This is a genomic window from Lacisediminihabitans sp. H27-G8, assembly GCF_046156175.1.
Taxonomy (GTDB): domain Bacteria; phylum Actinomycetota; class Actinomycetes; order Actinomycetales; family Microbacteriaceae; genus Lacisediminihabitans.
This window is the reverse complement of sequence record NZ_JAYLVL010000003.1, coordinates 398,756-456,426: the sequence shown is the minus strand read 5'-3', so window position 1 is coordinate 456,426 and position 57,671 is coordinate 398,756. Positions and strand designations below refer to the sequence as shown.

The following is a 57,671-nucleotide window of genomic DNA, read 5'->3' as shown; positions in this document are numbered from 1 at the left end:
CGCTCGAGGGCGATCGCGACATCAGTGGCGGTCTGGGCGAGCATCCGGCCGGCTCCGGTCAGCACGATGCCGCGCCCCGAGCGCTCGGTGAGGGGGAGGCCGGCCTCGCGTTCGAGCACTTTGAGCTGCTGCGAGACCGCCGAGACCGTGCGGTTGGTGGCCAGGGCGACGGCCGTGATGCTTCCCCGCTCGGCGAGTTCCCGGAGCAGCTCGAGGCGATGTACATCCATGTAGCCAGACTACACAGTCAGTCCATTTCTATTTGATTGTGCTTCAGAGAGAAGAGGTGTGGAATGGAGACAATCAATCATCCGCAGTTATAGCCCGAGGTCATCATGTACGCCGTCATCGTTCCCGCCGCCATCGCCGTTCTCTCCGTCTGGGGCATCGCCTCCGCCGTCGTCGTGAGCCTTCGCGACGGATACCGCCAGGCGCCGACCCGCCAGGTCTGAGCCGACGCAAGACCGGCGTTCCGTCGGCCGAGTAGCGAGCGCCAGCGAGCGTATCGAGACCCAGGGTCTCGATCCGGGAGCAGAGTGCGCTCCTCGACCACCGTGGGCGCTGAGCGCCCTACTCGACCACAGCGGCGAGTCAGCTGACGGTGAAGCCGAGCTTGCGCCCCGCGAGTCCACGGCCGCCGCGCGCGAGTTGGTCGGCCACCGACAGGATCGCCACGGATGCAGCGTCCATCGGGTCAGAGAGCACGATGGGCACCCCGGCGTCACCACCCTCGCGCAGCGAGATACTGAGCGGCACGGCGGCGAGCACGGGCACGGGATGCTCCTGCCCCGCTGACAGTCGTGCCGCGACATCCGCGCCGCCTCCCGAACCGAAGAGTTCGAGAACGCTGCCGTCGGGTTGAACGAGTCCCGACATGTTCTCGATGACTCCGATCACGCGCTGGCCGGTCTGGCGCGCGACGGTCGCACTGCGTTCGGCGACCTCTGCCGCGGCACCCTGGGGTGTGGTCACCACGATGACGTCGGCGTGAGGGAGCAACTGGCCGAGCGAGATCGCCACATCCCCGGTTCCCGGCGGAAGATCGAGGAGAAGAACGTCGAGGTCACCGAAATACACGTCGGTGAGGAATTGCTGGATCGTGCGGTGCAGCATCGGTCCGCGCCAGGACACCGCGGCATTGTCCTCGACGAACATGCCGATCGAGATCACCTTCACGCCGTAGTTGATCGGCGGCAGGATCATCTCTCCCACCTTCGTTGGCTTCGCCCCGGCGAGTCCGAGGATGCCCGGGATCGAGAACCCGAAGACATCTGCGTCCACGAGTCCGACAGCGAGTCCGCGCGCGGCGAGAGCGACGGCGAGGTTGGCGGTGATCGTCGACTTGCCCACCCCGCCCTTGCCGCTCGTGATGGCGATGATCCGGGTGAGCGTCTGCGGTCCGAACTGCAGCTCGCGCGACCTCCCACCCCGGAGCTTCTCCGTGAGAGCGGTGCGCTGCTCACGCGTCATGATGCTGACAAGCACCGTCACGGCGGTGACACCGTCGACGGATGCCGCGGCCTCTCGCACATCGCGTTCGATGGTGTCCGCGGCGGGACATCCGACGATCGTCAGTGTGAGCCCGACGGTGACGGCGCCATCGGGGCCGCTCGTGACGCCGCCGATCATGTCGAGTTCGGTGATCGGCTTGCGGATCTCGGGGTCGATCACCCGGGAGAGCGCGTCACGCACTCGTTCGTCGAGGCCGGTGGCGACGCTCAACCGGCGGCCCCGTCGGGCTTGCGTTCCTTCTCGAGCTCCTCGAGCAGTGCTCGAAGCTCGGCACGGATGAAGTCTTTCGAGGCGAGTTCTCGCACGGCCAGCCGCAACGAGACGACCTCGCGGGCGAGGTATTCCGTGTCCGCGAGATTGCGTTCGGCGCGCTGCCGGTCCTGTTCGAACTGCACCCGGTCACGGTCATCCTGGCGGTTCTGGGCCAACAGGATGAGCGGCGCGGCATACGAGGCCTGCAGCGACAGGATCAGCGTGAGCAGGGTGAAGTTCGTCTTGATCGGGTCGAACTGCGAGCCGGTCGGCGCGTAGCTGTTGAAGGCCAACCAGGCGACGACGAAGGCGGTCATTCCCACGAGGAAGTACGAGGTGCCCATGGCGCGGGCGAATCCCTCCGAGAATCGTCCTACCCGGTCGCGCCCACCCATGCGGGGCACGAATCGGTTGCGCAGGCCCTTCGGCGTATCGAGCGAATCAGAACGACGGGCCACTTGGCGACCTCCTTCCGGCAGAAGCGATTACGGGGATGGTGCTGGTGTCGGCATTCGCCGGCTCGGGGTCGTCGTCGTGACTTCGCCAGTCATCGGGCAGCAGGTAGTCGAGGACATCGTCAATGGTCACCACCCCGACCAATCGGTGGTTGTCATCGACAACGGGCAGCGAGACCAGGTTGTAGCTGGCGAGGGTCCTGGCGACCTCAGCGGCGGAGGCACTCGCCTTCACCGGCTCGAGTTTCTGGTCGAGCAGGGTGCCGAGCCGTTCCATCGGCGGGTAGCGCAGCATCCGCTGGAAGTGCACCATGCCGAGGAACCGGCCGGTCGGCGGCTCGTAGGGCGGGAGCGTCACGCACACCGCCGCGCCGAGTGCCGGTGCGAGCTCGTGGCGCCGGATGAGCGCAAGGCCCTCCGCGACCGTCGCGTCGGCCGACACGATGATCGGCTCCGGCGTCATGAGTCCGCCGGCGGTATCGGGTGCGTAGGCGAGCAGCATGCGCACGTCTTCGGCCTCTTCGGGCTGCATGAGGTCGAGGAGTACCTCGCCCCGCTCGTCGCTGAGCTGTGCGATGAGGTCGGCCGCGTCATCGGGCTGCATCTGGTCGAGCACATCGGCGGCGCGGTCGTCGTCGAGCTGGTTGAGGATGTCGACCTGCTCGCTCTCCGGCATCTCCTCGAGCACGTCCGCGAGGCGTTCGTCGCTCATCTCCTCAGCGACCTCCAGCATCCGCTGTTCCGGAAGGTCGAGCATCGCGTTGGCGAGGTCGGCGGGCAGGAGGTCTTCGTAGGTGGCGAGAAGTTGGGTGGCGGACTGCGCCTCCCCGGTGGAGCGCTCCCGCATCCCCGCCCAGGGGGAGAACACGGTCTGGCCCTTGGCGAAGGGGGACGAACTGGTCTTCGGCCGGCGCAGGAAGAGCTCGCTGACCGCCCACTCGCCCGGACCGCTTTCTTCGATCGCCACATCCTCGATCGTGGCGCTGCCCGATTTGTCGACGAGGGTCACCTCGCGGCCGAGCATCTCGGCGATCACGCGCACCTCACCGCCACGCTGTTCGAAGCGGCGCAGATTGATCAGTCCGGTGGTGATGACCTGGCCGGATCCGAAGCTCGTGACCCGCCCGATCGACAGGAATACCCGGCGCTTTCCGGGCACCTCCACGATGAGTCCGACGACCCGTGGCGGCTCCTTCTGGCGGTAGACGACGAGCACATCGCGAACTCGGCCCACCTTGTCGCCGGCGGGGTCGAAAACGGAGCACCCGGCAAGTCGGGCGACGAAGACTCTTGCGGCGCTCACAGGTCTAACTTAGACCTTCCGAATGGGGGGAGAGGATAATGGAGGCATGACCAACCAAAGCCCCCTCGCACCTCGTGGCCGTCTGATCCCGACCCTGCCTAAGGGCGACGTGCTCGGCACCTACGACACCTACTTCGAAGCCCAGGCCGTGGTCGATCGCCTGGCCAAGGCCGACTTTCCGGTGAAGCAGGTCTCCATCGTCGGCAGCGATTTGAAGACCGTCGAGCGGGTCACCGGCAAGCTCACCTACGGACGTGCCGCGGGCGCCGGAGCGGCGAGCGGCGCCTGGTTCGGCCTCTTCATCGGCGTGCTCTTCACCTTCGGTGGCACCGGCACTGTTCTGCAATACGTGATTGCGGCGATCATCATCGGCGCCGGTTTCGGAGCACTCTTCGGAATCGCCGCGACCGCCGTCACGCGCCGCACCCGTGACTTCACCTCCACCCACCAGGTGCTCGCGAGCCGTTACGAGATCGTCGTCGACCCCAACCTGCTCACGAAGGCCCAGGACGTGCTCTCGCGCACGTCCTGAGGGCTCGCCCCGCCTCACGCGGGCGAATGCGGTCCGGATGGGCCGGCCGGCCGGCCCGGACCGTCCGCAGTCGCCCGTCGTGGAGCAGACGCCGCACGGTCCGGCGAACTGCTCAGCGCAGCCAGGCCTCCACGTCATCCGCGGTGCGAGGGATGCCGACGGAAAGGTTCTCCGCGCCCGCTTCGGTGACGAGGATGTTGTCTTCGATGCGCACACCGATGCCGCGGAACTCCTCCGGCACGGTGAGGTCGTCGGGCTGGAAGTAGAGGCCCGGTTCGATGGTGAAGACCATTCCGGGCTCGAGCACGCCGTCGAGATAGAGGTCGCGACGGGCCTGGGCGCAATCGTGCACGTCCAGGCCGAGGTGGTGGGAGGTGCCGTGAACCATATAGCGCCGGTGGAACTGGTTCTCCGGCTTCATCGACTCCTCGGCGCTCACCGGCAGGAAACCCCACTCCGCCGTCTTCGCGGCGATGACCGCCATGGCCGTCGCGTGGATCTCACGGAAGCGGATTCCCGGGCGCACGATGACGAATGCGGCGTCGGCGGCCTCGAGCACGGCCTCGTAGACGAGCCGTTGGGTCTCTTCGAAGACGCCGTTCACCGGGAGTGTGCGGGTGATGTCGGCGGTGTACAGGCTGTCCAGTTCGATCCCGGCATCCATCAGGATCAGGTCGCCGGGCACGACCGGGCCGTCGTTGCGCGTCCAGTGCAGGATGCAGGCGTGCGGGCCAGAAGCGGCGATCGTGTCGTAGCCGACGGCATTGCCTTCGGCACGGGCACGGCGGTTGAAAGTGCCTTCCACGAGACGCTCACCCCGCTCGTGGGCGATGATCGCGTCACGATCCGCGATCACGTCGTCGAATCCCTTCTTCGTCGCCGCGACAGCCCGCCGCATCTGTTCGATCTCATAGGCGTCCTTCACCAGGCGGAGTTCGGAGAGGTCGCGGGCGAATTCGGTGTCCGCGTCATTCTCGAGGCTGTCGGCATCCGCCGCGAGGAGTCGACGACCATCGATCTGGTCGGTGAGGTCCCGATCGCCGTCGCGCAGGATGATGGTGCCGGAGTCGACGCTTTCCAGGACCCGGCCGAATTCGGCAAGGTCGGCGGTGAGGAGGCCGAGGTCCGTGGCGACGTGCGTGAGGGAGGGGCGCGGGCCGGTCCAGAATTCGCCGATCTCCGGGTTGGCGTAAAACTCGTCGGAGTCGCGTCCGGCCGCCTTTCGGAAATAGAGGGTCGCAGTGTGTCCCTCTTCCGTTGGCTCGAGCACGAGCACACTGCCCGCGACGGTGTCGCCAGCCCAGCCGGTGAGGTGGGAGAAGGCGGAGTGCGCGCGGTAGGCGTAGTCCGTGTCGTTCGAGCGCACCTTCGCCGCACCGGCGGGGATGATCAGCCGCTTTCCCGCATAGAGCGCCGAGACGCGGGCCCTGCGTGCCGCCGCCCACTCCGCCTGCTCGCGGGGGCTCGGTTCGGACTCGGTATGCTCGGCCCATTCGCTCGAGATGAACTGCTTGAAGGTGTCGGAGACCGGCACGGTCGAGCGGTTCGAGGTGGCGCGGGGCGCGGATACATTCTTGTCAGCCATGCATCCATTCTCCACCGCGGCCCCGGTCACCGCGACGAAGAGCGGCGAAAGCCCTGCGTCTCAGCTGGCCTGACGGTGAGGGTGGGTCCGAAGCCCGAACGGCCACAGGGGTTTCGGCGGAACCAGCGATTCACGACTCGCCGTCGAGCGCGCGACGTGTTCGAAGGACGAGACCGGCGCGGGCAACACCGACTCGTCGAGCACGATGGTCGCAGTGTCACGGTGCGTGTCGAGCGCCGTTTGCGACGTGTCGAAATTGTGGAGGACATCCTCGAAACTCTTCATTGCTGTGCCCCTGCCTGTGCCTTCGTCACCTCTGACCCGGCTTGCCCAATCCAAACAGAGACTGCACTGTCTTGTCTACGACTCGCCGCACTCCTTGACGCACTACGATCGAGCGAGTATGCACGCGCAGTGGCGCGCACTCAGGTTTGCTCAGACCCCGCAGGCCTGTTCGGGAGTGAATCCATGTCCATCGCCGTCCCCAGCCCGGTCTTCGCGGCCACACCACCCGCCGCAAGGGCTCCCGCTTTCGCCGATTCCCACGAGCGCATCATCGAGGCCGGCTACCGGCTGTTCTGCCGGCGAGCGATCCGGGATGTCGCGATGGACGAGGTGATCCTCGCCTCGGGAGTCGCGAAGGCAACGCTGTACCGACACTTCCCCACGAAGGACGAGCTCGTCCTCGCCATCCTGAAGCGCCGCGAGACCGACTGGACCTTCGGCATCGTCGACAGCGGCGCGCGATCCTTGAGCGACCAGCCGGAGGGCCGATTGCTTGCCATCTTCGACGTGTTCGATGGTTGGTTCCAGCGCGAAGACTACGAGGCCTGCACCTTCGTCAAAGTGATCCTGGAAATGGGAGCGGATCATCCGCTGGGCCGCGCGAGCTCCGCCCATCTCGCGACGGTGAGCAGCGTCGTGAGCGGGTTCGCCGCCGAAGCCGGGCTCGCCGAGCCAGAGGAGTTCGCCCGGTCGTGGCTCATCCTGATGAAGGGATGCATCGTGCAGGCGGCGGCGGGCGACCCGAGTGCCGCCCGTCGCGCCCGCGCCATGGGCGAACTGGTCATCGCGGCGAATCGGGCTGCCGCCTCGAACTAGACCGGGTGCCAGGCCGAGGTGGACTCGGGATCAGCGGGTCGGACGCAGCCTCACCACGATCGGTCGGTGGTCGCTTCCCGCCCGGTCGAGGTTCTCGACCACGTGCACGCCCACGATCGACCAGTTCGCGGTCGTCATCACATGGTCGATGGGTGCGCCGAGGAGGGCGGGAGCGAAGGTCGGCCAGGTGCCCACAGCAGCGGAGTGGGTGCGGAGGGCGGCATCCGTACACGCGCCGACGGTGGTGCCCGGTGCGGTGCCCAGGCCCGCGAGGTGATCGAGAGTGGAGTTGAAATCGCCGGCGATGATCACATTTCCGTCGGGGCATGCCCCCGCGATCCAGTGGAGGTCTGACCTCCAGTTCTCGAGCTCCGTCGGCTGCGGTGCCACCGGGTGAGCCGCGACGATTGTCGGACCGGATCCGCTGTCGGGCACCATCACGAGGCTCGGAAGGGTGCCTGTGGAGCCGGCGGATTCGTCGAGGTGGTAGGCCCCGAGAGCGGTGCTGATGAGCACCGAGGTCGAGCGCGATTTGGAGATGTGCCCGTGCGCCACGGTATGGGACACCATCGGGATTCCCGCCGCGGTCATCAGCACGGCGACAGCGGTCGCCGTCTGCTCGGTGGTTTCGGGGAGGGAGACGATATCCGCATCCGACTCGATGGCGAGCTGCGCGATCACCGCGGCACCCGGCGCGCCGCCGAGAGTATTCCACGAGACCACGGTGACGTCGGCACCGGCCCGGGCGGGCAGGGCGCCGCCTCCGAAGCCACGGCTGGAGAGCACAGCGGCGTTGAGAAGCACGAAGACAAGGGCGAGCGCCGAAAGCGACAGACCCAGCCGTCGAAAACGCGGGTTGGCGGCGGCGAGAACCAGCAGGAAGAGGAGGATGACAACGCCGCCCGCGGCTCCGGCCGCGCGGAACGAGACGAGCTGCGTGACTCCGGGGGCCCGTTGAAGCGAGAAGAGCTGAGGCCAGCCGAGGAGGAGCACCGCGGCTGCCCCCACGATGAGGAGCAGGGCAGCGAGCAGGCGGCGGAACATCGTGACCAACCCTAACGGGAATAGAGTTGCAGGATGCCCGGATTGATCGACCTGCACACCCACAGCAGCGTCTCCGACGGCACAGAGACGCCGACAGAGCTCGTGCGGGCCGCGGTGGCTGCCGGCCTCGCCACTGTGGCGATCACGGACCACGACTCGACCGCGGGATGGCAGGAGGCCTTCGCCGCGGCATCCGGAACCGGCCTGACCGTGATCCCGGGCATGGAGTTGAGCACGAACTACGGCCCGGCGAGCGTGCACATGCTCGCCTACCTCTTCGATCCGACGGACAAAACGGTGATCGCGGAGACCGCGCGGATCCGGGATGGACGCATGCACCGTGCCGAGCGCATCGTCGAGCGCATCGCCGTCGACTACGACATCACCTGGGCCGATGTGCTCGCCCAGTCGGTGGACGGCGGAACGCTCGGGCGGCCGCACATCGCCGACGCCCTCGTGGCGAAGGGTCTCGTGAGCGACCGCAGCGCCGCTTTCGAGAGCATCCTGCACTGGCGCAGCGGCTACTACGAGAAGTACTACGCCCCCTCTCCGCTCGAGGGCGTTCGCATGATCGTCGCGGCCGGGGGAGTGCCGGTGCTCGCGCACCCGGCCACGCACGGACGCTACCGGGTGATCGAGGAGCGCGCGATCGCGGAGCTCGTGGCGGCGGGCCTCGTTGGGCTTGAGATCCACCACCGGGACAACACCGAAGACGGCAAGGTGCGCCTCTACGAGCTCGCCACGAAGTACGACCTGGTGGTCACCGGCTCGAGCGACTATCACGGCGAGGGCAAGCCCAACCGTCTCGCCGAGAACACCACGGAGCCGGAGGCGCTTGAGCGAATCGTGGCAGCCGGTTCGGGCTCGGCGCCCTACCGAGGCTGATCGGGCTGATCGGTCTCCAGCACCCAGGCACCCGTCAGCACGATGTTGTCCATCAGGAGCAGCAGTTGCGGCTCGATGCCCACATGCGGGCTGGAGAAGCTCAACAGGCAGAGGCCGCGCAGGTCGGGGAACTGCAGCCAGTAGTCGACGTGGAGCAGCGGGGTCTCGGTCGCCCCGAGCTCGGCCGCTCCGGCGCCGACGCGCGAGTGGCGGATGAACGGGCCGGCGAGTGTCTCGGCCCCTACGAGCACCCCTGCTCCGAGCGTGGACCGCAGTCTTTCTGCCATTCGGTCCAGGTGGCTCACATCACCGATCGCCGGACCGAGGGAATGCCAGTACATCGCCACGTTGATGGCGAGGGCCGCAGTCTCGTTGCGCTGAAGCAGGTAAGCGAGAAAGCGTCCGCTCGCCGATGCCGCCCGCGCGCAGCTCTCCCTCAGCCAGCGCTCCAATTCGGCCCGGAGCACCGGCGAGGGGGCGAGGGCGGAGAGTTGCTGGCGCACCAGCAGCGACACCTGTTCGTCGCGTGCCGCGGCATCCTCGAGCTCGATCACGAACCACTCTCTCGACAACGCGATGTCGAGGCCGACCACAGTCGAATTTCGGGGGTCGAGGGGCAGGGCCGCCTCCTCGAGGCCTCCGCCGGGGGTGGACGCCACCCAGGCGACGTCGTCGTCGCCCGGTCGTGGCCGGAGGGAGGCGAGCACGTCGTCGGCGATGGCCATCATCGGGTGCGGACCGGCCGGATCGAACACCACGCGCTCGATCACGGCCCGGTACTGCTCGAGGAATGGCACAAGCGACGAGCCGCGCTGAAGGGCGAACTCGCGGTCTTCGTTGTCGCCGAGGTAGGCGGCGAGTGCCGCAGTAGACGAGAACAGGCAGAGCTCGTAGGGCGTGGCTCCCTCCGGATGCTCGGACTCGAAGACGCGCACCTGCAGCTCACCGCCCGCACCGCGCAGCTGCGGCACCACCACGTAGTCGTGCCGAAGCGCCTGGCCGATCGCCGCGACATCCGTCGCCTTGAGCGCGGCCGCGAGGGCGGCCGAGCCGACCTCGCTCGTGCGGTCGACCAGGATGCCGTCGTCCACCGGGTCGCTCATGCGGTATCGCCTCTTTCGCGTCGGGATGCTTCGAAAGACTCCTGCATACGTCGGGCGGATGCGAGGTCGGCCGCGCCCTCGAACTCCCCGACCTGGGTGAATGCTCGCGGTGGGGTGCCCTTGTCCGCGGACGACACGTCGAGGGTCGGCTGCACTGAATACAGCAGGATGCTAGCCCACCAGCCCGTGGGCAGTTCGGCCTGGGCGAGCGCTCGCACGTAGTAGTAGCCGGGCTCGACCTCGCCGCCCGCTTCATCCACTCGAGCCCAGGCCGGGCCCGTTGTGATGGGGCTGGCGAGGTGTAACAGCGCCACTCCGGAGCCGTTCGCTCGACCGTAGAGCCCGAGCGTGCCGGGGAACTCCAGGTCGCGAACGAGGGCCCTCATCGCACCCTCAGCGGGGTGTCGGAGAGCACAGTGATGCCCTTGCTCGGGCCGAAGGCGCCAGGAATTATGTACTCCGGCGCTCCACCGGGTTGGCCGTTCAGGGGCAGCGCGTGCCGGGTGACGACGACATTGTCGACGCTGTCGACCCGGGCCACGATCAGGTTCTCGCCGGAGTTGACGTCGGGGAGTCCGAGGGAGGAGCGGGGATTTCGCATCTGTGAGGGGGACAGCGTGCTGTAGGAGGCCCCCTCCGGAAGGGCCCCGTTTCCGTGGAGCCGGTAGACGGAATCGCCTGGCTTGAGGTCGGAGACCGGCTTGGCCCACAGGCCTTCGGAATCGGAGAGCTCCGAGGGCTTCAGCCGGATGGCCTGGCGCACGGTGAGCTTCTCCGCCTGCCCGGCCGCGATCTCCACCCCCGCCTTCGCGTTGATCCGTGCGGCGCTCGCCACGTTTCCGACCACCCGTGCGGCCGCACCCATGCCCACGACGGCCAGCACGGCTCCCGCGATGCTGATGATCGCCTCCGTCCAGGAGCGATCGCCGGTGGCAGCGAGCACGATGTTGCCGATCGCATTGACGACCGCGGCGATCCCGGCCACGAGCAGGAATACCGCGGCGAGGGCCTGGCCGATCACAGGAATCCAGCACACCAGCAGCGCGAGCACCCCCGCTATCGAGGAGACCCAGCCCGCGACGTCCGTGATCACGGACAGCAGGTCCTTGCCCCAGTCGTCCCACCAGCTGTCCTTGAGGCCGTCGTGCTTCGTGATGGCGTGGATGTCGTCGATGGCCGCCTGCGCCGCCCGGTCGCGCGCCGCCATGGCCTCGTGCGCCCGGCCCTGCGCGTTCGCGAGGTGGGCGTGGGCACCCGCGGCATCCGAGTCGAGGTCCTCGGCGAGGTTCGTGTAGGTGAGGGCCCGTTGCGGGTCGTGTTCGTCCGCCGCGAGTCGAAGGTAGTGCTGCTTGTCGTTCGAGGCCGAATCGGCGGCCGACCGGGCCGACTGGGCGAGGCTGAGTGCCTCCATGGATTCCCGTTGGGCTGCCTCGAGTGCCGGGGCGTACCGGCTGAGGGCATCCCCGGTCGCCCGGTAACGCGCCTCGGCTTTGCCGATATTGTCGGCTACTTTTCCGGATGTCTCGATGAGCGCGTCGATGGACTGCGACACCACGGCCGAGCCGAGGTCGAGCGTGCGCAGCTTGCGTTCGGAGTCTTTGATCGCGTCGGCGACCGCGAGATAGTCGCGCCCGCCGGAGAGCACGATCCCGGGCTCACCGGGTACCGGATCCGATCCGAGGTCGAGCGCGCTCCAGTCCGACGGCCTCATCGAGCGGCCGCCCGGCTGGCCGGCGCCGAGGGGGTATCCGTCAGCGCGTTTCCGAGCTGTTGGTCGGTCTGCTCGAAGGCGTCGGCGATCGCGATCGACGTCTTCGACAGGGTATTGATGTCGTCGACCATGGCCTCGCGGGTGTCGTCCCACTCGTGGGCGAAATCCTTCACCGCATCTTCGAGACCCGAGTGGCCCACCGCCGCCGCTATGCGGTCGCTGCGGGTATTCGCCTCACGGAACTCACGGGAGATCGACGCGAGGTGGGTTCCGAGATCGCGAACATCCGCGGGATTGAGGCTGAGGTCGGCCATGGGAGTCCTTTCCGATCGGCTCGCTCCAGAAGAATACGGGCTGGCGGCGAACCGGTCGATGGAAAGGACTACCCATGTTCTGGGGCCCGGTGCTCAGGCGCCGGTGCTCAGGAGGCGGGAGGCGTGTTTCCCGCACCGCCACGACGAGAACGGGTGCGACGACGACGCGTCGGCGAGGTTCCGTCGTGGGTTCCGCCGCCCTCGGCGCTCTCGCGCACGACGTCGGTCGATCCTTCGCGCGGGGGACGTCCGCCCGTTGCGCCAGCGGGACGACCAGAGTTGCGCCCGGTGCCGCCGTGGTCGCCAGAGCGGCCACCACGATCGCCCGAGCGGCTGCGGTCACCGTTGCTGTCCCGGCCGCCGCCCGAGCGACCACCGCGGTCGCTGTCGGCCGGACGCGGCTCGCGTGCCCGAACGGGACCGGCGGACGCGAGGCGCCCCTTGGTACCTTCCGGGATGTCGAGGTCGGTGAAGAGGTGCGGCGAGGAGGAATAGGTCTCGACCGGCTCAGGCTGGCCCATGTCGAGCGCCTTGTTGATCGCGGCCCACTTGTGCATGTCGTCCCAGTCGACGAAGGTGACGGCGATGCCGGTCTTTCCCGCGCGACCGGTGCGGCCGGCACGGTGCAGGTAGGTGTCGTCGTCGTCCGGGATCGTGTGGTTGATCACGTGTGTCACGTCATTGACATCGATACCGCGAGCCGCGACATCGGTGGCGATCAGGATGTCCTTCTTGCCGGCCTTGAACGCGGCCATGGCGCGCTCACGCTGCTCCTGGTTGAGGTCGCCATGCACGGCGGCGGCGTTGAAGCCGCGGTCGTTGAGTTCTTCGACGAGCTTGGCTGCGGCGCGCTTCGTGCGGGTGAAGACAACGGTCTTGCCGCGTCCCTCGGCCTGCAGGATACGGGCGATGACCTCGTCCTTGTCCATCGAGTGGGCGCGGTAGACGACGTGCTTGATATTGGCCTGCGTGCGCCCCTCGTCGGGGTCGGTCGCGCGGATGTGGATGGGCCGGTTCATGAAGCGACGCGCGAGGGCGACGATCGGGCCGGGCATCGTGGCGGAGAAGAGCATGGTGTGGCGGGTCGGGCTGGTCTGGGCGAAGAGCTTCTCGATGTCGGAGAGGAAGCCGAGGTCGAGCATCTTGTCGGCCTCGTCGAGCACCATCACCTTGACGTCCTTGAGCGACAGCATCCGCTGGCTTGCGAGATCGAGAAGGCGACCGGGGGTTCCGACGACGACCTGGGCGCCGGCCTTGAGCTGCTCCACCTGGCCCTCGTAGGCCTTGCCGCCGTAGATGGCGGCGACCTGGGTGCCGCGGTTGGATGCGGCGAGCACGAGGTCTTCGGCCACCTGCACACACAGCTCACGGGTCGGCACGACGACGAGCGCCTTGACGCCGGGCTCGGGGTTCAGGCCGAGCGACTGGAGAAGGGGGAGACCGAAGCCGAGAGTCTTGCCTGTTCCGGTCTTGGCCTGTCCGATGATGTCCTGGCCGGCGAGCCCCATGGGGATCGTCTGAACCTGGATCGGGAAGGGCGAGATGATGCCCTTGGTGGCGAGAGCGTCGACCATGTCCTGGTCGATATTGAGATCTGAAAATGTAGTGATGATGATGCCCTGTCTAAAAAGCGGCTACGCCCGCTTTGACCTGGGGCGTGCTGAGCCTCCACCAGAAATGGGAGGCATTACCACCAGTTTAGCCGCCTGTCGCCCCGGGAGCGCTTTCGCGGCGGTCGGCGGCCTGTCGCGGATAGGCTGTGCCCGTGGTCTCCTTGTTTTCTCGACGTCCCCGGCGCACTGATGCTCCCCGCCTCAAACCGCGGCGCGAGCCCGTCGCGCAGGTCGACCGCGTCGATCTCGCCGAACTGACTCCCGAGCTTCTCCCGTATCTCGGGCAAGCCGCCTATGTGCAGCTCGCCCTCTTCGAGACTCTCAGCCGCGCGGTGAGTGTCGCGCCGACCGCAGCCTCCAAGGTCGCGGTCAGCCGCGTGGCGGCCCTTGCGCTGGCGAAACATCACGGCCTCGCGGCGGAGATCAAGAGACTCGGACACGAGCCGGGCCCAGCAATGGCCCCCTTCGCTGCCCGGATCGACGAGTACGCCCACACGACGCTCGGGGCCGACTGGTACGAAATGCTTGTGACGGCCTATCTCACCGCCGGCCTGCTCGGTGACTTCCAGGTGCAGCTCGCGGCCGGGCTCTCCGCCGACGCCCGGGCACGGATCATCCCGCTGCTCTCCGGAGACGACGGGCACGCGATGCTCGTCGACGAGCTGCGGTCGGCCATCGATGCCAACCCGAAGCTCGCGTCCCGGCTGGCCATGTGGGGACGGCGTCTCGTGGGAGACACCCTGCTCATCGCCCGGTCGTCGCTCACGAACATCGGTCACACGCAGCGCGATGAAGCCCGACTCGAGCCGGCTTTCACCGAGTTGATCGCGTCACACACGCGACGAATGGATGCCCTCGGCCTGACCGCCTGAGTCGGCGGTCACTGCCCTCAGGCGCGGCTGAGAGTGGAGAGCAGCTCCGCGTCTTGTGCCGTGCGCTGGCGCCCGAGGAACACGCTCGCCAGAATGGCGACGACTCCCGCTGCGACGAGGCTGACCACCCAGATCCATCCGCCGTCGAATTTCCAGCCCACCCAGGTGAGGGCGGCCCAGACCACGGCTGCAACGATCGCGCCGATCGCCGGAACGAGGAGTGCGCCGTGCGTGTCGCGCTTCGGCACACCGTAGCGCGCAGCGAGGCCGAGGATGGCCCCGCCGAGCGTCACGAACAGCAGTTCCATCGGTCAGGCCACGAAACCGACGCGACGGGACTCTTCCGAACCGATCTCCAGGTAGCCGAAGGTCGCAAGGGGCACGACGTAGACGTTGCCCTTCTGGTCGACGAGCTTGAAGAATTTCGCGTCTGAGGCGAGGGCCGCGGTGACGATGCCTTCTACATCCGCCGCCGACTGCGACGATTCGAGGTTGATCTCACGGGGGCTGTTGGTGATGCCGATTCGTATGTCCACGTGCACAGATTACGACAGTTGGCGTGGCTCGAATCTCCCCGTTCTCTTTGGGCGCAACGAAGCGACGGTACTGGCGCGGTGATGTCGCCGGGCCGCGCTACCGTGGGGCGATGGCTATCAGGGGGTTTCGGCAGGCGACGGCGCCGTCATCCCGCATCGCACCGCTCCACCTCGATGCGTCACAACAGGCCGTTCTCGACCTTGCAGACGCCTCCTCGGCGGCCGTCATCGGCGCGCCGGGTTCGGGCAAGACCGCGACGCTCGTGGAGTTGGTGGCCCAGCGTGTGGGGCAGCGCGGTTTTGCTCCGGAGGAGCTTCTCGTTCTCACGTCCAGCCGCACGACGGCGACACGGCTGCGCGACATCCTGGCGCTACGGATCGGGGTGCCGACCAACGGTCCGATCGCCCGGACCGTCAATTCCCTCGCCTTCGAGATCGTCGGCAACGCCGCTCGTGCCGCCGGGGTCGACGCCCCGCGCCTGGCGACGGGCGGTGACCAGGACAGCGACATCGCCCAACTCATCGACGGCCACCTCGAGGACGGATCGGGTCCGTCCTGGCCCGACCAGCTCGGCCCGGCGGTTCGACGCCTGCGCGGATTTCGCACCGAGCTGCGCGAACTGCTCGGGCGTTCCACCGAGTACGGTGTCACGCCGCAGCGTCTCCGCGCACTCGGCGTAGAGCGGGACCGGCCCGAATGGGTCGCCGCCGCGGACTTCTTCGCCGACTACTTCACCGTCGTGAGCAGCTCCCGTTCCAACCAGCTCGACTCGACGGAGCTCGTGCAGTTCGCGATCGCGGCGCTCGGGCGAGGGGAGGGCGGTGCGGCTGTCGATCGGCTTCGTCTCGTGATCGTTGACGACCTGCAGGAGGCCACCCGCTCCACGATCGGGTTGCTCGCCGCGCTCGCCGCCCGAGGGGTGACGGTGATCGCCCTGGGGGATCCGGATGTCGCGGCCAACGCCTTCCGCGGCGGGGAGCCGGACTCTCTCGCCCGCCTCGGCATCCTGCTCGGCCTGCCCCACCTCGCTACCCTCACCCTGTCGACGGTGCACCGGCAGGAGCCGGCGCTGCGGGAGTTCACCCGCCGCATCACCGATCGGATCGGCACGGCCGGTGTGTTCGGTCAGCGAGAGGCACTCTCCGCCGCTACGGGGGCCGGTGCTGCGGGAGCCCCTCTCGCACCGGTGCTGAAGGTTCTCGCCGAGAGCCCGGCGCGCCAGTGGGCTGCCATCGCGCGGCAGCTTCGAGAGCGGCATCTGCTGGACGGGGTCGACTGGAACCGCATAGCGATCGTCGTGCGCAGTGGATCCTCCGTGCCCCAGATCGCCCGGGCCCTCGCGCTCGCCGAGGTGCCGACCCGCACCTCGGTGGGGGGTCGTGCGCTTCGTGACGACCACGCCGCCCGGGGACTTCTCACCGTGGTGGATGTCGGAGTCGGCCGCACCCCGCTCGATCCGACGATCGCCGCGGAGCTTCTTCTCGGCCCATTCGGCGGTCTCGACAAACTCGCGGTGCGGCGGCTGCGCCTCGCCCTCCGCGCGGAGGAGCTGGCCGGGGGCGGCACCCGATCGAGTGATGAGCTTCTCGTCGAAGCTCTCGGGGCGCCGGGCCGGTTCGCCACCATCGACCATCGCGTCGGGCGCAACGCCGATCGACTCGCCCGCACCCTCGACACCATCGGCATCGCGGGATCGGAGGGGGCGACCATCGAAGAGCTGCTCTGGCTGGCCTGGGATCGCAGCGGTCTCGCGCACGAGTGGTTCGCTCGCGCCACCAGCGCGGGTATCGCCGCCGACGAGGCCAATCGCGACCTCGACGGTGTTGTCGCCCTCTTCACCGCGGCCAAGCGGTTCGTCGAGCGACAGCCCGGCACCGCGGCGCAGGTGTTCCTCGACGGGGTGCTCGACGCAGAGGTGCCCGAAGACACTCTCTCTCCGCAATCACTCGCCGACGCCGTGCTCGTGACCACCCCCTCCGGAACAGTCGGGCTGGAGTTCGACGTGGTGGTCGTCGCGGCCCTGCAGGACGGCGTCTGGCCGAACCTGCGCCTTCGCGGCTCGCTGCTTTACCCGCAAGAGCTCGTGCGGGTGATGACAGGCCTCGGCGATGTGCCGCTCGACGAGCGACGGCAGGTGCGCGACGACGAGCTGCGGATGTTCGCGCTCGCCGTCTCCCGCGCCCGCCGGCAGGTCATCCTCGCCGCCGTCGACAACGAGGACGAGTCGGCAAGCGTGCTCTTCTCGCTGGCACCGGGCGACACCGAGACCGTGGAAACTGCAGCACTGCGCCCGCTCTCGCTCCGGGCCCTCACCGGTCGCCTTCGGCGCGAGCTCGCCACGAGCCGGCGCACCCCGGCGGAGCGCGCGGCCGCGGCATCCGCTCTCTCCCGGCTGGCACTGGAGCGGATCCCCGGCGCCGATCCCGAGGACTGGCACGGGCTCCGAGAGGTCTCGACTGCGGATCCCGTCTTCGCTGCCGACGAGCAGGTGCCGGTCTCCCCATCACGGTTGGAGGCCTTCGAGGACTCGCCGGTGGACTGGTTCATCGACTCGGTGTCCGGCACCCAGTCGAGCACCGCGATGGGGCTCGGAACGATCGTGCACTGGGCGATGGAGACGGCGACCGATCCGACCGTTGATGCGGTCTGGGGCGCTATCGAGGGTCGCTGGGGGGAACTGGCTTTCGAGTCGCCGTGGCTCGCCGAGCAGCAGAAGCGGGCAGCGCGGATCCTTGCTGCCGGGGTCGCGGAGTACCTCGCGGACTTCGCCCGTGATGGCAAGCTCCTCGTGGGGGCGGAGAGCCGGTTCTCGATCGACATCGATCGGGCAACCGTCAACGGCTCGATCGACCGGGTGGAGCGGTCGGCCGACGGCTCGGTGGTGATCGTGGACCTCAAGACGGGCAATCCGATCGTGCCGCAGCCGAAGATCGACGCGCATCCTCAGCTCGGCACCTATCAGCTCGCCTATGTGCAGGGCGTCCTCGACGAATTCCTCGACGAACTCGGTGAGCACCGGGCCGGCGGGGCGAAGCTGCTCTTCGTGAAGAAGGGAACACGGGGCAAGCTCTATCGAGAGGGCAGCCAGGCGCCGCTCGACGAGCAACAGCTCGAGGGATTCCGCACCCGCATTCGCCAGGCGGCCATCGGCATGGCGGCCGCGGCCTTCGACGGCGCCCTCGACCTGGACGCCTGGGGGTCTTTCGACGTCGGTACGAAGAAGTTGCATCGCGTGAGGTCGGTGGCCAGTGACTGAGGCGCCGTACGTTTCGGCAGACGAGATTGCGGATGCCCTCGGCCGACCCCGGCCGACCGCCCAGCAGCGCCGGGTGATCGAGTCCCCGCTCGCGCCGGCGCTGGTCGTCGCCGGCGCCGGCAGCGGCAAGACCGAGACCATGGCGAACCGCGTGCTCTGGCTGCTCGCCAACGGCAGGGTGGCAGCGGGGCAGATCCTCGGACTCACCTTCACCCGCAAGGCCGCGGGGGAGCTCTCGGTGCGCATCCGGGAGCGCATCGACCAGCTTCATCACGCCGGCCTGCTCTCCGAGGACTACGACGAGTTCGATCCGCCGACCGTGGCGACCTACAACTCCTTCTCCAACCGGATCTACCGCGACAATGCCATCCTGCTCGGCCGGGAGAGCGATGGGCCGGTGCTGGGCGAGGCATCCGCCTGGCAGCTGGCCCGCACCGTGGTGATCGGTTCGACCGATGACCGCCTGCCTGGCCTCGGCAAGAGCGTCGACACCGTGACGAAGGCGGTGCTCGCCCTCGCCCACGCGATGAGCGAGAACCTGGTCGACCCGACGGATGTCACGAGCTTCGCCTCCCGCTTCGCTGGGCTCGTCGACCTGCCGCCGGGCGGCCGCGGCGCCTACGAGGACGTCGCCGTGCTCGCATCCACCGTCGGGGCGCTTCCCGTGCTCCTTGACCTGGTGGCCCGGTTCGACGCGGCGAAGGTACGCCGGGGGTTCGTCGAATACTCCGACCAGGTCTCGCTCGCCCTCACGATCGTGCGTGACGTTCCGCGGATCGCCGACGAACTCCGCGAGCAGTACCGGGTCGTTCTGCTCGACGAGTACCAGGACACGAGCGTGGTGCAGACCCTGCTGCTCTCCGAACTCTTCGCCGGGCTGCCTGTGATGGCGGTCGGCGATCCCAACCAGTCCATCTATGGATGGCGGGGGGCGAGCGCCGCGAATCTGGACGGCTTCGCCCGCCAGTTCGACGCCGCTCCCGACGGGCAGTTCGCGCTCACCACGTCCTGGCGCAACGGGCACGACATCCTCGCGGTCGCCAACGCGATAGTGGAACCCTTCCGCGGCGCCGGCGCTGCAGCTCGCTCCGGCGTCGATCGGCTGGAGGCTGGGGCTTCGGCGACCGCCGTGCCGGTGAGGGTCGTCGTGGAGGAGACCCTTCCCGAGGAGGCGGAAGCCGCCGCCCGGTGGCTGCGGGAGCGCCTGGACGTGCCTCACGGCACTACTCCGCCCACGGCCGCAATGCTGTTTCGTGCGCGCAAGACCCAGGGCGCATTCATCGAGGCGCTGCGGCGCAACGGGGTGAAGTTCCACGTGCTCGGCATCGGCGGCCTCATGGCCGAGCCAGAGATCGCCGACCTGGTCTCCGCCCTCGCCGTGGTGAACGACCCCACCGCCGGCTCGGAACTGGTGAGACTGCTCGCCGGATCGCGCTGGCGCCTCGGCGCGAAAGACCTGCACGGTCTCGGCCGGGTCGCCTCCTGGCTGCGGGACAGGGACTATGCCCAGCGCGCCCTCGACGACGATGTGAAGGAGGCGCTGCGGGCATCCGTCGCCGAATCGGAGGGCGGGTCGATCGTCGACGCCCTCGATTTCATCGCGACAGCGCGCGCCGGGCACAGCCAGCTCGAGCGGTTCAGCGCGGTGGGCCTCGAACGCCTCCGGGATGCCGGCCGCACCTTCGCCCGGTTGCGCGCGCGCGCGGGGCTCGACCTGCTCGACTTCGTCACCTTCGTCGAGCAGGATCTGATGCTGGACATCGAGGTCGCGGCCAATGAGACCCGATCGCTCGGAGCCGCGACCATGGAGGCTTTCTTCGACGCCCTCGGCGGCTACCTGGCCGTCGACGAGTCGGCCAGCCTCGGAGGCTTCCTGTCCTGGCTCCGGGAGGCTGAGTGGCGCGACAACCTCGCGCCGCGCCCGGAGGACCCCGAGCCGGGCACGGTGCAGCTGCTCACCATCCACGGGTCGAAGGGTCTGGAGTGGGATCTCGTGGTGGTTCCGCGTCTCGTCGAGGGTGAGCTTCCGGGCTCTCCTCGCGAGGGATCGAACGGATGGCTCGGCTTCGGCATGCTGCCCTACGACTTCCGGGGCGATGCCGCAGAGCTGCCGCGCTTCGATTGGACGACGGCCACGACGCGCAAGGAGCTCCTCGACAGCCGCACGGTGTTCAAGGCCGAAGTCCAGGAGCGTCACGACGAGGAGGAGCGCCGCCTCGCCTATGTCGCCGTCACCCGTGCGCGGCACTCCCTGCTGCTCACGGCGTCCTTCTGGGCGACCCAGTCCAGCCCACGCCGTCCGAGCCCTTTCCTTCGGGAGCTCGAGGCCGGGGGGGTGATCGGTGAGCTGCCGCTCGAGAGTGAGCACACGGAGAATCCCCTTGGCGACGAGGCGAACCTGTTCCGCTGGCCGATGGATCCCCTCGGTGGTCGCCGTGACGCGGTCGAAGCGGCCGCTCGACTGGTGCGCGAGTCGGTGCCGGGAGCCGAGGGCTCGTGGGGAGTCGAGCTCACCCTCCTGCTCGAGGAGCGGCAGCGGCGCATCGACGCGGCCGGGGTCGTCGACCTGCCCACCCGGGTCTCGGCGTCCCGATTCAAGGACTTCGTGAGCGACCCGGCCGGGGTCGCGGCATCCCTGCGCCGTCCGATGCCGGAGCGGCCGTACCGCGCCACCAGGCTCGGCACGCTCTTCCACGAATGGGTCGAGCAGCGCTACGGAGTCCACGGCACGGCGGAGGAGCTGGATGCCGTCGCGATCGAGCTCGACGGCGACGAATCGGTGCCGGGCGACCGGGTCGACCCCGACGGGCTCGCCACGCTCCGGCAGACCTTCGAGCGCTCCGAGTTCGCGACGCTCATCCCCGAGGAGGTCGAGATCGAGATCCACCTGATCCTCGATGGCGAGGTGATCGTCTGCAAGCTCGACGCGGTCTACCGGGTCGACGGGCGCTATCGCGTGGTCGACTGGAAGACCGGAAAGGCGCCGCGGGATGCGGCGGACCTCGAGTCGAAGCAGCTACAGCTCGCGCTCTACCGCCAGGCCTTCGCGGAGTGGAAGGGCATCGACCCCCTCCTGATCGACGCGGTGTTCTACTACGTGACTGACGACCGCATCATCCGTCCCGAGCGCATCTACGACCGCGACGAACTCGTTGCGCTCTGGCGCACCGTCGCCCGCTGAGGAGGGCACCGGGCTGCGTGGGCGCGCCGGGTGGCTAGGGACTCGGCGAGACCTGGCTCTGCCTCGCCACGATCGCGGCCGCAAGGGCGTCGATCGGTTCGCGGGCGGATGTCGGGTTGTCGAGCAGGCGGAAGTCGATGTCGCCGAGCTCCGGCAATGCGAACGAGCTCGGAAGCTGCACGAGGTCGGGCGGGATCAGACTCTGCGGGAAGGCGGCGATCCCGATTCCGGCACGGGTCGCGGCGAGCACGCCGTTGATCTCCCGGACGTTGCAGGTGATGCGCCAGGTGCGTCCGACCGACTCGAGCGCGGTGATCGCCGCGGTGCGGCTGAGACTCGGTGCCTGATAGGCGATGAGCGGCACGGGTTGGCCGGCTTCGAGACTGAGGTTTCGATGCCCGACCCAGACCAGCCGGTCGCGGCGCACGAGGCGACCACCCGGGATATCGGGCTCCTGTTTCACGAAGGCGAGGTCGAGTTGGCCCGCGAGCAGTCGACGGGTGAGGAATCCGCTCTGGTTCACGGTGAGCTCGAGGTTGATGTGGGGATACAGCTGACGGAAGTCGCGCAGGATCTGTGGCAGTTGGGTGAGAGCGAGATCGTCGGCCGATCCGAAGCGCAGCCGACCGCGCATCGCCGAGCCGGTGAAGTAGCTCGAGGCCTGCTCGTGGGCGGCGAGGATCGATCGGGCGAAGCCGAGCATCGCGTCGCCGTTGTCCGTGAGCCGCACCTCACGGGTGTCGCGCAGCACGAGATTTCGACTAGCGGCCACCTCGAGCTTGCGGATGTGCTGGCTCACCGTCGGCTGGCTCAGGCCGAGCAGCTGGCCGGTGACCGTGAAATTGAGCGTCTCCGCCACCGTGACGAAGGTGCGGAGCAGCACCGGGTCGAACATCCGCACCTCCGGGGTTGCCGACAGCATCATTGATAAATCGAATGGGACTTATAGTCTCGATTCTATTCCCGAATGACTGCGCCCCGCCGTAGCGTTGAAGCGACCATACGAAACCATGTCGAGCAGTGCAGGACCCCTTTCCGCGTGACCACCGAGACGTCCACCGCCATCCCGCCCACCGAACCGATCCCGGTGCTTCTCGAACGACCACGCTGGCGCGACACCTTCGATTCGCTCCGGGTCTTCAACTATCGCCTGTACGTGATCTCGCAGGTGCTCTCCAATACCTCTGGCTGGATGCAGAAGATCGCGACCGACTGGCTCGTCAATGAGTTGACACACAATGTCGCTCTCGTCGGAGTCACCGTGTTCCTGCAGTTCGCCCCCGTTCTCCTCTTCGGCGTCTGGGGCGGCGTCATCGCCGACCGGGTCGATAAGCGGCGGCTCATGATGGTGACCCAGTCCACGACGGCGCTCCTGTGCGCGGTTCTCGGTGCCCTGACGATCGCCGGAATAGTGGAGGTCTGGCAGGTGTGGGGGGTCGCCTTCCTGCTCGGGATGGTCGCCGTCGTCGAGGGACCCGCGCGTTCGGCCTTCGTCAATGAGATGGTCGGGCATCGCCGCCTGCGCAATGCCATCAGCCTGAACGCGTCGATCTTCCACCTCGGCGGTCTGCTCGGCCCGGCGATCAGCGGCGTGCTCATCGTTCTGGTCGGCTCTGGCTGGTCGATCAGCGTCAACGCGGTCGCGGCCATCGTGGTGGTGGTGACCCTCGGCTGCATGCGGGTGCGCGAGTTGCTCCCCTCGCCACGGGCCAACCGGTCGAAGGGCCAGATCCGCGAGGGTGTGAAATACGTGATCGGCAAGCCGACCATCTTCTGGCCGATGGTGATGCTGGCGTTCGTCTCGACCTTCGGAATGACGCTGCCCGTGCTGCTGGTCGCCTTCGCCGACAACGTCTATCAGACCGGAGCGGCGGGCTACGGGCTCTACAGTTCCGCTGCGGCGGTCGGTGCGCTCACCGGCGCCGTGCTGTCGACGCGGCGGATGAATGTGAGATTGCGCACGATCATGTTCGCCGCCGGCCTCTTCGGCCTCGCGCTGGTGCTTGCCGGCAACTCTCCCTGGGAGCCGCTCTTCCTCGTCTTCCTCGTGGGCATCGGTGTCACCCGGCTGCTCTTCGCCACCGGAGCCGAATCGATCGTGCAGCTCTCCACCAACCGTGCCATCCGGGGCCGGGTGATGTCCCTCTACTCCATGGTGATGCTCGGCGGCCAGGCACTCGGCGGACCGATCAGCGGCGCCATCGCCGATCGTTTCGGGGTGCAGACCGCGATGACGGTCGCCGGAGTGATGCCGGCGATCGCCGCGATCGTCATCGCTATCGTGCTTGCGCGGTCGGGGCGCTTGGCGCTCCGCATCCGCATCCGCCGCTCCGGCAGGTTCGTCGCGATCGAACAGCGGGGCCGGGCGGCCTGAGGGGCACCGAGCGGACCGCGTCCCGGTCGTCGGTAGCTTTCTTTACGTTCTCTCAGAAACGTACGCAGGGCATTCAGCCTGCTCATACAGCTTTCATAGCTTGGGCGGCCAGTTTGCGAAAATGACAATTCGCAAACCCGTGGTGATCAACAGCGTGCTCGCCGTGGTGATCATCGGCGCACTCGTTGGCGCCTATTTCTTCGTGTTCCCGGTGGCCGATTCTTCGAGCACGGCGACCCAGCTCACTTCAACGGTGCAGCAGGGAGTGGTCAGCAACACCATCACGGCGAGCGGATCGGTGGCGCCCGTGTCGGAGGCGATCGCCTCCTTCGCCGTCTCGGGCACGATCGCCTCGGTGAATGTCTCGCTGGGCCAGAGCGTCACCGCCGGCCAGGTGCTCGGCACCCTGCAGACGGCGCCACTGCAGCAGACCGTGAACAACGACTCCACGCTGTACTCGCAGGCCAAGTCGCAATATGCCAACGCGGTGTCGGCACTCACCGCGACCCAGTCCGCGCCGGCCACTCCGAACAGCTCCGCGGCCCAGACCGTCTCGAGCATCAACAGTGCCAAGCAGCAGGTGGCCACCGCTCTCGACCAGGTGACGACGAGCTCCCAGAACCTCGCGAGGGATGAGGCGAATCTGGCGGCTGCGACGCTCACCTCTCCGATTGCGGGACTGGTGGTCTCGCTCAGCGGTTCGGTCGGGCAGGCCGCGGGTTCCGGGTCGAGCTCCTCGTCGTCATCCGGATCGAGCTCGGGATCCGGCGGTGGAACGGCATCGAGCGGCACGTCGAGCGGCGGTTCCTCCTCTGCGAGCTCGGGCTTCGCCACGATCGCCGATGTCTCGGCGATGACCGTGAGCGCCAGCATCGCCGAGGCGGACATCGCCGCCGTCACCGTCGGCCAGAAGGCGGTAGTCACCTTCCCGGCCGTGCCGGGGGAGACGGCCGACGCCACGGTCACGGCGATCGCACCGACCGCGACGACGAGCAACTCGGTGGTGACCTACGCGACCACCATCACCCTCGCCTCGATCACCGCCGGCCTGCGGCTCGGCCAGACGGCGTCGGTCGCGATCACCACGAAGAGCTCGGCGGCCGATGCGCTCTATATTCCGGCGGCCGCGATCACCACCGCGAACGGAGTGTCGACGGTCAAGGTGGTCGGCAGCACCGGAAAGGTCACCCCGGTCACCGTGACCCTCGGTATCGTCGGAAACGCGGGGACGCAGGTCCTCACCGGTCTGAAAGCGGGCCAGACTGTGTCGCTCGGCGTGGTCATCCCCACGACGACCGGCACCGCAGGCACGGGTCGCACCGGGTTCGGCGGCGGAGGTGGCGGGTTCGGAAACCGCACGGGTACCGGAGGAGGCGGATTCGGCGGCGGTCCAGGCGGCGGCGGTACCGGCGGCGGCACCACCGGCGGCACGGGCAACCGGGGCGGCAACTGATGTCGCTCTACGATGACCGTGCCGCGGATCCCGTCGTGCAGCTGGCCGACATCACGCAGGTCTACGGCACCGGGGACGCCGCTGTGCACGCACTTCGCGGCGTCAGTCTCGACGTGGCGCAGGGCGACTACGTGGCGATCATGGGACCGTCCGGATCGGGCAAGTCCACCCTGATGAACGTGCTCGGATGCCTCGATGTCGCGTCATCCGGTACCTACACGCTTGCCGGCAATGACGTGAAGACACTCGACGAGAACGCCTTGGCACGCATCCGCAACCAGCAGATCGGCTTCGTGTTCCAGTCATTCAACCTGGTGCCGCGGATGTCGGCGCTCGCGAACGTGGAACTGCCTCTCGTCTACGGTCGAGTCGGCCGGGCGGAACGGCGGGAGCGCGCCCTCGAAGCCCTCGAGGCGGTCGGGCTCGGATCGCGCGCCAGCCATCAACCCCAGGAGCTGTCGGGAGGGCAACAGCAACGTGTCGCCATCGCCCGGGCCCTCGTCACTTCCCCGACTCTCGTGCTCGCCGACGAACCGACCGGAAACCTCGACAGCACCTCGACCGACGAGATCCTCGAGATGTTCAACCTGCTGGCGCTCGAGGGGCGAACGATCATCGTCATCACCCACGAGGCGCATGTCGCCGAACAGTCCCACCGGGTGATCACCCTCAGCGACGGCCTCATCGTGGCCGACCGCACCTCGGCGCGCATCCATGCTGCGGGGGTGCGACCGTGAGCGTTGCCGAGATGATCCTGTCCGCCCTTCGCGGTATCACGGCGAACAAGCTGCGATCGATCCTCACCCTGCTGGGGGTGATGATCGGTGTCGCCTCCGTGATCCTGCTCCTCGCAGTGGGCAATGGTTCCGCCCAGACCGTGAACTCCGCCATCTCGCAGCTCGGCACCAACACCCTCACCGTGCGCCCGACGGGAGGGGGGAGCGGAGCAAGCTCGACGAAACAGATCACCACGACGGTCGGCACGCAGATCCAGGCGGCGAGACTCGGGCACGTGAAGGAGGTGATCCCTCAGGTATCGGGCAGCCTCACCGTGGCCTCCACCACAGCCTCCGAGACCTCCATCTCGGTGATCGGCACGACGCCCGCCTACTTCACGGTCGGCACCAATTCGGTGTCATCGGGCTCGGCGTTCACCGCGGCCGACGTCACCGCATCGGCGAAGAATGCGGTGATCGGGCAGACCCTCGCCACTGAACTGTTCCCCACTGGTTCGCCCCTCGGCCAACAGGTGACCGTGGGGGGAACCCCGTTGACCATCGTCGGAATCCTCGCCCAACAGGGCAGCGTGGGATTCAACGACCCGAACTCGGTGATCATCGCCCCGATCAGTCGCATCCAGGCCTCGTTCACCGGATACGGCGCGGTCAGTTCGCTGACCGTCGAGGCGAAGAGCGCCGATGCGGTCGCGGCGGCCCAGGGCGAGGTCGAGGTGATGCTCAACCAGTTGCTCGGAACGACCACCGCGAATGAGCCGTACACGATCATCAACCAGGGCTCCCTGTTGCAGACCGCCGCCACCAGCGCGGCGAGCTTCACGGTGCTCCTGGGCGCCGTCGCGGCGATCAGCCTGCTGGTCGGGGGCATCGGGGTGACGAATGTGATGCTCGTGACGGTCACCGAGCGCACCCGTGAGATCGGAATCCGCAAGGCTCTCGGAGCGACTCGCGGGGCGATCCTCGGCCAGTTCCTCGCCGAGGCTGCGACGCTGACCCTGCTCGGCGGTGTACTCGGTGTCATCGTCGCGCTGATCGGGGCACAGTTCCCCGTCAACGGCACGCAACCGGTCGTGCTGTCGTATTCGATCCCGCTGGCTCTCGGAGTCTCCGTTGCCATCGGCGTGTTCTTCGGGGTCTATCCCGCGGCGCGCGCCGCCGCGATGCGACCCATCCAAGCACTGCGGGCGATCTGACCCGCCACACCGCCAGACCACACAGCACGACCACCTAGCCAGACCAGAGAAGAAGGATCCCATGTCGAACGATTTTGACTCCACCCCACCACCCGCGTTGCCGCCGAGCGAACCGGCGGCGAAGATCGCCGCCCCGGCACCCCGTCGCAAGTGGCTGACTCCGACGCTCGCGCTCGTCGCGGTACTGGTTGTCGGGCTGTTCGGAGGGGTGCTCATCGGGCACGCCACCGCCTCCTCCGCCCAGGGTGCCGCGGCGGGCGGATTCTCCCGGGGGCCGAACGGGGGAGCTGGGGGAGCCGGAGGCACCGGGGGCGCCGGCGGCCCCGGGTTCGCCGCTGGTGGTTTCACCTCGGGCACGATCGTCTCGATCTCCGGCACGACCATGGTGCTCAAGGCCCAGGACGGCACGACGAAGACGGTCACCACCTCGGGAACCACGCGGGTCAGCAAGACCTCCACCACGACGTTGTCTGCGCTCAAGGCCGGGCAGACCGTGACGGTGATCGGTGCGGCCGGCTCGAACGGCGACATCGCCGCCACCAGTGTCTCTGAGGGTGCTCGCGGCTTCGGGGGGCGTCCGGGCGGCGGCGCCGGAGCCGGCAGCGGACCCGCGGGAACCACGCCCTAGCGGAGACACCCGCCGGGCAGGCTCAGGAGCGCTGGTCGCGATCCAGCATGGCCTCGACCTCATCAACGGCCATCACCGGCATGGTGTTGTGGCTGAGGGTCTGGTCGAGGTCGTTCTGCACGGTGTCGACCAGGCCGTGCAGCATCTGCACCGCATCATCCACGATTTCGGTGCTGCGTTCCTGGGTGCCGTGAAGCAACCACTTGGCGATCTCGAGCTCGGCATAGAGCATGGCGCGATGCTTCACCTGGCGGTCGCTCGATCCGCGCGCCTCGTTGTACGCATCGAAGGCGGCCTCGGCGACATATCCGCCTCGGGCGCCGAGGAGCCAGTACAGGTCGCGCGCCGGATCCCCGATGCTCAACGACTGCCAGCCGAGCAGTCCGGTGACCTCGTCGTCGGAGCTGAGGAAGGATTCAGCCGAGAGTCCGCCGTTAATCACGGTGGGTGCGAACTGCCAGAGCGGACCGTCTTCGGTGGCCTTCTCCCACCGGCCGAGCAGCGCGGCGGGCACCAGGTTCGTCGCGCTCGCCCGATCCATGATGGTGATCGTCGAGCGCAGGATCTCCGCGGGGCTGAGCACGGGAAGACCGGCGTCCGCGACGAAGCTGGTCGGAAGGGTGTGGATCGCGGCGATGGCTCGACCGAGAGACGGGGCGAGAGGGCTGCCCTCGGAGATCGCGGCGAGATCGACGGGAGACCCGTAGACGAAGTCGTAGACGACGGCACGGGTGCCGCCGATCGGCGTCTGGCCCGCGTAGTTCGACACGGCGAACGGCAGGCGGGCGCGCACGCCGGTGCTCAGCGCGCGCAGGGAGACGAGGTCTGCCGACTGCTCGGCTTCCGCGCGCTCAGAGGTGGGAACACGGATGATCCAGTGCGCGCCGTCGCGTGTGGTCAGCAGCGCCGACTCGAAATCGCCATGGGTACCCGACCCGAAACCACTGGCCTGAGCGACATCGAGTCCGGCAACAGCCGAGGTTGCGAGCGCGGCTAGAGTGAGATGGGATCTGGCCATACCTCACAGGGTAGGTCGTCCTCCGGCGGCCGGTGCCGAACGCCACGCCTTTCCCGCCCCCTTCGATGATTGGTGCCCCATGTCAATCGACCCTGTGTCTACAGACGCTGGTTCGCCGTCCTATCTCTCCCCCCTCCCCGTGTCGGCGTTGCCGCTCTCGCGCCACGGCCTCGACCGCGACTATCTCTCGCGCAGCGACCCCGACCTGTTCGAATCCCTTCGTCGCGATCCGCGGATGCTTCAGCTCGTGCTCTGGAAGGGCAAGGCGCTGCTCGACCCGAGTGGCGCGCTCGACCTTCTGCCCCACGATGCCGAAGTCGATTCCGCACTCCGGTTGTACCTGGGACGTTCGGTCGGATCGGACTCGCCGGATGATCCGGTGGTCGCCGTGATCGTGGACGACGCCGCCGCGGCGTCCTTCGCGTCGCCGGAGTCCGAGCGGTGGGGCGATCTCCGAGCACTCGGCAGCACCTTCAGCGATCGCGACGCCGGACTGTTCACCGCCGCGCTCGCGCTCGCCAACTGGCACGACTCGCACCCCTTCTCCCCGCGCACCGGCATGGCGACCGTCTCCGGCCAGGGTGGCTGGGTGCGCACCGACACCGAGAGCGGGCGCGAGGTGTTCCCCCGCACCGATCCCGCCATCATCGTGGGGATCGTCGATGCCGAAGACCGGATCCTGCTCGGTCACAACGCGATGTGGCCGGCCAATCGCTACTCTCTCCTCGCCGGTTTCGTCGAGCCGGGGGAGTCGCTCGAGAGTGCGGTCGCGCGCGAGGTGTTCGAGGAGTCGGGCATCCGTGTGGTCGATCCCGTCTATCTGGGATCGCAGCCGTGGCCGTTCCCGGCCTCGCTGATGCTCGGCTTCATGGCCCGGGTCGATCCGGCCCTGGAGTCGATCCTCACGCCGGATGGCGCGGAGATCCTCGATCTGCGCTGGTTCAGCCGCGACGAGCTCACGGAATCCCTCGATGACATCGGCCTTCCCGGCCATACCTCCATTGCCCGGGCGATCATCGAACACTGGTACGGCGGTCCCATCGCCGACCGTCGGCAGTGGTGAGCTCCGCCGAATCACTGCTCGAAGCCCTCGATGACGAGCAGCGCATCGCCGCAGAGACCCTGCTCGGTCCGCTGTGCATGCTCGCCGGGGCCGGCACCGGCAAGACTCGCGCCATCACGCATCGCATCGCCTACGGAGTCGCGACCGGGGTCTACGCCCCCGACCGGATCATGGCGCTCACCTTCACCTCCCGGGCTGCGGCGGAGCTGCGGGGGCGGCTGCGCCAGCTCGGGGCCACCGGCGTCGCGGCGCGCACCTTCCACGCCACGGCTCTCTCCCAGCTCGGCCACTTCTGGCCGGAGGTGATCGGCGGCCAGATGCCGCGGCTGCTCGACAGCAAGGGCCGCGTGATCGCCCAGGCCGCCGAGACGCTCCGACTCAAACTCGACACGGCGACGCTCCGCGACCTCGCCGCGGAGATCGAGTGGCGCAAGGTGTCCCGTCTCACGCTCGACCAGTACGCGGCGGTGTTGCCTCAGCGCGTGCTGCCCTCGGCCCTCGACGCCGACAAGATGGTCGCCATCCATCGCGCCTACGAATCGGTGAAGGATGAGCGCCGCCAGCTCGACTTCGAGGACGTGTTGCTCGCAACCGCCGGCATGATCGAGGCCGAACCGCGGGTCGCCCAGCAGGTGCGCGAGCAGTACCGCTTCTTCGTCGTCGATGAATACCAGGACGTCTCGCCGCTGCAGCAGTCGCTTCTCGATCTCTGGCTCGGCGACCGGCAGGATCTCTGCGTCGTCGGCGACGCGAGCCAGACGATCTACTCCTTCGCCGGCGCATCCGCCGACTTCCTCCTGGGATTCCCCACTCGCTTTCGCGAGGCCGCGGTCGTCAGGCTCGAACAGAACTACCGGTCGAGCCCGCCCATCGTCGGCCTGGCGAACCAGCTGATGCGCGGTCGCCCCGGAGCATTGGCCCTTCGAGCCTCGACCGGTACCCCGGAGGCGGCGGCGAAGGCCGCGCCAACGGTCACGAGCTTTCCGAGCGAGGTGGCCGAGGCCCGGGCGATCGCGGACCAGGTTGCCGCGGCGATCGCGGGTGGGGCTCGTCCGCAGGACATCGCCATCCTGTTCCGCATCAACGTGCAGTCCGCGCCGCTCGAGGCGGCCCTCGCCGACGCCGGGGTGAGTTTCCAACTGCGCGGGGGAACCCGCTTCTTCGAACAGCAAGAAGTGAAGCAGGCGCTGATGATGCTGAAGGGCGCGGTCGTCGGCGCGACGCGCGAACCCCTCTTCAAGACGGTCAGCGACGTGCTGCGTTCCCTCGGCTGGACCCAGGACGCCCCCGAGGTGCGCGGTGCGGTGCGGGATCGCTGGGAATCCCTGAACGCGCTGATGGGGCTGGCCGAGGCATCCGCCGATGGCACGTCGCTCAGGTCGTTCGTCGACGAGCTCTTCGAGCGTGCGGCCAGCCAGCATGAGCCGACGATGGCCGCGGTCACCCTCGCGACCCTGCATTCCGCGAAGGGGCTCGAGTGGGACACCGTGTACCTCGTCGGGCTGAGCGACGGCTACCTGCCGATCACCTACGCGAAGACGGAACGAGCCGTCGAAGAGGAGCGTCGCCTGCTCTACGTCGGCATCACGCGCGCCCGCCGCCGCCTGCACCTGTCGTGGTCGTCCGGCTCATCCGGCCGCGGACCCGACCGCCGCGCTTCCCGCTTTCTCGCCGGACTCGCATGAGCCGCGTAGCGGGAACCGGTCGCGACGGAAGAGAGGGCATCTTCGGCGCCCGCTATCTCTGGGTGACCGTCGGCAGCAGCGCGCTCGTCTTCCTCGCGGCCTTCGAATCCCTCGCGGTCACCACGATCATGCCGGTCATCAGCCGGGATCTCGACGGTGCAAGCCTCTACGCCCTCGCCTTCGCCGGTCCGCTCTCCACTGCCGTGATCGGCATGGTGATCGCCGGCAACTGGTCCGATCGTTCGGGACCGGTGCTGCCGCTCTACGTGTCCGCCGCGCTCTTCGGTCTCGGTCTGCTCGTCGCCGGAAGCGCGCCGACCATCGGTGTCTTCGCCGCGGGTCGTCTCGTGCAGGGGTTCGGGAGCGGCGCGATGACCGTCGCGCTCTATGTGGTCGTCGCCCGGCTGTATCCGCCGGCGCTGACGCCGCGCATCTTCGCCAGCTTCGCCGCCGCCTGGATCGTGCCCTCGCTCATCGGGCCATTCATCGCCGGCCTCGTCGCCCAGCTCTGGAGTTGGCACTGGGTGTTCCTCGGGGTCGTGGGGCTCGTGGTCGTCGCCGTTGTCATGCTCACCCCGGCGACGCGGATGCTGCGACTTCAGCCGCCGGAACCCGGAACGGCCGCGTGGAACCCCGGTCGCGTCGGGTGGGCCGTGCTCGCGGCGGTCGCGGTGCTCGTGGTCAACCTGTCGGTCGACATCGGCGGGCCCGCCGCCGTTCTCGTTCCGCTCGCGGCGCTGCAGCTGGCTGTGGTGGCGGTACGCCCGCTCCTGCCGCGCGGAACGCTCACCGCCCGCCGTGGACTGCCCACCGTCATCCTGCTGCGCGGCCTCGCCTCTGCCTCGTTCCTCGGGGCCGAGGTCTACCTGCCCTACCTCCTCGTGCAGCAATACGACTTCTCGCCCACCTTCGCCGGCCTCGCGCTCACCGGATCGGCGCTGGCCTGGTCGGGCACCTCCTGGCTCCAGGGTCACCTCGGCGATCGCCTGCGCCCGGCGACGGGAATGAGCGTCGGCATGTGGCTGGTGCTCGCGGCAGTGATGGTCGCCTTCGCCTCGGCTGCCCTTCATCTGAATCCGGCCGTGATCATCCTGGGCTGGGTGGTCGGCGGCGGGGGCATGGGGCTCGTCTACCCGCGCACCAGCGTCATGACCCTGGGTCTCTCGCGCACCGCGGAGCAGGGTTTCAACAGCTCGGCGCTGTCCATCTCGGACTCTCTCGGCGCCGCCATCGCCCTCGCGCTCACCGGGGTCGTCTTCGGTGCTCTTGACCGGGCGGGATCCTCCGGCGGCTCCCTCGCCTTCGCCGGCAGCTTCGGCATCGCGGTGCTGTTCGCCGTCGGGGCGGTTGCGGTGGCCAGGCGGGTCGTGCCGCGAACGGCTCAGGCGGTGAGCGAGGCGCAGCCGCAGTCCGGGTGAGTCTGCCACTCCCGCAGCATCCGGTCGCCCGTCGCCGCATCGATCTCGATCGATGTCAGCGGTTCGATGCGGTGCACGACCCGCTGTGCGAGCACGAGGCGCGCCACGGTCGTGGCGACCTCCTGGGCGACGAGGGATGAGTCGAGAACGCTGCGCCGACGCCAGAGTTGAGAGGCCATCGCAGGCCAGGCCGGATCGGCGTCCGTGTGATGGCGTTCCAGGCAGTGCAGACAGGGTCCGGCTCCCGGTCGGATGATCGGACCGATGCGCACAGTCTCGTCGCCGATCACCACCGCGAGGTGAGGGATGTCGCGGCGCAACCACCTGCCGTGATCCTCCGGTTCGATCACGAAGTGAGCCACGATCACCGCGATCTCGGGTTCGGCGTCCGGCTCGTCGGGGATCAGGGCCATCCCGGCCGCCTCGAGCATGGCGCGGATGCGGCGCGTGGTCTCTCCGTCGCCGCTGACCAGCGCCGAGGTGGGCCCCAGCCTCGGCGCCAGGTGTTCGAGCGCCGGCGCAAGGGTGCGCATCAGGGCGTCGAAGGCCGGGTCGTCCAGGCCCGCCGATCGGCCGATCATGCGGGCTCCCGTGCCGCTCACCCCCGTGACGAGCGCCGCGATCACCCTCTCGTCGGCGGGGGAGACCGCCTCGAGCACCACGCGAGGATGGTCCAGCCCGAACTGAAGGCTCTGGGGGGTGCGCCAGATCAGCGGGAGGCGGGGATCGAGTCTGAGGACCATGCACGCAATGGTGCCCCGACCGGTGCGCCGGCGTCGCGCGCCATCCACAGGTCGCCGACAGTCAGCGCTTCGGGTCCTCGGCGGTTCCGTCGTCGGCCTCGTGCGGGCGATCGTCACGGTCGTCGTTGAGCAGGTCTTCGATCGCCTGGTCGATGTCATCGGCCGAGACATCCGGTCCGGAGAGCCTCGCAATGAGCGCGCTCGGGTCGTCGATGTCATCGGAACCGGGAAGCAGGTCGGGGTGCGACCAGAGCGAGTCGCGCTTCTCGTCGCCGACCTCGTCGGTGATCTTCTGCCACATCGCCGCAGCCTCGCGCAGGCGGCGAGGCCGAAGCTCCAGCCCGACGAGCGTGGAGAACGCGGATTCTGCCGGGCCGCTGGCAGCGCGCCTGCGGCGAACGGTCTCGGCGATGGCATCGGACTTCGGCAGGCGGGCGGTGGCCTGGGCGGTCACGACATCCACCCAGCCTTCGATGAGGGCGAGGACGGTCTCGAGGCGCCCGAGGGCCGCGAGCTGCGACTCGGACTTCGGCGGGATGAGCGCTCCGCTCACCATCGCCTCACGCAGCTCTTCCGGGTTGGAGGGATCGAAGTCCGCGGCGAGCTGCTCGAGTCGATCGGTGTCGATGCGGATGCCCTGGGCGAACTCGGTGATCGAGGTCATCAGCTGCAGCCGCAGCCATTTCGCGTGACGGAACAGCCGGGCGTGGGCGAGTTCCCGCACCGCGAGGTAGAGCTGAACCTGGTCACGCTCGATGTCGAGCCCGGCACCGAACGCCGCGACGTTCTGCGGCAGGATCGCGGCCTGCTGGTCCGAATCCGTCAGCGCGCCCAGCAGCGGGATTCCGATGTCGCCCCCGGAGACGACCTCGCCGGCGAGCTGCCCGACGACCTGGCCGAGCTGCATCGCGAAGAGAGTGCCGCCGACATTGCGCATCAGCTTGGATGCGCCTTCGATCATTCCGGACATCTCTTCTGGCGCCTGGTCGCGCAGCACCTGGGTGAGCGAGTTGGCGATGCTGAGCGCCACGGGTTCTGCCAGTTGCGTCCAGATCGGCATCGTGGCGGTGATCCACTCGGTGCGCGACATCAGACGAGGGGTGGAGGTGAGTTCGGAGACGTAGGTCGCCTCGTCGAGCCAGAGCGCCGCGACGTGGAAGGCCTGCTCTAGCGACGAGCGATCGGCCGGGGTGGTGGCCACGACGTCTTTCGCGGCCAGCGTCTTCGCCTGCTCGAGAGCGAGATCCCAGTTGATCCCGTCACCGCTCGACTGCATCGCGCTCTGCAGTTGCCCGATGAGGTTGCGGATCATCTCCGGGTCGTTCGGCAGCCCCGCAGCACTGGCGAGGCGCGCGGGATCGATGTCTCCGTTTCCGGAGAGGAACTGGCTCAGCATGTCGCGGAATTCGTCTTCCGGGTTCTGGGCCGAATCTTCAGGCATGGCAACTACGCTAGCCGCTGCACGCTGCTTGCGGTGTGTGTATCGAGTTCGTCGCGTCAGGCTGCTCTGCGCCCGTGGCGAACAGCTCCACAGAAAGGACCCCGGTGGCACTGTTCATCGACGACCGGCAGGGCCCGGGGCGATCTCCGGCCCGACGTCGCATCACCGTGCTGGGCTGGATCCTGCTCGGAGCCGCCGTGTTCGGCACCCTCGCCTTCACGCTGGTTCCCGCGCCCTACGTGATCGAGCAGCCGGGACCGGTCTTCAACACCCTCGGCACGGTCGCCAACGGCAGCAAGCAAGTGCCGATGATCGAGATCCCGGGTCAGAAGACCTACGCGACCGCCGGGGCGCTCGACATGCTCACGGTGAACATCGCCGGAAGCCGCGAGCAGCCGCCGAGCTGGTTCGAGGTGGCCCAGGCCTACCTCGACTCGAGCAAAGCCGTGCTGCCGGTGGATGCCGTGTACCCGGTGGGCACCTCGGTCGAACAGTCGAACGCGCAGGCGACGGTCGACATGCAGAACTCCCAGAAGGATGCCGTGGCCGCGGCCCTCACTCATCTCGGCTACACCCTGCCCGCCTCCCTCACGGTGGGCGGACTGTCGCCCAAGTCGCCATCGACGGGCATTTTGCAGAAGGGCGACACGATCGTCAGTGTCGACGGCCACGCCACGGACAGCGTTCTCGGTCTCCGCGCGATCATCGCCAAGTCCGGCGCGGGCACTCCCGTGAACATCGCCATCGAGCGCGGGGGAGTACAGGAGACCGTGAAGGTGACGCCGGAGATGAGCGGCGGATCGGACTCCGTGCCGATCGTCGGCATTTTCCCGGCCATCGTCTACAGCTACCCCTTCGATGTGAAGATCCAGCTCGAGAACGTGGGCGGACCGAGCGCCGGCCAGATGTTCGCTCTCGGCATCATCGACAAATTGACGCCGGGAACGCTCAACGGCGGAGCGAAAGTCGCCGGCACCGGCACGATCGACGGCGCTGGCGTTGTCGGGCCGATCGGAGGCATCCGCCAGAAGCTCTACGGGGCTCGGGCCGCAGGCGCCACCTGGTTTCTCGCCCCCTATTCGAACTGCGACGAGGTGACCGGGCACATCCCCAGCGGCATCCGGGTGCTCGCGGTCAAGACGCTCGACGACTCCCTCGCCGCGCTGAAGGCGATCAAGGCCGGCTCGAGTACGAGCGGCCTGCTCAGCTGTCCGACGAAGTGATGCCGAAGCGCCCTCCCAGACCAAGCCCTTAAGATGGGCACGCATCGCATTCGCCATAAGCCAGGAGCAGTTTCGTGACGTCTACCCCCACCGAAGAACGCCGACCTGCATCGCGATCAAGAGTGACCCTCCTGATCACCCTTGCTGTCGTCGCGGTCCTCGTCATCCTCTTCTTCATCTTCGCGAGCCTCTACACCGACTGGCTGTGGTTCGAACAGCTCGGCTTCCTCAAGGTGCTCACCACCCAGTGGGTTGCCAGCACCGTCATGTTCTTCATCGGGTTCTTCGCCATGGCCGTTCCCGTGCTGGCGAGCATCGAGATCGCTTTCCGCGGTCGACCGGTCTACGCCAAGCTCAACGCGCAACTCGACCGCTACCAGCAGGTGATCGAACCTCTTCGTCGCCTCGCGATGTGGGGGATCCCCGCCGTGCTCGGACTCTTCGCCGGAGTTGCGACCTCCTCCCGGTGGCAGTTGGCGCTCGAGTGGATCAATGGTGTGCCCTCGGGCAAGGTCGATCCGCAGTTCAAGCTCGACATCTCGTTCTACCTCTTCGCGCTGCCCTTCTATCAGGCGGTCGCCGCCTTCGCCTCGGCGGTCGTGCTGATCTCCGCCATCGCCGCGATCGCCACCAGCTACCTCTACGGAGCGCTGCGATTCAACGGTCGTGAGGTGCGCATCTCGCGCACCGCCCGCATCCAGCTGGCCGTCACCGGCGCGATCTACCTCGCCATCCAGGCCGTGAGCATCTGGCTCGACCAGTACGCCACCCTGAGCACGAAGACCTCGAGCACGCTCTTCGAGGGTGCGTCATTCGCCGATGCGACCGCGGTCATCCCCGGTCGCCAGATCCTCGCGGGGATCGCCGCCGTCGTCGCGATCCTGTTCGTCATCACCGCGGTCATCGGCCGCTGGCGCTTTCCGCTCATCGGCACGGCTCTCCTGCTCGTCAGCGGGCTGCTCATCGGATCGGTCTACCCCTGGATCGTGCAGAAGTTCCAGGTCGAGCCGAACGTGCGCACGCTCGAAGCGCCATACATCCAAAGAAACATCAATGCGACGAGGGATGCCTACGGTGTCGCCGGAGTGCAGGAAGAGGCCTACTCGGCCAAGACCGACGCGCAGCAGGGCGCGCTGCGCAACGACGCCGAGACGACGGCCTCGATCCGAATCATCGATCCAGCCCTCGTCTCGGATGCATTCGCCCAGCTCGAGCGCATCAAGCAGTACTACCAGTTCAACAAGTACCTGGATGTCGACCGCTACACGATCAACGGCAAGTCGCAGGACACCGTGATCGCCGTGCGCGAGCTCAACCAGTCCAACACCAATGCCGCTCCGAGCTGGTACAACAACACCCTCGTCTACACCCACGGTTACGGCGTGGTCGCGGCCTACGGCAACCAGCGCTCGAGCGAAGGACTTCCCGTGTTCCTGGAGTCGGGCATCCCCGTCACCGGTGATCTCGGCAAGTTCGAGCCGCGCATCTACTTCGGTGAGGAATCACCGACGTACTCCATCGTCGGCGGGCCGAAGGGTGGAAGCAAGGTCGAACTCGACTACCCGGCGGGGGATGCGAACGCCAACCAGAACGCCACCACCACCTTCTCGGGCAACGGCGGGCCGAAGCTCGACAACGTGTTCAAGAAGCTGATCTACGCCATCAAGTTCCAGTCGGAGCAGATCTTCCTCTCCAACGGCGTGAACGACGAATCGCAGATCCTCTACACGCGAAACCCCGTCGACCGCATCCAGAAGGCGGCGCCGTACCTCACGCTCGACAGCGATCCCTATCCTGCAGTGGTCGACGGTCGCGTGCAGTGGATCGTGGACGGTTACACGACGAGCGCCAGCTACCCGTATTCGGCGATCCAACAGCTCAGCAGCGCCATCGCCGACACCTATACGCCCACGCCTCAACTCGCGCTGGATGACATCAACTACATCCGCAACTCGGTCAAGGCGACGGTCGATGCCTACAGCGGCAAGGTGACGCTCTACGCCTGGGATGACAAGGATCCGATCCTCAAGACCTGGCAGAAGATCTTCCCGTCGACGGTGAAGCCGATCAGCGCGATCTCCTCCGACCTGATGAGCCACGTGCGCTACCCGGCGGACCTGTTCAAGGTGCAGCGCGAGATCCTCGGTACCTATCACGTCACCGATCCGAACACCTTCTACTCCTCGAGCGACGCATGGATCACGCCGAACGACCCGACGAAGGCAGCCGCAACGGCTCGCCTCCAGCCGCCGTACTACCTCACGATGAAGCTCCCGGGCGCATCGGAGTCGGCGTTCTCGCTCTACTCCACCTACATCCCGAGCTCGAAGGGGGCCGGCACGAGCAACATCCTCACCGGCTACCTCGCGGCCAACGGGGATGCCGGCAACACCAAGGGAAAAGTGGCCAGCGGCTACGGCAAGCTCACGCTTCTGGCCCTGCCCAAGCAGAACTCGGTGCCCGGACCCGGTCAGGTGCAGAGCAACTTCAACACCGACACGGATGTGGCCAACCAGCTCGCGCTGCTCCAGCGCGGCAACACCACAGTCGATCTCGGTAACCTGCTGACCGTGCCGGTCGGTGGCGGGCTGCTCTACGTGCAGCCGGTCTACGTGAAGTCGAATGCGGAGACGAGCTACCCGATCCTGCGAAAGATCCTGGTGTCGTTCGGTGACAAGGTGGCGTTCGAGGACACACTGGATGCCGCCCTCAACTCGCTGTTCGGGGGAGACTCCGGGGCGAGCGCGGGTGACGGCGGCGTGACACCGACGCCCACACCGACACCGGCCCCCGGCACGGGCACGGGCACGACCGATCCCGGCACCGGCAACGGCGTGTCGAGCGCGGCGCTCAAGGCCGCTCTCGCCGACGTGCAGACCGCCCTCACGGCTCGCGCCGCCGCGCTCAAGTCGGGTGACCTGGCCGCCTACGCCACCGCGGATGCCGCTCTGGTGACGGCCCTGAACAGCGTGTTCGCACTGGAGAAGTAAACCGACATCCGTCCCGCGTGGTAAGCTTTTCTACGTGCCGCGGGGTGGAGCAGTTCGGTAGCTCGCTGGGCTCATAACCCAGAGGTCGCAGGTTCAAATCCTGTCCCCGCAACAGAGGGTCATTCCGGAAATGCAGGTCGTAATTTCCGGATATTGATCGAAGAAGGACCGGGACGACTGAAGAGTCGTCCCGGCCCTTTTTTTGCGCCGTCAACTTGAGTGATCCCGGCGCTCACTCGCTGCCTTCTCTGGTTAAACAGCAATTCGGCCTGCGTTTGGGCAGGCCGAATTGTGTGGGTTCTTCGTAGGAATTGCGATCTGGACTAGGCGGTTTGCCTTGGCGGGCTTTCGCGGTCGGATTGAACCAGCGGCGCGCCGAGTGCGTCGTGCCGTCGCCTCGTTCTGTGCTTTGCGACTAGTCCTGAACTTGCGTCTTCGAGGCGGTGAGCCTCAGCTTTGAAGAAGGTTGCAATTCGTCTGAGATTGGATGTGACGACTGAGAATGTCAGAGTCAGGTAAAGCGCGGCGTATCCGCGTCCGGGACTGCTGTCGGTTTGATTGACTCCTGATTTGTGAGGATTTCGATTCTCACGAAAGGATGTTCAGTACGCCGAAAGCATTTCCCTTGGAGTTCCGTCGCGACGTTGTTGCCGTCGCCCGGAAGAACGAGACTCCGATCGCCCGGGTGGCGAAGGACTTTGGGATCTCCGAATCGTGTCTGCAACGCTGGTTGAAACTGGCCGATATTGAAGAGGGGAATCGGCCCGGGGTGACCCAGGCTGATGCGGCCGAGTTGCGGGAGGTGATTCGGCCTGGGTTTAGTTCCGTCTTTTGATCAAGGATGGAACTGATGGCTAAATACACTCCCGAGATGCGTCAGCGGGCTCTTCGGATGCTTGGCGAGCCGCGCGGGGACCACGCGAATCTGATGACCGCGATCCGGCACGTTGCGGGGTTGCTGGGCATGAGCCCTGAGACGTTGCGGATGTGGCAGCGCCGATACGAGGTCGACACGGGTGCAAGGCCCGGCGTCTCGACGGACATGGTCGAGGAGAACCGGCAGCTCAAGCGCGAGAACGCGGAGCTGAGGCGGGCGAACGAGATACTGAAGGCCGCGTCCGTGTTTTTCGCCAAGGAACTCGACCGTCCCGCGACGAAATGATCCAGTTCATCGATCAGATGAGGGATCAGTTCGGGGTCGAGGCCATCTGCCGGGTGCTGCGCCCGGCGGTTCGCGGGTTTCTCACCTCGCGCGGCTTCAGGGCCGCGAAGGCGCGCCCGGCCTCGGCACGCCACCTGCGAGACGAGCTGCTGGTTCCCGAGGTCGCTCGCCTGCACGCCGAGAACTACGGAGTCTACGGGCGCCGCAAGATGCACGCCCTGCTCAAACGGCAGGGCTGGGCGGTCGGCCGGGACCAGACCGAACGGCTGATGCGACTTGCGTCTGTTCAGGGGGCGCGGCGCTCGAAACGGGTATTCACCACCAAGCGGGATCCGGCTGCCCAGCTGCCGGCTGATCTCGTGCAACGTCGGTTCACCGCGACCGGCCCGCGCCGGCTCTGGGTCGCCGATGTGACCTATGTTGCGACGTGGTCCGGGTTCGCTTATGTCGCCTTCGTCACCGACGTTTACTCCCGCCGAATCGTGGGCTGGAACGTCGCTTCGACGTTGAAGGCCGACATCCTCCCGCTCCAAGCCCTCGACATGGCGGCCTGGGCAGCGGGCGGAAATCTCGACGGGCTCACGCACCATTCCGACCACGGGTCGAATTACATGGCCTTGGTTTACACGGACCGGATCGTGGAACTCGGCGCGACCCCCTCGACCGGAACCGTTGGCGACAGCTACGACAACGCCCTCGCCGAGGCCGTCAATGGGCTCTACAAAACCGAGCTCATCCGCAGGCAAGGGCCCTGGCGCACCGTCGAGCAGGTCGAGCTCGCGACCCTGGAATACGTGTGGTGGTGGAACAACCAACGCCTCCACGGCGAGCTCGAAATGCGCACCCCGCTCGAGGTCGAACACGAGTATTACGCTGACCAAGAAACCTCCCCGCTCGCGACCGCCAGACAGGGAACCAACTAGGAACTAAACCCAGGCCGAATCAAGGCGAAGAAACGGATCCGGCTGCTGGAGCAGGAGAACGAGATCCTGCGCCGGGCGGCCGCGTATCTGTCGCAGGCGTCGCTCCCAAAATGATGTTCCCGCTGGTCCTCGAACTGGCCGTCGATCGGAAGATTCCGGTCGCGGTGACCTGCCGGGTGCTGGGCTTCTCCAAACAGGCATACTTCGTCTGGCGGAGGAACCCGGTGTCGTCACGCGACTGGGGTAACGCCCACCTGATCAACGCCGCCCTCGCCATCCATGGCGACGAGCCCGGGTTCGGGTATCGGTTCATCGCGGACGAGATCGAGGCGGAGTCCGGCATTCCGGCATCGGAGCGGCGTGTGTGGCGGCTGTGTTCCCAGCAGAGGATCTGGTCGCATTTCTCGAAGAAACGCGGCCTGAACCGCAAAGCTGGCCCTCCTGTCCATGACGACCTCGTGCAACGCGACTTCACCGCGCAGCGGGCGAACCAGCTGTGGTTGACCGATATCACCGAGCATTGGACCGACGAGGGCAAGCTGTATTTGTGCGCGATCAAAGACCTGTGGTCGAACCGGATCATTGGTTACTCGATCGATTCGCGGATGACGGCGGAGCTCGCGGTGGCGGCGGTGCGCAACGCGGTCGCCCTCCGCGATGTCGACGGCACTGTCCTGCATTCGGACCGCGGATCGCAATTCCGGTCCAGGAAGTTCGTCGAGTTGCTGCGGCAGGAGGGCATCACCGGTTCGATGGGGCGGGTCGGCGCGTGCGGTGACAACGCCGCGATGGAGTCGTTCTTCGCGCTGCTGCAGAAGAACGTTCTCGACAAGAAGAAGTGGCGCACCCGGCAGGAACTTCGCCTCGCGATGGTGACCTGGATCGAGCGGACCTACCATCGCCGGCGCCGACAGCGAGGACTCGGCAGGCTCACCCCGATCGAGTTCGAGATAATCAATTCACAAGCCGCCCACGCGGCCTGAAACCCCAAACAAGACGAGTCAACTAAATCGTCAGCAGCCCCCTCCGCTGTCATGAGGGATGTCGGGCCAGCCACGCATCCCTGGGCGCACGAACAAGCCCTCGCTGAGTGTTCGCCCGAATTGTGTCGATCCGCAGCTAGGTGGAGTTATCAGTATGTGGCGGTGTTCTCTGACCGCTCGGCGCCGCGGTTAGGGTCGGGACAATCTTGGACCGTACCGGTTTCGAAAAGCTTTGGATACGAGACAGTGTGGCGCCGCAGATCGCCCGAAAGCCGAAAACAGAGGGCGACAAATCTTGAGTTGACCAGATCGACATCAGTCCCCTTCCTGTTCATCATGTTTCATCCTTTCTTCAACAACAGAGCGCAACCCGGGCGGATTCTGCAGTAGCCGCAGTGGCACGCTATTCGATCACACACTCGCATCGCGGAGGTCGATATCGAGGCCGGGACCTCGCTCAAGGATCGGCGTGTCAACCGGTGACGTCGCAAATGTAATAACGACGTGATGGCGAGGCGTTTTCCACCGTTACGCTGCATGCGCCCCTACCTCGAGTGGGTGGTGGTCTGGTTGGCCGGACCCACCACGAAAACCTTTACTTCTTTGTCGAACATGTCGGCAGCCTGCGGTTATGGCAGTCCAGATAGGTAGTGATTTGATATCTGGGCGGGCGTGAGGACCGAGTTGTAGAACGCGATCTCGTCGAGAGAGCCTTTGTAGTAGTTGGCTGCTGTGGCTATGCGCCCGAAATTGACTGACGCCGAGCTCGTCAACGAATTTGTGTTGGCGGTGCTTGTCGCTACCGACGAGCCATCGAGGTAGAGGATTATCTGCCCACCTGCCACTGCGCGAGTGAAAGCGACGTGGTGCCACAGTCCATCATTCTTGCCGGTCGGAGAGGCGATCGTGGTGTCAGGGTTTCCGATTCCGGCGAGAACTTGCCCGTTTGCGAGGAGAGAAATTCCGAAATCGTTCGCCACGCCGGTCACATCAGCGTCGACCAGTCCCGCTCCGCTGTTCCACTGGGCGCCCGAGCCGAGCCCCTGCGTGGACTTGAACCAGAATTCGATAGAAAATGAGTCGGCGATCTGTCGTGCTACCTGCCCGTAATCATTGACACCGTCGAAGGTCACCGCCGTGTTCGGATCGCCCGCGATGGCTCCGGCTGCTCCTAAGACCGGCCCGTTGAAGTATGTACCGTTGTTCGTGCCCACTCGATCGGATATTGACGTGCCGATATCGGCGAGACGCCAATAGTTGACGATGCCCGGAGTGCCGGCGACGATCGCCTGGTACGAGCGCGCCTTCACCTCGCTGGAGCTCGTCGTGACGATCTCATTTCCGAGCGAGTCGGAAAATCTGTACCTGAACTGGTAACAGGTGCCGGCGGCAATGGGAATGTTCTTCGTCGCTGCTCCCGTGGTAAGGACCGTGCCCGTATCGATCCAGCCTCCATAGACGCCACAGGTAGTGCCGTCGAGGGTTGAAGTTCGCTGTTCGAGGTAACGGTATCCGTTTACTGTCCCGGCCTGAGCATCTGAGATGGCGCCCACGGTGACCGCAATTGTTGTCGCAGACGTCGCACCGGTGGCGTAGCTGATTGCCCCGCCAGTCGGTCCGGTGCTGTCATTTGTAAAAGTGATGGTGGTGTTTCTGACGTTTCCTGAGACATCACGACCCGTGACAACATCTTTCGGGGCAGAGCTGCTGCCGGCGGCCCAGGTGAAAAGGTTCGAGGTAAACGGTCCACCTGTCGGTGCCGTGACCGTGGATGGCGTATGGCTCCATCCGGTGGTTGTGCCTGTAAGGGCGGCGGTCGATGCCGACGCGGCACCCGACCCGCTATCGACGACCGCGGTCTTCAGCGTCAGGGAGCCGGCGGCGACACCACGGTAATAGACGGTATTCCCGCTCTTTATCGAGTTGCCTGTCACGACGGTGCTCGTAATCGTCGTCGTTGGGGCCGTTGCATCCGAGGTTGCGGCCACACTTTTGGCGCTTTCCGCGCCAACCCAGTTAGTTCCGATGCGAGGGGTGATCGTGTAGGTCCATACGCCGTCAGGGACGTTCAATTCCGTGCAGGACAGCGCCGCTATTGTTCCTGCGCACGCCCCGGTTGCAGCGACTGCACCATTGGTGGAGTTGAATCTAGTGACCGCGTAGCCCCCTACCGCCACTCCGCTTGAGAGCGTGCTCGAAGCCCAACGCAGTGTGATGTCGTTCTGGGTGGCGACAGTAGCGCCGGGGGTGTTTCCCGCTCCCACGGTGGCGGCAACGGCTTGTCCAGACCCGGGTACGCCCGATGGGGCGCTCCAGTAGGCCGACGCGGAAACAGGAACGGTCATCACCGTGAGCATCAAACCGATTATCATCGCGGTGTAGAGGCGCGGGGGTCGGAAGGAAGGCTTTTTATCACTGCCGCTCACGGGCCGGCCACCAGGAATACCGTGATTGACGCGCCCTGGCAGGCATTGGGCGCTGAGACACCCATCGATATGGCGGAGTTAGCCGTAATGGGAAGCGACCCATTGGCCGGGATAACCCAGCCGGAGCCGGCGTTCGTTTGCGTTGTGAACGAAAGGGAAGAGGTCGCACAGCCGCCAGCGGGAGAATCGCCCGAGACGGTGAATCCACTGCTTCCCTGAGACGTGTCAAGAGAGAGTGACCCGATGCGCACGTCGGAAGGATTGGTGTTGGTGGCGACTGTAGCGACGGCGGAGGTTGCGCCCGGATACAGATTCGCGCCCGCTGTCGCAGGAGTAAGAGAAACGGTCGCCGATAGCGTCGCCGTCGCACCTGAGCCTGCGCCGGCGCCGCTGGCGGGCCAGAACGCGTACGCGGCGCCACCTGCGGAGGCGAGGGTGGCGATGACCGCAACCAGAATCACCGCGCCAGCACGAGCCGGTCGCGCTCCTCGAACTGTCCCTGCTTGCGTGAGCTCCTTCATCGGCTCTCCTCGCCAACGGCGTGGTAGCTCAAGCTGAGCGAGGCGTTGATGCAGCCGTCCTGATTGGACGACGTATTTAGCATCGCCACCCGAGGCAAATCCTGCGGTGCGATTCCGAGTTGGGAGAGCGTCGCCACCCGATGGGCAGCCAAGGCGGCCGTCACAGATGTCTGCTGCACATCAAAGTCCGAAGGAGAACAAGGAAATTCGTCCGACGATTGCGGGGCGTCCACCGCAACAACCGAGATCGTCAGTTGCTTGACGGTCAACGCGTGACCCGTCGTATTGGACAAGGTGAGATCAATACCGGAAGACACTCCAGGGCGGAGCGGGTCTGCCAGTAAACCGCTCAACACGAAATCCGTTTCGCCGGTATCCACGAGGTTGGACCCTTGCCCCGAAGATGTCACTTTCTGCTGGGAAAGTGACTGAATCCAGACCGAACAGAACACGACAATGAGCGCGACGAGGAACGCGAAGACATAGCGCCGGACCCGGATGCCACTGGTCGAAAGTTCAGTCATCGAATGCCACCTGTATTGTTCGCCCCGCCCAGGCACCCCCGCGAAAAGTTACACTCGTCGGGGCGCCCGAGGGCAGATTGCTCGACTAGTTGGAGGTGTAGGCGAAGTTAACAGTTGCGCCTTTGCAAGCATCCTGGTTCGCCGCGGGCTTGTTGTTGAACGCAATCGTTGCCCCGGTCCACGAACCCTGGGCTGTACCCGACGGTACCTGGGCGCCTACCGTCATCGTTGCTGCAGCGAGAGTGTAATCAGTGGCGTCGCACGTGCCGGCCGGGGCTCCTCCCGCTTTTGTGACGCTTGCGATCGATGCGGTGACCGAGGTGACGTATGTCGGACTGTCATTGGGGTTGGTGAAGTTGCCGGACAAGGTCTGCGCTGCACCACCTGGGCGAAGGTTAGTGATCGTGCTCGTCTGCACGACGGTAACTGCCGCGTTAGTGCCGGTCGCGCCCGTGCCGGTTCCAGTCCCGGTAGCTGTCCAGTACGCGAAGGCTGCTGCGCCGCCGCCTCCGACCAAAACAACGGTCACTATCGCTAATACAATTGATTTTCTGGATTTGGTACTCATGATGCTCCCCGTCGTCATGGGCACGCGTTACGACGGTGCCGTCGCAGCATCCCGCCCGCGCCAACCGGGGTTGGACAGACCCTGTTCAAACCTAGCTGCAGCAGGAGGTGAACGCAAACCCCTCTATTTGTGACGGCAAGATCTCTGACGTACGTTGCAGTCGAGGCGATCTGCCCATCTGAACGATGTTTCTCACCAAAGCGTCACACGAGCCCGTGAGCCGGACGATGAGCGGGCGCAATTTCGTGCCGCCATGAGAGAGCGACCGAGATCATTTTCGACCCGGAGGGTGCTCGGTAGGGGAAGGTCTATCGCTCATCAAACCGGGTTCTGGTCGAGGTCGTCGGTCGGGGTCAGGTCGACGAAATACTCCGGTTCTGCTGTCGCGTGTTCCGAATCGACCAATGGCGCGTCTGGAGAGTTCCGAAGTGCACCGCGTTCCGCTTCGCCATAGCCGACGATCTCGACCGTGACGGAGTCCAACCGGTAGACCTCAGCGCCCGGGCGCGGGTTCTGCGACGTGATGTAGAACAGACCAGGCGACGCGAGACTGCCGATCGATGGCCCGTCGGGATCGGGGTTAGCGAGTGAAACGCCAAACTCGGCAGCAATGTCCCGGCCGACGTGGAAGGGGAGCCCGACGACATCCGGCACGGTGACGCGATCAGCGAACCTCTCAGTCATGGCAACACGCTACTCGCCGCCCGCAATATCGACATCTTGCGATGTGTTCTACGAAACAAGTTCGCAAGCCGGACCTCCTGCGGACGCATCCTGAGCGCAAGAGGATGATGGATCCATGCCCGCTGCTCACCGTCCTGGTCTTCGGGTTGACTCGGGGCTGACGATTCCTGACTCCGAGCTGTCTTGGCGGTTTTCGCGGTCATCCGGCCCCGGTGGGCAAGGCGTGAACACTGCCGACTCCCGTGTAGAACTCGTGTGGGATACGGCAGGGTCTGTAGTTCTCACTGCATCCCAACGGGAGCTACTCCTAGAGCGTCTGAGCAGTCGCATTGTTGACGGAACGCTGACGATCGCGGCATCTGAGCACCGCGCGCAATTACGCAACAGGGAAGCTGCGCGCGCCCGGCTGGCCGCAATCGTGGCCGACGCCCTCTTACCGCCGTCACCGTCGCGACGACCGACGAAGCCGAGTCGCGGTGCCAGGAAAAGACGCTTGGAAGCGAAGAAACGGCGAACCGCCGTCAAGCGACTGCGTCGCCCTCCTCGCGACTAGAGCGACCGGTCAGTAGATGATGAGCAGGCTACTTTTCCGCCATCGCGAGAGTCCGCCGGAGACTACTTTTCGGCCCGATCAGTCGCCCGAATGGGGAACGATCAGCGGTCTGATGTCCCAGTTGTCGTCTCGGTGACATCCGTCGTGCTCGGTTCACGGGCTGGCCAGGTGACAAGCAAGAACGCTGCGAGGGGACCCAGGAACAGAGTCAGAAGAAACCATGTCCATGCTGATCGCTTTCGCGTGCGGGCATATCCGCCAGCGAGAATCGCGACAGTCAACCAGACGAGTCCGACGGCGGAATTGTCCCAAGTCATGCGGCGACCATAGCACGAGGATTCTTCACCGGATGTTTCGAGATATTGCTAGATCGAATTCCCGCAAACCGGACCTCGTACAGGCGCAGATCAGTCGAAATGAAGCACTCCCCTCCAGAGGCGCGGACCTCAAGGGCTTCTTTCGCATTGGGGTTGCTTCCCGCAAGGCGAATGAGTCCCGTTGCTCGACGAGTGTGAAACACGGCATCAGGTTCCTCATCCATCTCGACGAAGATCTCCACCCAGCGTCCGCGCGCGTACCCGTCCACCCAGCTGAGCACTTCGGTGACGTTCTCGACGTCGGTCAGCGCGAAAGCGTTCAAATTCCAGCCCCGCTCAGGAGACGCTCGTTCCCAAAAGTTCACCCGATAGGCAGGCGAGTCAACAGCCTCCTGCGATTCGGAATCGACTGTCTCGATGGGTCGCGTGAACATCACCCTCCGAGTCGACGCCCTGAATAGCACTACGCCAGTAACTCACTTGCGTCGACCGAAGTACGTTGTCGCATTCCTGCGGGCCGAACTTCTTCCAAATCGTGGAATTCTTGCTTTTCTTACGCGATCCGTCCTATTGACCTGCACGAGATCGATCTAGATCTCTGACGACGGATCGCGCGGTGAGCGCAGGATGCGGACCGTCCCCATGATCGCCACGACAAGGGAGGCGGCCACAAACAGCAAGCTCATCGCAACTGATGTTGCCAAGTCCGGCACGCCCGCCCACCAGGCGCGGTCGAGCAGAGGCTGATGCGTCTGAGCCGGGACCACCAAGAAAGCGACGATCACCGTGACGAGGGTGACGAGCGCAGCGGCAACCCGTGGGATCCATCGTGAGATCCGGCTTCCTCTCGGGCCCCGGAATGAAGCTGCCAGAAAAATCGCAGATCCCAACTGAAGCAGCGGGAGAACTACCATGATCACCGGTGCCGCCGCGACGATTGGCTCGACGACGCGAGGCGCAGATTGAGTGCCGACGATTGTGTGAAGGAGCCGTTCAGTGAAGTCGCCAAATCGTCCCGTGTCGGTGCCGAGCCCCGTGCTGCTGAGCACCACCACACCGAAACCGAGATCGGGTGAGAAGGCAAGGTAGGAGGTTTCGCGCGCAGTGTCGCCGTCGTGCTCGTAGATCAGCGGAAGTTGTGGGTCGTCGTAGTTCTTGTTGTAGTCGTGGAGTTGCCAAAACGAGCGGACGTACCACCCGCTGGCGTATTTGCTGTATTTGTTTACCGTGGTCAGCGGCGCCTGCGCAGCTGTGAGCACGGCCTGGTTGATGCCAGATCTTTTTCCCAGGTCCGCCAGTACGAGCCGGGCGAGGTCGGCGACGCTGGAGGTCGTATAGGCGCTTGGTGCACCCATTGGCCATCGCGGGCCGGGCGTCGTCGAGTCGATCGCCCCGAACCAGGTGTAGTGCCCCACGGCCAGACCGTGGGAGCGGGCAAGGGCTAAGTCGCTCGTTGTGGTGTTCAGCCCGAGCGGCCGAGTGACGAGAGTCCGCAGGGCATCTTCGAAAGGCTGTCCGGTTAAAGCCTCGATGATCGCGCCGAGCAGAGTGTAATTACCGTTCGAGTACACGAATTTCCGGCCAGGCGTCGCCTCCTGTGTGCTGGTCAACAGGTGAATCGTTTCCCTACGGAGGGAGGTGAAAGCCGGCGCAAGGTCGAATTCGTCGGCCGTGCCAGCGTTTGTGCTGATCCCAGACTGGTGACTCAGCAACTGACGTACCGTCACACCGCCCAACCGGCTCGTCTTTCCACCCAACGAACTCAACAGCTCACCCACCGTGTCATCGAGAGATAGCCTGCCTTGGGCGATGAGCTGCTGAACCGCAAGCCCAGTCAACTGCTTCGACGTTGAACCGAGCACGAATGGCGTATTCAGGGTAACGGCAGGGCCCTCGGGAGCGGCATCGCCATAGCCTCGCTCAAAAATAATCGACCGCTGAGAGATCACGACGACTGCAAGCCCCGACAGCTTCAAGTCGGCACGTTCTTTCTGCAAGAAACTATCGATCTCGGACGCGGTGGCCCACCCTGGAGACGATGTCTGGGCCCCGGAAGAGAGGCTGGCGTCCCCGCCGACCACCACAGTGGCCAAACCCAAAACTATGATCAGGCCTACGAATCCACGGACCGGTCGAGGCCGCACCCTGCTCGCTCGCATGCCGCGAGTCTAGTGAAGTGCATCAGAAGCGCACTAGAGAGTCACCCGGCCGAGACGACACCCAATCCGCTGAATAAACCGAAGTCTTTCACCGCAGCTCGACCAACCTGTGGGTCGCTGCCACGCTCGCACAGTTAGTCTCGCCAAGACACCTCTGCGGAAACTCGCCCGTCAGCTGAACCATCAGCGGGCCAATCCGGGTTGATCCGATCAACAGCCGAACACGCTGCTGCCGTCGCACAACGGAAACTAGAGCGGACGCTGGGTGACTCAGCATGAGAAATAATGATCGGGAAAATCGACGAGGCGCAATGGGCGACCGAAGTCGCCCTTGATATGGGCGCAATCCAAGCGGAGGATATTGCCAAAACTCGATCCTGAAACGGTGGCGTTGAGGAGGGCTTTATCTTGGATCAATCGGATTCGCTTGACGGTGGGGATTCGAGTCCCGCAAATTCTCAGATGTCAGTTGGAAGCTTCAGAGTTCACCAGGCGACAGGGATGGTGATAGCGCAGGCAGGAGTGTCCCCGGCTGAAGCTCTTCAAAGGCTGTGCTTCTATGCCGATGCTGTCGGCGCCCCGCTGGACGACGTGGCCCGGCAGGTTGTAGACCGCGCAATCTCATTCGCTTCGGTCGGCTACATGCCACATTGATCGCCCCACATGATCCTCGTCACCGGTCCCGAAATTAGCGCAAAGCTACTGGCTCTTTTCAGACAATGGCCGCGACGTGATCCAAATTGCGACGAGCGCGGCGCCGAATCCGACCATGAGGGCGGCGGCGTTGACAGAACCGGAGATGATGCCGATCGTCGAATCGTAGGTGACGAGGCGCACCAGCCCGACGATGATCGAGATGGCTCCGGTTGCGAGCAGGAGCAGGGGCATCCGCAGCGCACAACCGAGCGCGGCGAGACCTCCTAGTGCGACCAGCACGACTGCTTGCACGAGGTTGACCGAGACGAACTGCAGCGGCGTGTAGTGCAGCAGGGAGAACAGCGAACTGAGCGCGGTGAAGCCGGCGACGATCAGGCCGCGGGTACGCCAGGCGACTGAGCTGCGAACTGTGCTCCGGGTGGGTGTGGCGGCGCTCATGAAAACACCATCGCAATCCGAGCCGGCCGACCTTCGGCTAGCGACCATCGGGGTCTGAGTAGTCCATCGACGCCGGCGATCCGCCCGGCGGCGGTTGCCAGGATCACGAACTGCGCCGCGAACATCAGGTAGTAGCTCCACTGCCATTCCCCCGGTGTGTTCAGCACCGAAAGGGTGATGGCAATCGTCTGCAGGATGCCGATGGCCGCCCAGAAGCGGGTCAGAAGGCCCACGAGCAGAAACGCGCCGAGACAGAATTCCGCGATCAGCACAGCCCAGCCGAAGAGTGCGAAGTTGGGATAGATGACGTTCTGCACCAACCAGCTGAATGCCCCGAGCACCGGATGCTTCACCGCGTCTGCCGTGTACTGGTAGAGCCCATTATGGGCAGCCTGCCCGAAGTCGGGCGGACGCTTCCAGTTCACGTTCTGCAGCCACATCAACCCCACCGCGATCCGTACCGCCGCGAGAACTGCGCGGGTGGCGCGCCCCGTCTCGATCTGGTTGACATCCCTCTCACGGGCGGTCGCTGGCGTTTCGGTAGTTGTCATGGCGTTCTGGTTCCTGTTCAGGCGCAGGCGAACATGGCCGACGCGGCGGTCATCGACGACCACTGTTGGGTGAAGAGCTCGCTCACCCGGTCGAGCGCGGGGGCAAGCGGCAGGATCTGCCTGGTCACCAGGGCGTCCTCATCCAGCGCGGCAACGGGATGCCAGTAGATACCCTCCGCCGTCACCGTCACCTCGGGAATCAACGATTCACGAGTGAAAGTGACCCCTTCCTCGGCGACACCCTGGAGCGCGATCGGGCGGATGACCTGGTCGGCTCGAGGGATCCCCAGGCCGTCGAATAGCGCATGCAGCTCGTCGAGGGCCGGGTCGTCGTTCGCCGAGATCGTCGCGGCGACCCGCACAGTGAAGCCCTCGTCGAGCGCCACTCGAATGCCGGCAAGTGCCCGTTTCCAACTCCCGGCACCGCGATGTGAATCGTGTACCTCAGCGGTCGGCGAGTCGACGCTGATCTGCAACGCGAAGCCTTCCCGAGGCATTGCCTGCAGTTTGCGCAGCCCCAGGCCCCGGAACAGCATCCCGTTGGTCAGCAGTGTCGTCGGTAGGCGGTCGACGCAGGCACGGACTATCGCATCGATATCCGGAAGCAGGAACGGCTCGCCGCCTGTGAGATACAGTTCCTGCACACCCCAATCGGCCGCTTCGGCAACAAGTGCCTGAATGTTGTCGATGCCGAGCAGCCGCGGATCTGTTTTGGGCGACGATGCGACGCAACAGTAATCGCAGGCCAGATTGCAGTGGAAATTCGTGTACAGCCACAACCGAGCCCCGGGCATCCGATCGGCTGGGATCATGCTGCTGGGGTTGCGGGGCCTCCCACGACCGACCGTGACCCGGCCGGTGTCCTGTTCTACCATCAGCGTGCTGACGAGCGTGTTGCCGGTCTTCTCGCACCAGCGGCGCACGAGGTCCAATTCGCTCGCCGAAGCAACCGCGAACTCGGCGGTGTCACCCTCAGCTAGCTGTTCGACAGTGCGCATGAGTGCCATGACTACCATCGGGAGTCCACGCCCTGCTCCGCGATCGCCTCGAACAGGCCCGCGTAGCCGTCGAGGTGCGGCTGGACCCACTTGGTCAGGCCCTCCAGCTCGAGAATGCGTCGATGCGCCGGCACGTTCCAGTCCATGGCGAGAAGCTTCGCCACCCACGGCGCGTAGACCGATTCGGGAAGGGTATCGAGGGCCGTGAACATGCAGTGAGAGTAGGTTTCGGTCTGCCAGACCGGCTCGAGCATCCCGGGCATCAGGTCGCCGCGGCCGATGTTCTCCCACACCGTGATTCCGATGGCGGCGACATCAGCCTCACCGGCGAGCACCGCATCGATCGCATCCAGCTCGCTGCGACCAGTGTCACCGTGTTTGCCGATATCACTGTTGAAGCGTTGCACCTGCATGCTGTCCACGTCCACGCCGGCCGCGCGCAGGTAGTGAAGCGGCAGGATCGCGGCGTGCGCTGAGTCGGCCGAGCCGAGGGCCAATCGCCGGGTGGCGATGTCTTCGGGTCCGGACCAGCCGCTGCCCGCCGCGGCCACGAAGACGGTCGAAAACGCCGCGTCGGTGTCCCGCTGGGCGAGCGCCTGTACATGACCGTCCGTCTGGAGGACGGCCCGCGCGTACGCGAGGTTGGTATTCCAGGCGATGTCGATCATGCCGGCCTGAAGGGCGTCGACCAGACGTCCGTAGTTGGAAAACAAGACAAAATCCATCGCGGTCGCGGGCTCGTCGAAGTATTCGCGGATGCCCTCCCAGATGGGCACGACGTTCGGTGTGTAGGCGACTGCCCCGATGAGCAGGGGGGCTCCGCTGAATTTCGACATTCGCAGCTCAGAACAGGGGAAGGCCGGTGAGAGCCTTGCCATAGAAGTCGTAGAGAACGTCGGCGGTCGGGGCCATGACCGATCCGGCACGCGCATCACGGAACGCCCTCTCAATGGGAAGGTGTTTCGAGAACGCCGCACCCCCGCACACTCTCATCGCCGATTCAGTGATCGTGAGAGCGGCATCATTGGCGGAGGCTTTAACGCCGAGCACAAAGAGCGGCGTGTCCTCGGCCGGACTCGCCACCTTCGCGGCAGCCAGCGCCAGGTAGGCCTTCTGCGCGGCTAGTGCAATGCTCATCTTCGCGATCTGCGCTCGAATGGTCGGTAGGGCGGAGAGGGCCTGATCCAGATGCTCCAATCGAGCCCCAGTGACGTGCGCCACGGCGGCATCGACCGCCGCGGTGGACAGCCCGAGTGACACCGCCGAGTTGCCCAGGTTGAACCACGGCAGCACCGTTGCCATCATCGTGCCGAACCCGCTACCCGCCTCACCGACGCGATAACCGGAGGGAATAGTCACGGCTATCGACATCGGGCTGGACGCATTGCCGCGAAGCCCCAGACCGCTCCACGGTCCGGCGATATCCAGTCCGGCGGTACCGGCCGGTATCGCGTACAGGTCGACCGTCTCAGGGTCGACCGCGCTCTTGGATGACATGACGTAGATGTCGGCGTAGCCCGCCGAGGTAACCCAGCTTTTATAGGCTGTGAAGCGAAGATCATCCCCGTCGGCCACCGACTCCGACACCGGTGCCCAAAAGTGCGAGCGCGAGCCTTTTTCACTGAACGCCAGCGTGCCTAGCACCTCACCCGAAGCCATCCGCGACAAAAGTTCCGGCATCCCGGCCGGCGGGGCGGATGCCACCGTCACCGCGGCCGCGACATGCATCAGGTAGATCATGGCGGTCGATCCGCATGCGGCCGCGATGGCGCCGAGCACCTCGGTGAACTCGACGGGCCCAGCCCCCATGCCGCCATGTTCCTCGCTGATCACCAAGCCGAGCAGGCCGCTCGACCGGAGTGACGCCACCGAATCAACGGGGTAGACCCCATCCTCGTCGACTTGTTGTGCATGAGCGGCGGCCACCGCCGTTACCTGCGCCACTGCTTCTTCGAGGGTCGACTGCGTCATGGTCATTCGGTCTCCTGGCATCGTTGCTGAGGGTTCTCGACACCGCTTTCGCGAGACCGACCAGCCAAGTATCTCTCGCGAGAAGGCGCACGCGGGAAAGAATTTCTTACCGGTCTCTAACATCAGTGACCGCGCCCAGCTGCCAACCCCGCGATGGGAGTCGGACGGTCAGCACTGCGACAAGTCTTCGACTGGTCTACAACTTTCAGGCTTTCGCGCCCTTGCTCTATCGCCGTCATCTTCGGCCGAAGGGTCGATCCACCGTCGCCGGTCATCTCAACCCCGACCAGCCCGCAAGACGGACGCTCAGCAGCTACCGATCGGCGGGACCGCTGGTCAACTTGCGGTCAATGTAGCGGAAACGCGCTTAAGTCACACAATCAGCCCTTCGCCAACATCTCGCCCGTACCAAATGGTGAATCCCGCACCCGTAAAGAAGAGGTCGCGGGCATCGTCGGCCCAATACTTGATGCTGACCTTCGTGTCTTGCAGTCCGGGGGGCAACATCTCGCCCGACTCTGACTCGATCACTGCACCGACCGACGTTTCGACCCCGCTCACTTGGGAGGGATGAAATCTCAGGAGTAGCGATCTTGTCCCTGACGGCAGGGCCAAAGCAACACCACCAACGTCCGGCGGAAGCAACGAGATCTGCGCTCTTGCGGTTAGTGCTCCCCGTGGCCGGTTCATTGTAGAAACGACCATACCTGCCTCGATGGCTCGCAAGCCGGACCTCTATCGGACAGTTCTGCGAGCGGGCTAGTCCAGCTTCATTTCGGCGGAGATTCGAGCAAGCGATGGGAACTCGGTGGTCCCTGATTCGTCATCGGTGAGCGACACCACTGACCAATCGAGGGAATCAAGGCGGCCGTCCACTATGAACAACTCGATAGTCCCAACCGTGTGTTCGTCTGGTGTCACATACAGCGTCAGTGGGTACGTGGATCCCAGGGGTATTCGATCGACCTCTTCGGGCAAAGTGATGAGGAAGCACGGGTGCGTCCCCGGGTGTGCGGGACCGCCATGTTTCGCCACCGCGATTTGGGCATTCGCTTGCTCGCGGCCAACCGGCATCGAGTCGATTGCCATTTGCAATATCGCCCGCTCAGGATCGGTGAGCTCCCGCTCGATATTCATAGGTCGACGATATCGGTGGCTGATCTGTGTTTGAGCCATCGGCTCGAACTTGAGCTGGTAGCCCGCTAGGACGCGTTCGACGCCCGCCCGCGCCGCGAACTATCGAGTGCCAACAGCTTCTCATCGTTCGCAAGCCGGACGTTGATCGCGACAGATCCACCTAACGCTCACCAAAGCCGGGGCAGTGTCGCTGGCGCCGATCGATAGTCAGCGGCACGCATCTATCGCCGATCAGCGGCACGCAACTATCGCCGTGTCCGTAAGACCCGCCCGCAATTAAGTCGCAAAAGGGTAGGTCAACCGCGACACGCTAGTCATCTCTTTGCCCTTTCCCCAGGACCGCTGGCTGTTGGCGATTCGCACCCATAGAGTTCAGCTGGAACTTTTCAAGCTAAGCCTGGAATCACCAATCCGTCCTTCGAAAATAAGCCAATCATTTTCGGGCCAAATGGATATCCGGAATCACCCACAGAGAAGCAAGTCGGAAGGCCCGGAATCGTCTAGATTCCGGGCCTTTTGCGTTGGTGGTCAGTTCCCGATGGCGGCCACACGCACCCCGCGGAAACGGGCGGATGGGTCACCTGTCCCGCAGAGCATTCAGCCACGGGCTGAGCCTCGGGCGCGTTGTTGCTCGGAGCCGTCCCGGCTTCCAGCGGGCGCGCACGACTGCAGCGGGGAAGCACGACCTCAGTTGAGGTGATCCCCGTTCACGGTCAGGTCGGCGGTCGAGTCGATCTCCAGCGCTTCGAGGGTGCTGCTGTCGACCAGCTCGTCGATGAGCGCGCGACTGCCCGCCACGATGGTCGAGTCGAAGTCGACCTCGGTGGCGGATGCCCAGGCGAGGTCTTCCGGCCAGATGATGCTGGGGCTCTCCGCATCCCACGCGTGCCTCACCCACGGGGCGGACTCCGGCCAGCCGGCAGCGGCGAGCTCGCTGACGCCGGCCTCGAACATCAGGTGCCGGCGCCACGGGGTTTCGAGAAGGGTGCCCTCCTCAGAGCCACCCGGCTGGAACATGCCACCCCAGCCCTCCCACACTGCGATGATCCCCGCGTGCGGTGTGCCAGTGTGCCGCCCGAGATGCTGGGCGAGCGCGGTCACGGATACGGCGTCCAGGTGTCCCTGCCGAAGTTCGGCGTAGCGCCAGTCCTGCGCATCGAGGAAGTGATCGTTGCGATCAGGCTCGCCGACCCGCAGCCGGTCGAACTGCGCGAGGGGATGCATCGTGGTGCCGAATGCCGTCGCGACGGTCGCCCAGCTCACCCACTCCCGTTCGATCTCACCCGGGTGAGTGCCCCCCGGCACCCATCCGCGCCAGGTCTCCGGGGCCGCGAGGCGGTCCCGCTCAGCGGGGTGGAAGACGCGTGCGTAGGCATCGAAACCGCTCGGAATGACGAAGTGGATGCTGCCCCAGCTCTCGATGAGGCGCTCGCGATACCAGCGCCCGCGCTTCACCTCACCCGTCCACCGCATATCGCCACGCTACTGCGCGAGCACCTACGACAGCACGTCCCGCAGCAGTTCCTCGTTCACGGAGGTGCGGGCGCGCGAGACCAGGTACCCGATGCCGAGGAGGGCGAAGGGCAGGATCACGAGCACCCAGCCGATCACGCTGAGCCCCCAGGGGGTGACGGTGGGGTCGACTCCGTCGGCGACGGTTCCGGCGAGCAGTCCGAAGCGCGACATGAGCAGGTACTCCCCGAGCACGAGGCCGATGGTAGCCAGCACGGGCGCGATGATCGTCTGGAACACGTTCTCGTCGCCTTTGTTGCGGTGGAAGTAGACCATGATCGCGATGCAGACGAGGATCTCGATGAGCACGATCGCCACGACGGACAGCCCACTGAACCAGTAGAAGAGGTTGAGCACCGGGTCGA

General features: G+C 66.0%; 51 protein-coding genes, 1 tRNA gene and 2 pseudogenes (2 of these 54 running past the window's edge). 22 read left to right on the top strand and 32 right to left on the bottom strand.

Annotated elements, in window-relative coordinates; genetic code table 11:
* The 4 genes from VLI63_RS11505 to VLI63_RS11490 all read right to left on the bottom strand — a co-directional run.
* Positions 1-230, bottom strand: partial view of a LysR family transcriptional regulator gene (locus VLI63_RS11505; RefSeq protein WP_409156989.1) — the 5' end (the start) only. The gene continues 685 nt to the left of window position 1, outside the view; the window shows 230 of its 915 coding nt (coding positions 1-230); its start codon is at positions 228-230; its stop codon lies off the left edge, out of view.
* Between the two features lie 361 nt (positions 231-591).
* Positions 592-1,722 (bottom strand): Mrp/NBP35 family ATP-binding protein, encoded by a 1,131-nt coding sequence (locus VLI63_RS11500; protein WP_409156988.1) that lies wholly within the window; start codon positions 1,720-1,722, stop codon positions 592-594.
* On the bottom strand, positions 1,719-2,222 hold the full coding sequence (locus tag VLI63_RS11495) for a DUF1003 domain-containing protein (protein ID WP_185201311.1): 504 nt from the start codon (positions 2,220-2,222) through the stop codon (positions 1,719-1,721). Before VLI63_RS11495 ends, VLI63_RS11500 begins: the two co-directional genes overlap by 4 nt.
* Entirely contained in the window at positions 2,206-3,522 is a 1,317-nt protein-coding gene (locus tag VLI63_RS11490) for a magnesium transporter MgtE N-terminal domain-containing protein (RefSeq protein ID WP_409156987.1), read from the bottom strand. Before VLI63_RS11490 ends, VLI63_RS11495 begins: the two co-directional genes overlap by 17 nt.
* Positions 3,523-3,568: 46 nt before the next feature.
* Here VLI63_RS11490 and VLI63_RS11485 point away from each other — a divergent pair, with 46 nt between their 5' ends.
* On the top strand, positions 3,569-4,054 hold the full coding sequence (locus VLI63_RS11485; protein ID WP_185201309.1) for a general stress protein: 486 nt from the start codon (positions 3,569-3,571) through the stop codon (positions 4,052-4,054).
* 112 nt (positions 4,055-4,166) lie between these two features.
* On the opposite strand, the gene VLI63_RS11480 is transcribed toward VLI63_RS11485, so the two are convergent.
* Together VLI63_RS11480 and VLI63_RS11475 are read right to left on the bottom strand one after the other, a co-directional pair.
* A complete protein-coding gene (locus VLI63_RS11480; protein WP_409156986.1) occupies positions 4,167-5,639 on the bottom strand; it encodes an aminopeptidase P family protein in 1,473 nt (490 codons plus the stop codon).
* Between the two features lie 60 nt (positions 5,640-5,699).
* Positions 5,700-5,924 carry a hypothetical protein gene (locus tag VLI63_RS11475; RefSeq protein ID WP_409156985.1) on the bottom strand — a complete coding sequence of 75 codons (225 nt, stop codon included), beginning with the start codon at positions 5,922-5,924 and terminating at the stop codon, positions 5,700-5,702.
* Positions 5,925-6,107: 183 nt separating this feature from the next.
* Here VLI63_RS11475 and VLI63_RS11470 point away from each other — a divergent pair, with 183 nt between their 5' ends.
* Complete coding sequence (locus tag VLI63_RS11470) at positions 6,108-6,740, top strand: TetR/AcrR family transcriptional regulator (protein WP_409156984.1); 633 nt, start codon at positions 6,108-6,110, stop codon at positions 6,738-6,740.
* 30 nt (positions 6,741-6,770) lie between these two features.
* Here the strand turns inward: VLI63_RS11470 and VLI63_RS11465 are convergent, their stop codons facing one another.
* A complete protein-coding gene (locus VLI63_RS11465; protein WP_409156983.1) occupies positions 6,771-7,784 on the bottom strand; it encodes an endonuclease/exonuclease/phosphatase family protein in 1,014 nt (337 codons plus the stop codon).
* A gap of 33 nt (positions 7,785-7,817) precedes the next feature.
* On the opposite strand from VLI63_RS11465, the gene VLI63_RS11460 reads away from it, so the two are divergent.
* Positions 7,818-8,669, top strand: a complete 852-nt coding sequence (locus tag VLI63_RS11460; protein WP_409156982.1) for a PHP domain-containing protein — start codon at positions 7,818-7,820, stop codon at positions 8,667-8,669.
* Here VLI63_RS11460 and VLI63_RS11455 read toward each other — a convergent pair.
* From VLI63_RS11455 to VLI63_RS11435, 5 genes are all read right to left on the bottom strand, one after another.
* The gene (locus VLI63_RS11455; protein ID WP_409156981.1) at positions 8,657-9,772 is read right to left on the bottom strand and encodes a hypothetical protein; all 1,116 of its coding nucleotides are present in this window, start codon (positions 9,770-9,772) and stop codon (positions 8,657-8,659) included. The genes VLI63_RS11460 and VLI63_RS11455 overlap by 13 nt on opposite strands.
* A complete protein-coding gene (locus tag VLI63_RS11450) occupies positions 9,769-10,158 on the bottom strand; it encodes a hypothetical protein (RefSeq protein WP_409156980.1) in 390 nt (129 codons plus the stop codon). The genes VLI63_RS11455 and VLI63_RS11450 overlap by 4 nt, the downstream gene beginning before the upstream one ends.
* Positions 10,155-11,483, bottom strand: coding sequence for a hypothetical protein (locus VLI63_RS11445; protein ID WP_409156979.1), 1,329 nt, complete (start codon positions 11,481-11,483; stop codon positions 10,155-10,157). Before VLI63_RS11445 ends, VLI63_RS11450 begins: the two co-directional genes overlap by 4 nt.
* A complete protein-coding gene (locus tag VLI63_RS11440; protein ID WP_409156978.1) occupies positions 11,480-11,797 on the bottom strand; it encodes a hypothetical protein in 318 nt (105 codons plus the stop codon). The genes VLI63_RS11445 and VLI63_RS11440 overlap by 4 nt, the downstream gene beginning before the upstream one ends.
* 107 nt (positions 11,798-11,904) lie before the next feature.
* Complete coding sequence (locus tag VLI63_RS11435; protein ID WP_409156977.1) at positions 11,905-13,371, bottom strand: DEAD/DEAH box helicase; 1,467 nt, start codon at positions 13,369-13,371, stop codon at positions 11,905-11,907.
* Between the two features lie 191 nt (positions 13,372-13,562).
* Here VLI63_RS11435 and VLI63_RS11430 point away from each other — a divergent pair, with 191 nt between their 5' ends.
* On the top strand, positions 13,563-14,282 hold the full coding sequence (locus VLI63_RS11430; RefSeq protein ID WP_409156976.1) for a ferritin-like fold-containing protein: 720 nt from the start codon (positions 13,563-13,565) through the stop codon (positions 14,280-14,282).
* Between the two features lie 17 nt (positions 14,283-14,299).
* Here VLI63_RS11430 and VLI63_RS11425 read toward each other — a convergent pair whose 3' ends face one another.
* Both VLI63_RS11425 and VLI63_RS11420 read right to left on the bottom strand, forming a co-directional pair.
* Positions 14,300-14,590 carry a hypothetical protein gene (locus tag VLI63_RS11425; RefSeq protein WP_409156975.1) on the bottom strand — a complete coding sequence of 97 codons (291 nt, stop codon included), beginning with the start codon at positions 14,588-14,590 and terminating at the stop codon, positions 14,300-14,302.
* 3 nt (positions 14,591-14,593) lie between these two features.
* Complete coding sequence (locus VLI63_RS11420) at positions 14,594-14,818, bottom strand: DUF3107 domain-containing protein (RefSeq protein ID WP_409156974.1); 225 nt, start codon at positions 14,816-14,818, stop codon at positions 14,594-14,596.
* Positions 14,819-14,928: 110 nt separating this feature from the next.
* Here VLI63_RS11420 and VLI63_RS11415 point away from each other — a divergent pair, with 110 nt between their 5' ends.
* The gene (locus VLI63_RS11415) at positions 14,929-18,075 is read left to right on the top strand and encodes an ATP-dependent helicase (RefSeq protein ID WP_409156973.1); all 3,147 of its coding nucleotides are present in this window, start codon (positions 14,929-14,931) and stop codon (positions 18,073-18,075) included.
* Positions 18,068-21,256, top strand: coding sequence for a UvrD-helicase domain-containing protein (locus VLI63_RS11410; RefSeq protein ID WP_409156972.1), 3,189 nt, complete (start codon positions 18,068-18,070; stop codon positions 21,254-21,256). Before VLI63_RS11415 ends, VLI63_RS11410 begins: the two co-directional genes overlap by 8 nt.
* 34 nt (positions 21,257-21,290) lie before the next feature.
* Here the strand turns inward: VLI63_RS11410 and VLI63_RS11405 are convergent, their stop codons facing one another.
* Positions 21,291-22,151 carry a LysR substrate-binding domain-containing protein gene (locus VLI63_RS11405; protein WP_409157243.1) on the bottom strand — a complete coding sequence of 287 codons (861 nt, stop codon included), beginning with the start codon at positions 22,149-22,151 and terminating at the stop codon, positions 21,291-21,293.
* 144 nt (positions 22,152-22,295) lie between these two features.
* Between VLI63_RS11405 and VLI63_RS11400 the strand changes: the two genes are divergently transcribed.
* The 5 genes from VLI63_RS11400 (at position 22,296) to VLI63_RS11380 (ending at position 27,641) form a co-directional block, all read left to right on the top strand.
* Positions 22,296-23,630, top strand: a complete 1,335-nt coding sequence (locus tag VLI63_RS11400; RefSeq protein ID WP_409156971.1) for an MFS transporter — start codon at positions 22,296-22,298, stop codon at positions 23,628-23,630.
* A 121-nt stretch (positions 23,631-23,751) separates the two neighbouring features.
* Positions 23,752-25,083 (top strand): efflux RND transporter periplasmic adaptor subunit, encoded by a 1,332-nt coding sequence (locus VLI63_RS11395; RefSeq protein WP_409156970.1) that lies wholly within the window; start codon positions 23,752-23,754, stop codon positions 25,081-25,083.
* On the top strand, positions 25,083-25,820 hold the full coding sequence (locus VLI63_RS11390; RefSeq protein ID WP_409156969.1) for an ABC transporter ATP-binding protein: 738 nt from the start codon (positions 25,083-25,085) through the stop codon (positions 25,818-25,820). The genes VLI63_RS11395 and VLI63_RS11390 overlap by 1 nt, the downstream gene beginning before the upstream one ends.
* A complete protein-coding gene (locus VLI63_RS11385) occupies positions 25,817-27,013 on the top strand; it encodes an ABC transporter permease (RefSeq protein WP_409156968.1) in 1,197 nt (398 codons plus the stop codon). The genes VLI63_RS11390 and VLI63_RS11385 overlap by 4 nt, the downstream gene beginning before the upstream one ends.
* Before the next feature lie 61 nt (positions 27,014-27,074).
* Complete coding sequence (locus VLI63_RS11380) at positions 27,075-27,641, top strand: hypothetical protein (protein ID WP_409156967.1); 567 nt, start codon at positions 27,075-27,077, stop codon at positions 27,639-27,641.
* Between the two features lie 22 nt (positions 27,642-27,663).
* On the opposite strand, the gene VLI63_RS11375 is transcribed toward VLI63_RS11380, so the two are convergent.
* Positions 27,664-28,659, bottom strand: coding sequence for a phosphotransferase (locus VLI63_RS11375; protein WP_409156966.1), 996 nt, complete (start codon positions 28,657-28,659; stop codon positions 27,664-27,666).
* A 94-nt stretch (positions 28,660-28,753) separates the two neighbouring features.
* Here VLI63_RS11375 and nudC point away from each other — a divergent pair, with 94 nt between their 5' ends.
* From nudC to VLI63_RS11360, 3 genes are read left to right on the top strand one after another with little or no spacing between them, the layout of a single operon-like run.
* Positions 28,754-29,722 (top strand): NAD(+) diphosphatase, encoded by a 969-nt coding sequence (gene nudC / locus VLI63_RS11370; RefSeq protein WP_409156965.1) that lies wholly within the window; start codon positions 28,754-28,756, stop codon positions 29,720-29,722.
* Positions 29,716-31,407: an ATP-dependent helicase gene (locus VLI63_RS11365; protein ID WP_409156964.1), complete on the top strand. Its 1,692-nt coding sequence runs from the start codon at positions 29,716-29,718 to the stop codon at positions 31,405-31,407. The genes nudC and VLI63_RS11365 overlap by 7 nt, the downstream gene beginning before the upstream one ends.
* On the top strand, positions 31,404-32,825 hold the full coding sequence (locus tag VLI63_RS11360) for an MFS transporter (RefSeq protein ID WP_409156963.1): 1,422 nt from the start codon (positions 31,404-31,406) through the stop codon (positions 32,823-32,825). The genes VLI63_RS11365 and VLI63_RS11360 overlap by 4 nt, the downstream gene beginning before the upstream one ends.
* On the opposite strand, the gene VLI63_RS11355 is transcribed toward VLI63_RS11360, so the two are convergent.
* Together VLI63_RS11355 and VLI63_RS11350 are read right to left on the bottom strand one after the other, a co-directional pair.
* On the bottom strand, positions 32,789-33,568 hold the full coding sequence (locus tag VLI63_RS11355) for a hypothetical protein (protein ID WP_409156962.1): 780 nt from the start codon (positions 33,566-33,568) through the stop codon (positions 32,789-32,791). The two genes, VLI63_RS11360 and VLI63_RS11355, sit on opposite strands and share 37 nt — an antisense overlap.
* Positions 33,569-33,629: 61 nt before the next feature.
* Positions 33,630-35,009: a zinc-dependent metalloprotease gene (locus VLI63_RS11350; RefSeq protein ID WP_409156961.1), complete on the bottom strand. Its 1,380-nt coding sequence runs from the start codon at positions 35,007-35,009 to the stop codon at positions 33,630-33,632.
* Between the two features lie 104 nt (positions 35,010-35,113).
* Between VLI63_RS11350 and VLI63_RS11345 the strand changes: the two genes are divergently transcribed.
* The 6 genes and pseudogenes from VLI63_RS11345 to VLI63_RS11320 form a co-directional block, all read left to right on the top strand.
* Entirely contained in the window at positions 35,114-36,232 is a 1,119-nt protein-coding gene (locus tag VLI63_RS11345; protein WP_409156960.1) for a PDZ domain-containing protein, read from the top strand.
* 74 nt (positions 36,233-36,306) lie between these two features.
* The gene (locus VLI63_RS11340; RefSeq protein WP_409156959.1) at positions 36,307-39,222 is read left to right on the top strand and encodes a UPF0182 family protein; all 2,916 of its coding nucleotides are present in this window, start codon (positions 36,307-36,309) and stop codon (positions 39,220-39,222) included.
* Between the two features lie 38 nt (positions 39,223-39,260).
* Positions 39,261-39,334: transfer RNA gene (locus VLI63_RS11335), tRNA-Met, on the top strand.
* 486 nt (positions 39,335-39,820) lie between these two features.
* A pseudogene (locus VLI63_RS11330) lies at positions 39,821-40,024 on the top strand (transposase); the annotation flags it as partial.
* A gap of 39 nt (positions 40,025-40,063) precedes the next feature.
* Positions 40,064-41,307, top strand: a protein-coding gene (locus tag VLI63_RS11325; protein ID WP_409156958.1) for an IS3 family transposase whose coding sequence is annotated in 2 segments (ribosomal slippage) — positions 40,064-40,355 and positions 40,355-41,307 — 1,245 coding nt in all. Because the reading frame shifts where the segments join, the coding sequence is not laid out codon by codon here.
* A gap of 21 nt (positions 41,308-41,328) precedes the next feature.
* Positions 41,329-42,290 (top strand): annotated as a pseudogene (locus tag VLI63_RS11320) (IS3 family transposase); the annotation flags it as partial.
* A gap of 629 nt (positions 42,291-42,919) precedes the next feature.
* Here VLI63_RS11320 and VLI63_RS11315 read toward each other — a convergent pair.
* The 4 genes from VLI63_RS11315 to VLI63_RS11300 all read right to left on the bottom strand — a co-directional run bounded on the left by VLI63_RS11315 (position 42,920) and on the right by VLI63_RS11300 (position 47,013).
* On the bottom strand, positions 42,920-44,716 hold the full coding sequence (locus VLI63_RS11315; RefSeq protein WP_409156957.1) for a LamG domain-containing protein: 1,797 nt from the start codon (positions 44,714-44,716) through the stop codon (positions 42,920-42,922).
* 517 nt (positions 44,717-45,233) lie between these two features.
* Positions 45,234-45,761: a hypothetical protein gene (locus VLI63_RS11310; RefSeq protein WP_409156956.1), complete on the bottom strand. Its 528-nt coding sequence runs from the start codon at positions 45,759-45,761 to the stop codon at positions 45,234-45,236.
* An 85-nt stretch (positions 45,762-45,846) separates the two neighbouring features.
* Positions 45,847-46,329 (bottom strand): hypothetical protein, encoded by a 483-nt coding sequence (locus VLI63_RS11305; protein WP_409156955.1) that lies wholly within the window; start codon positions 46,327-46,329, stop codon positions 45,847-45,849.
* 318 nt (positions 46,330-46,647) lie between these two features.
* Positions 46,648-47,013 (bottom strand): PASTA domain-containing protein, encoded by a 366-nt coding sequence (locus tag VLI63_RS11300; RefSeq protein WP_409156954.1) that lies wholly within the window; start codon positions 47,011-47,013, stop codon positions 46,648-46,650.
* A 115-nt stretch (positions 47,014-47,128) separates the two neighbouring features.
* Here VLI63_RS11300 and arfB point away from each other — a divergent pair, with 115 nt between their 5' ends.
* The gene (arfB, locus tag VLI63_RS11295) at positions 47,129-47,566 is read left to right on the top strand and encodes an alternative ribosome rescue aminoacyl-tRNA hydrolase ArfB (RefSeq protein WP_409156953.1); all 438 of its coding nucleotides are present in this window, start codon (positions 47,129-47,131) and stop codon (positions 47,564-47,566) included.
* Between the two features lie 313 nt (positions 47,567-47,879).
* On the opposite strand, the gene VLI63_RS11290 is transcribed toward arfB, so the two are convergent.
* Together VLI63_RS11290 and VLI63_RS11285 are read right to left on the bottom strand one after the other, a co-directional pair.
* A complete protein-coding gene (locus VLI63_RS11290) occupies positions 47,880-48,320 on the bottom strand; it encodes a hypothetical protein (RefSeq protein ID WP_409156952.1) in 441 nt (146 codons plus the stop codon).
* 153 nt (positions 48,321-48,473) lie between these two features.
* Complete coding sequence (locus tag VLI63_RS11285; protein ID WP_409157242.1) at positions 48,474-49,967, bottom strand: serine hydrolase domain-containing protein; 1,494 nt, start codon at positions 49,965-49,967, stop codon at positions 48,474-48,476.
* 537 nt (positions 49,968-50,504) lie between these two features.
* Here VLI63_RS11285 and VLI63_RS11280 point away from each other — a divergent pair.
* Complete coding sequence (locus tag VLI63_RS11280) at positions 50,505-50,696, top strand: ANTAR domain-containing protein (protein WP_409156951.1); 192 nt, start codon at positions 50,505-50,507, stop codon at positions 50,694-50,696.
* Between the two features lie 45 nt (positions 50,697-50,741).
* Here the strand turns inward: VLI63_RS11280 and VLI63_RS11275 are convergent, their stop codons facing one another.
* The 8 genes from VLI63_RS11275 to VLI63_RS11240 all read right to left on the bottom strand — a co-directional run.
* Positions 50,742-51,137, bottom strand: a complete 396-nt coding sequence (locus VLI63_RS11275) for a hypothetical protein (protein WP_409156950.1) — start codon at positions 51,135-51,137, stop codon at positions 50,742-50,744.
* Positions 51,134-51,688, bottom strand: coding sequence for a DoxX family protein (locus VLI63_RS11270; protein ID WP_409156949.1), 555 nt, complete (start codon positions 51,686-51,688; stop codon positions 51,134-51,136). Before VLI63_RS11270 ends, VLI63_RS11275 begins: the two co-directional genes overlap by 4 nt.
* A gap of 17 nt (positions 51,689-51,705) precedes the next feature.
* The gene (locus VLI63_RS11265; RefSeq protein WP_409156948.1) at positions 51,706-52,686 is read right to left on the bottom strand and encodes a radical SAM protein; all 981 of its coding nucleotides are present in this window, start codon (positions 52,684-52,686) and stop codon (positions 51,706-51,708) included.
* A gap of 11 nt (positions 52,687-52,697) precedes the next feature.
* Positions 52,698-53,522, bottom strand: coding sequence for a phosphate/phosphite/phosphonate ABC transporter substrate-binding protein (locus VLI63_RS11260; protein WP_409156947.1), 825 nt, complete (start codon positions 53,520-53,522; stop codon positions 52,698-52,700).
* Positions 53,523-53,529: 7 nt separating this feature from the next.
* Positions 53,530-54,663 (bottom strand): acyl-CoA dehydrogenase family protein, encoded by a 1,134-nt coding sequence (locus VLI63_RS11255; protein WP_409156946.1) that lies wholly within the window; start codon positions 54,661-54,663, stop codon positions 53,530-53,532.
* Positions 54,664-55,416: 753 nt separating this feature from the next.
* Positions 55,417-55,794, bottom strand: coding sequence for a hypothetical protein (locus VLI63_RS11250; protein WP_409156945.1), 378 nt, complete (start codon positions 55,792-55,794; stop codon positions 55,417-55,419).
* A 687-nt stretch (positions 55,795-56,481) separates the two neighbouring features.
* Positions 56,482-57,267, bottom strand: coding sequence for a hypothetical protein (locus VLI63_RS11245; protein WP_409156944.1), 786 nt, complete (start codon positions 57,265-57,267; stop codon positions 56,482-56,484).
* A 24-nt stretch (positions 57,268-57,291) separates the two neighbouring features.
* On the bottom strand, positions 57,292-57,671 hold the 3' end of the coding sequence (locus VLI63_RS11240) for an APC family permease (protein ID WP_409156943.1). It continues 1,132 nt past the right edge of the window; only the last 380 of its 1,512 coding nucleotides appear in the window; its start codon lies off the right edge, out of view; it ends in the stop codon at positions 57,292-57,294.

Coding starts and splice junctions, on each gene's coding strand:
- VLI63_RS11250 (WP_409156945.1), bottom strand. CDS start 55,794: ATGAATATCGAGCGGGAGCTCACCGATCCTGAGCGGGCGATATTGCAA.
- VLI63_RS11450 (WP_409156980.1), bottom strand. CDS start 10,158: ATGAGGGCCCTCGTTCGCGACCTGGAGTTCCCCGGCACGCTCGGGCTC.
- VLI63_RS11445 (WP_409156979.1), bottom strand. CDS start 11,483: ATGAGGCCGTCGGACTGGAGCGCGCTCGACCTCGGATCGGATCCGGTA.
- VLI63_RS11405 (WP_409157243.1), bottom strand. CDS start 22,151: ATGTTCGACCCGGTGCTGCTCCGCACCTTCGTCACGGTGGCGGAGACG.
- VLI63_RS11245 (WP_409156944.1), bottom strand. CDS start 57,267: ATGCGGTGGACGGGTGAGGTGAAGCGCGGGCGCTGGTATCGCGAGCGC.
- VLI63_RS11270 (WP_409156949.1), bottom strand. CDS start 51,688: ATGACAACTACCGAAACGCCAGCGACCGCCCGTGAGAGGGATGTCAAC.
- VLI63_RS11380 (WP_409156967.1), top strand. CDS start 27,075: ATGTCGAACGATTTTGACTCCACCCCACCACCCGCGTTGCCGCCGAGC.
- VLI63_RS11265 (WP_409156948.1), bottom strand. CDS start 52,686: ATGCGCACTGTCGAACAGCTAGCTGAGGGTGACACCGCCGAGTTCGCG.
- VLI63_RS11480 (WP_409156986.1), bottom strand. CDS start 5,639: ATGGCTGACAAGAATGTATCCGCGCCCCGCGCCACCTCGAACCGCTCG.
- VLI63_RS11465 (WP_409156983.1), bottom strand. CDS start 7,784: ATGTTCCGCCGCCTGCTCGCTGCCCTGCTCCTCATCGTGGGGGCAGCC.
- VLI63_RS11300 (WP_409156954.1), bottom strand. CDS start 47,013: ATGACTGAGAGGTTCGCTGATCGCGTCACCGTGCCGGATGTCGTCGGG.
- VLI63_RS11255 (WP_409156946.1), bottom strand. CDS start 54,663: ATGACCATGACGCAGTCGACCCTCGAAGAAGCAGTGGCGCAGGTAACG.
- VLI63_RS11375 (WP_409156966.1), bottom strand. CDS start 28,659: ATGGCCAGATCCCATCTCACTCTAGCCGCGCTCGCAACCTCGGCTGTT.
- VLI63_RS11260 (WP_409156947.1), bottom strand. CDS start 53,522: ATGTCGAAATTCAGCGGAGCCCCCCTGCTCATCGGGGCAGTCGCCTAC.
- VLI63_RS11425 (WP_409156975.1), bottom strand. CDS start 14,590: ATGGAACTGCTGTTCGTGACGCTCGGCGGGGCCATCCTCGGCCTCGCT.
- VLI63_RS11470 (WP_409156984.1), top strand. CDS start 6,108: ATGTCCATCGCCGTCCCCAGCCCGGTCTTCGCGGCCACACCACCCGCC.
- VLI63_RS11305 (WP_409156955.1), bottom strand. CDS start 46,329: ATGAGTACCAAATCCAGAAAATCAATTGTATTAGCGATAGTGACCGTT.
- VLI63_RS11310 (WP_409156956.1), bottom strand. CDS start 45,761: ATGACTGAACTTTCGACCAGTGGCATCCGGGTCCGGCGCTATGTCTTC.
- VLI63_RS11275 (WP_409156950.1), bottom strand. CDS start 51,137: ATGAGCGCCGCCACACCCACCCGGAGCACAGTTCGCAGCTCAGTCGCC.
- VLI63_RS11455 (WP_409156981.1), bottom strand. CDS start 9,772: ATGAGCGACCCGGTGGACGACGGCATCCTGGTCGACCGCACGAGCGAG.
- VLI63_RS11475 (WP_409156985.1), bottom strand. CDS start 5,924: ATGAAGAGTTTCGAGGATGTCCTCCACAATTTCGACACGTCGCAAACG.
- VLI63_RS11350 (WP_409156961.1), bottom strand. CDS start 35,009: ATGCCTGAAGATTCGGCCCAGAACCCGGAAGACGAATTCCGCGACATG.
- VLI63_RS11280 (WP_409156951.1), top strand. CDS start 50,505: ATGTCAGTTGGAAGCTTCAGAGTTCACCAGGCGACAGGGATGGTGATA.
- VLI63_RS11390 (WP_409156969.1), top strand. CDS start 25,083: ATGTCGCTCTACGATGACCGTGCCGCGGATCCCGTCGTGCAGCTGGCC.
- VLI63_RS11395 (WP_409156970.1), top strand. CDS start 23,752: ATGACAATTCGCAAACCCGTGGTGATCAACAGCGTGCTCGCCGTGGTG.
- arfB (WP_409156953.1), top strand. CDS start 47,129: ATGCCCGCTGCTCACCGTCCTGGTCTTCGGGTTGACTCGGGGCTGACG.
- VLI63_RS11355 (WP_409156962.1), bottom strand. CDS start 33,568: ATGGTCCTCAGACTCGATCCCCGCCTCCCGCTGATCTGGCGCACCCCC.
- VLI63_RS11440 (WP_409156978.1), bottom strand. CDS start 11,797: ATGGCCGACCTCAGCCTCAATCCCGCGGATGTTCGCGATCTCGGAACC.
- VLI63_RS11360 (WP_409156963.1), top strand. CDS start 31,404: ATGAGCCGCGTAGCGGGAACCGGTCGCGACGGAAGAGAGGGCATCTTC.
- VLI63_RS11485 (WP_185201309.1), top strand. CDS start 3,569: ATGACCAACCAAAGCCCCCTCGCACCTCGTGGCCGTCTGATCCCGACC.
- VLI63_RS11415 (WP_409156973.1), top strand. CDS start 14,929: ATGGCTATCAGGGGGTTTCGGCAGGCGACGGCGCCGTCATCCCGCATC.
- VLI63_RS11460 (WP_409156982.1), top strand. CDS start 7,818: ATGCCCGGATTGATCGACCTGCACACCCACAGCAGCGTCTCCGACGGC.
- VLI63_RS11435 (WP_409156977.1), bottom strand. CDS start 13,371: ATGGTCGACGCTCTCGCCACCAAGGGCATCATCTCGCCCTTCCCGATC.